The organism is Rubrivivax benzoatilyticus JA2 = ATCC BAA-35 (assembly GCF_000190375.1).
Taxonomy (GTDB): domain Bacteria; phylum Pseudomonadota; class Gammaproteobacteria; order Burkholderiales; family Burkholderiaceae_C; genus Rubrivivax; species Rubrivivax benzoatilyticus.
Genome location: NZ_AEWG01000083.1, coordinates 1 through 54,947 on the forward strand (window position 1 = coordinate 1; position 54,947 = coordinate 54,947).

Here is a 54,947-nt window from a genome sequence, read left to right on the forward strand (position 1 = left end):
GCTGGGGGCTCAGGGGCGTGTGTCGGTGCTGGCCGGGGCGCTGGAGCACGACGCCGAGCCGGCACCCGACACCGCGGCGGGGCTGGTCGTCGCGGCCGGCGGCGGCTTCGAGCTGCGGGCCGACGCCGCCGACGTGGCGCTGGAGGCGCGCGGCGCGGTGTCGCTGGGCGCCGCGGGTGATCGGGCCGACCTGCTGGCCGGCCGCCGCCTGGTGCTGGCCGTCGAGGGCGGGGCCGGCGTGGTGCTCGAGCGTGGCGGGCTGCGCGTCGAATGCCCCGGCACGATCGTCGTCGAGGCGGCCTCGCATCGTTTCATGCCCCGCGGCTGAGGGGCGTGCGCCTGCAGGTGCCGCCGCCATCGCGGCGCCTGCAGGCCCGCGATAATGCGCCGCCCATGGACCGAACGCTCGCCACTCCCGTCCTGCGCCGCCTGGCGCTGCTGCTGCTGGGCGTGCTCGCCGGCTGCGGCGGTGGCGGCGGCGGCGGTCAGACCAGCAGCACGCCGACGCTGGCCCAGCGCACCGCTGCGGCCCAGGCGGTTGCCGACGGTGCCGAAGACTGCCGCCAGATCCGCCCGTTCTACTGGGAGATCGGCGACGCCGCCGGCGCGCGGGCCTCGGGCAGCGTGTCGTCCGGCGCGCTCAGCGTGACGGCCGACACCCGGCTGGCCGTCGCCTCGGCGTCCAAGTGGCTCTACGGCGCGTACTTCGTGCAGCGCCAGCAGGGCCTGCTGAGCGCCGAGGACGTCGACTTCCTGACCTTTCGCAGCGGCTACACCAACTTCAGCTTCTGCGGGCCCGACACGACGGTCGGCAGCTGCCTGGAGCGCGGCGGCCGCCGTGGCGGCAGCAACGGCGACTATGTCGAGGAGAACGACGGCTTCTTCGTCTACAGCGGCGCCCACATGCAGGTGCATGCCGCGCGCAACGGGCTGGCCGACCTCGATGCCGATGCCCTGGCGGCCGAGGTGCGCCGGGTGCTCGGCAGCGAGATCGTGCTCGGCTACTCGGGCCCGCAGCCGGCCGGCGGTGTCGAGACCACGGCCGCCGACTACGCGCGTTTCCTGCGCCGCATCCTCGACGGCACGCTGAGCCACGGGCGCGCCGCGCTGGGCACGCACCCGGTCTGCGTCGACCCGGCGAGCTGTGCGCAGGCCAAGTTCACGCCGTCGCCCGCCGGCGAGCAGTGGCACTACTCGATCGGCCACTGGGTCGAGGACGACCCCACGGTCGGCGACGGCGCCTTCAGCAGCCCCGGCGCCTTCGGCTTCTACCCGTGGATCGACGCGTCCAGGACCTGGTACGGCGTGATCTCGCGCCTGGCGCTGCTCGACCGCGATCCCGACACCACCGTCGCCGTCGACTCGGTGCAGTGCGGCCGCCGCATCCGTGCCGCCTGGCTGAACCCCTCGACACCGTGACCGATTCCGGACTGCAGCACGAGCGTGACCTGCACGCGATGGCGATCGCGCTGGACCAGGCGCAGAACGCCTGGCTCGTCGGCGAGGTGCCGGTCGGCGCGGTCATCATGCGTCCCGGGCCCGAAGGCCCGCAGGTGCTGGCCACCGGATACAACCGGCCGATCACCACCCACGACCCGACGGCGCATGCCGAGATCGTCGCGCTGCGCCACGCCGCCACGCTGCTGGGCAACTACCGCCTGCCCGAGTGCGAGCTCTACGTGACGCTGGAGCCCTGCGCGATGTGCGCGATGGCGCTGATGCACGCGCGCTTCAAGCGCATCGTCTACGGCGCGCCGGACCCCAAGACCGGCGCCGCCGGCTCGGTCGTCGACCTCTTCGCCGACCGGCGCCTGAACCACCACACGCAGATCGTCGGCGGCGTGATGGCCGCCGAATGCGGCGACCTGCTGCGCCGCTTCTTCGCCGAACGCCGTGCCCTGGCGCGCGAGGCCCGCGCCGCACGCGCCATCCCCGCCGGCGAGACGCGCGAGCTCGACAGCTGGCCTCCGACCTCCTCATGACTTCACACCACGCTCACCCCGATCACGACGAACACGGCCCCGGCTGCGCCTGCGGGCACGAGGCGCCGGCGGCGCAGACCCTGCATCTGTTCTCTCCCGCCGGGGCGCTGCCGTCGGCTCCGGTGCTGCGCCGCGCCGCCAAGCGCCTGGCCGGGCTGGGCTTCGAGGTGTCGATCGACGAGTCGGCGCTGGCGCGGCAGCAGCGTTTCGCCGGCGACGACGACACCCGGCTGGCGGCGATCCACCGCATCGCCGAGGCCGCGCCATCGGTCGCGATGGCCGCACGCGGCGGCTACGGCACGACGCGATTGCTCGACCGGCTGGACTGGGCGCTGCTGGCGCGCAGCGTCGAGCAGGGCACACGCTGGGTCGGCCACAGCGACCTGACGGCGCTGCAGCTGGGCATGCTGGCCCACGGCGGCGCGCGCAGCTGGGCCGGCCCGCTGGCGGCCTACGACTTCGGGCGCTCCGACGCCGACGGCGGCGTCGACGAGGTCACCGAGGGCTGCTTCGTCGAGGCCATGCGCGGCGAGCTGGAGGCGGTGGGGTTCCGCACCGAGGCCGGCTTCGACGGCCTTTCGGCCAAGGGCACGCTCTGGGGCGGCAATCTCACGGTGCTGTGCTCGCTGCTGGGCACGCCGCACTGGCCGCGCATCCGTGGCGGCGTGCTGTTCCTGGAGGACGTCGCAGAACACCCGTACCGCGTCGAGCGCATGCTGCTGCAGCTGCTGCAGGCCGGCGTGCTGGGGGCGCAGAAGGCGCTGCTGCTGGGCAGCTTCACCGAGTGGAAGCCGGTCAAGTCCGACCGCGGCTACAAGCTGAAGACGGTGGTCGAGTACCTGCGTGCGCAGACCGGCGTGCCGATCCTCACCGGGCTGCCGTTCGGCCACGTGCCGACCAAGGTGACGCTGCCGGTGGGGGCCAAGGTCGAGCTGCTGGTGCAGGGCCGCGACGTGCTCGTGGGTTGGTGAGCCCGCGCGGGCCCCTAGAATCGCGGGCTTTTCCGCCGGTGCCCGTCACGAGCGAGGCCGCGTAGGCGGATCCGGTATTGATGCCGTCGGCCGCGGGGCCCATCCCCCCGAGGCCGGCGCCGCGAGGAGTGCGACCGCATGCGCGGGAATTCGATCGTCGTCCGTCTCGGGCTGGCCTTGGGCCTGGCCGCGGCCCTGCTGTCCGCAGGCTGCAACAACAGCCCGTATCCCGCCGGCGCCGAACGCGAGAACACGATGTTCTACTCGTTCGACGAGCGCTCGCCGCGCTACCTGGACCCGGTGGCCTCCTACGCCAACCCCGAGTCGGCGTACACCTACCAGATCTACGAGCCGCCCTACGGGTACCACTACCTGAAGCGGCCGTACACGCTGATCCCGAAGTCGGCGGCCGAGGTCGCCAAGCCGCGCTACCTCGACCGCGACGGCCGCGAGCTGCCCGACAACGCGCCGCCGGACCAGATCGCCGAGAGCGTCTACGACGTCAAGATCCGGCCGGGCATCATGTTCCAGCCGCACCCGGCGTTCGCGCGTGACGACCAGGGCCGGCCGCTGTACCTGAGCCTCACGCGCGAGCAGCTCGGCGCCAAGCGCTCGCCGCTGGAGTTCGAGCACCAGGGCACGCGCGAGCTCGTCGCCGACGACTTCGTCTACGCCCTCAAGCGCCACGCGACGACGCGCATCGAGGCGCCGGTCTTCGCGATCTTCTCCGAGTACGTGATCGGCCTGCGCGAGTACGCCGACATGGTCAAGCGCGAGGACGCCAAGCTGCTCGCCGGGCTGCCGCGCGACGCCCGCGACAAGCCCTTCCTCGACTTCCGCAAGTGGCCGCTGGCCGGCAGCACGGCGGTCGACAAGTACACCTGGCGCATCCGGCTCAAGGGCAAGTACCCGCAGTGGAGCTACTGGATGGCGATGCCCTTCCTGGCGCCCATCCCGTGGGAGGCCGACGCCTTCTACGCCCAGGACGGCATGAGCGAGAACGGCCTGTCGCTGAACCAGTGGCCGGTGGGCACGGGGCCGTACATGATGGTCGACTTCGTGCGCGACCGCCGCCACGTGCTGCAGCGCAACCCGAACTTCCACGGCGAGACCTATCCCTGCGAGGGCATGCCCGGCGACGCGGAGGCCGGCCTGCTGGCCGACTGCGGCAAGCCGATGCCCTTCATCGACAAGCTCTACGTGACGATCGAGAAGGAGAAGGTGCCGCGCAAGGAGAAGTTCAAGCAGGGCTACTTCGACGTGCCGGAGATCGAGCGTCCCGAGTGGGGCGTGGACTTCCGCAACGACGCCGACGACTCCGACGCGGTGCGCAAGCTCTACGAGGAGCGCGGCTTCCAGTTCCCGCTGATGACCGACATCTCGAACTGGTACCTCGGCTTCAACATGCTCGACCCGGTGGTCGGCAAGGGCGACACGCCCGAGCAGCAGGCGAAGAACCGCAAGCTGCGCCAGGCCATCGCCATCGCCATCGACTGGGAGGAGGGCTACGGCCGCATCTTCAAGTCCAAGGGCGGCGTGGCCGCGCACTCGCCGGTGCCGCCGGGGCTGTTCGGCTCGCGCGAAGGCCAGCCGGGCTTCTACAACCCGGTGACGCACACGCTGGTCGACGGCAAGGTCGTGCGCCGGCCGATCGAGGACGCGAAGAAGCTGCTCGCCGAAGCCGGCTACCCCGGTGGCCGCGACGCGACGACCGGCAAGCCGCTGGTCCTGAACTACGACTTCCAGCGTGCGCCGACGCCCGAGAGCAAGAGCGAGAACGACTGGATGATCAAGCAGTTCGCCAAGCTCGGCATCCAGCTCGAGGTGCGCGCGACCGACTTCAACCAGTACCAGGACAAGACGCTGCAGGGCCGGCACCAGATCTTCTGGGGCGGCTGGCTGGCCGACTACCCGGACGCCGAGAACTTCCTGTTCCTGCTCTACGGCCCGCTGGGCCGCTCGCAGAGCCAGGGCGACAACTACGCCAACTACAACAATCCCGAATACGACGGCTTGTACCGCAAGCTGCAGTCGCTGGACGACGGCCCGGAGAAGCAGGCAGTCATCGACCGGATGGTGTCCATCGTGCAGCAGGACTCGCCCTGGTGCTTCGGCTACTTCCCGTGGGGCGGCCTGGCGTTCCAGCAATGGGTGCACAACGGCAAGCCCTCGATCCTGATCCGCGACATGGCCAAGTACTACCGCCTCGACCCCGAACTGCGCGCCAGCAAGCAGGCCGAGTGGAACCGGCCCATCGTCTGGCCGGTGGCGCTGCTGGTGCTGGGCCTCGCGGCGCTGGTGTGGATCGGACGGCGCAGCTTCAAGGCGCGCGAGACCGCGACCGCCCGCGGCACGGCGGAGGCCAACTGACATGGGTGCCTACATCCTGCGCCGTCTCGGCTACGGCCTGCTGATCCTCATCGGCGTCAACCTGCTGACCTTCTTCCTGTTCTTCACCGTCAACACGCCCGACGACATGGCGCGGCTGAACATCGGCGGCAAGCGCGTGACGCAGGAGCAGATCGAGAAGTGGAAGTCCGAACGCGGCTACGACAAGCCGCTGTACTGGAACTCCGAAGGGCAGGGCACCGAGCAGCTGACGAAGACCGTGCTCTGGGAGCGCTCGATCTCGCTGATGAAGGGCGACTTCGGCCGCAGCGACTCGGCGCGCTCGGTGGACATCGGCCACGAGATCGCCTCGCGCATGGGCGTGAGCCTGCAGTTGGCGCTGCCGCTGTTCCTGCTGCAGCTGATCGTCAGCGTCAGCTTCTCGCTGATGCTGGTGTTCTTCAGGCACTCGAAGATCGACTTCTGGGGCGTCGTGCTCTGCGTGCTGATGCTGTCGATCTCGAGCCTGTTCTACATCATCGTCGGCCAGTTCCTGTTCTCGCGGGTGCTCAGGCTGGTGCCGATCTCGGGCTACGCGCCGGGGCTGGATGCGCTGCGCTTCCTGGCGCTGCCGATCATCCTGTCGCTGCTGGCGCGGCTGGGCGGCGAAGCGCGGCTGTACCGCGCGATGTTCCTCGAGGAGATCGGCAAGGACTACGTGCGCACCGCGCGCGCCAAGGGCCTGGCCGAGCAGGTGGTGCTGTTCCGCCACGTGCTGCGCAACGCGCTGATCCCGATCATCACCAGCGCCGCCGGCTACCTGCCCTACGTCTTCCTCGGCAGCCTGGTGTTCGAGAGCTTCTTCGGCATCCCGGGCCTGGGCGCCTTCGTCATCGACGCCATTGGCGGCCAGGACTTCGCGATCGTGCGCACGATGGTCTTCGTCGGCTCGGCGCTGTACATCGCCACCAACATCCTGCTGGACGTCGCCTACACCTGGGTCGACCCGCGGGTCCGCCTGAACTGAGCCGGGGAACGTCATGGGATTCAAGTTCGTCCTGCTCTGGACCGACCTGGCGCTGTGGGCGCTGTTCGCCGCGCTGGCCGGCTACACGATCCGCGTGCTGCGCAGCGAGCCGCTGCGCGCCACCTGGAAGAAGGTCTTCCGCGACCCGGCGGCGCTGTGCTCGGTGCTGGTGCTGCTGGTCTTCCTGTTCATCACCGCGCTGGACAGCGTGCATTTCCGCCGCCAGCTTGCCGATGCCCAGGGCCAGGCCTCGGGCCAGGTGTTCTACGAGACGCGCACCCAATCGCTGCTGGACCTGGCGCTGGCGCGCCAGATCTCGATGCGCGAGTCCAGCTACTCCGAGCCGCTGGCCTGGCGCGCGCTGAACAAGCAGAGCGTCACGCGCGACGGCGTCACGCTGCGCGAGTTCCCCCGCCTCGAACACGGCGGCGTGCACCTGACGGACCCCGAGACGCAGTGGGCCGGTGACGTGTCCTCGCGCGCGCTGGCCGGTGCCGGCGGCGGCCTCGCCGTCGCGCTGGCGGCCGTGCTGCTGCTGTCGGCGGCGCTGGCGCGCAGCCACGGCGGCTTCGGCACCGCGCTGGCCGACCTCGCGGCCGACCGCACCGAGCTGCCCTGGCGCGCCGCGGCGATCACCTTCGCCGTGATCTGCGTGCTGGCTGGCGTCATCGCCGCGCTGGCCGGCCACTACCACGTCTTCGGCACCGACCGCACCGGCAACGACGTGCTGGTTCAGACGCTGAAGAGCGTGCGCACGGCCTTCGTCATCGGCACGCTGGCGACGCTGGCGACGCTGCCGCTGGCCATCGTGCTCGGCATCCTGGCGGGCTACTTCCGCGGCTGGGTCGACGAGGTCGTGCAGTACCTCTACACGACGCTGTCCTCGGTGCCCAGCGTGCTGCTGATCGCGGCCTGCGTGCTGATGGTGCAGGTCTGGCTCGACAAGCACCCCGACTGGTTCGAGACCGGCGTCGAGCGTGGCGACCTGAAGATCTTCATGCTGTGCGTGATCCTGGGCCTCACCGGCTGGTCGACGCTGTGCCGGCTGGTGCGCGCCGAGACGCTGAAGCTGCGCGAACTCGACTTCGTGCAGGCGGCGATGGCCTTCGGCGTGAAGCCCTCGCGCATCATGGCGCGACACATCTTCCCCAACGTCGTGCACCTGGTGCTGATCACCACCGTGCTCAGCTTCAGCGACCTGATCCTCTACGAGGCCGTGCTGACCTACGTCGGCGTCGGCGTCGACCCGACGACCTCCAGCTTCGGCGGCATGATCAATCTCGCACGCAGCGAGATGAGCCGCGACCCGGTGGTCTGGTGGAGCTTCGCCGCGGCGTTCGGCTTCATGGTCGTGCTGGTGCTGGCCGCCAACCTGTTCGCCGACGGCGTGCAGCAGGCCTTCGACCCGCGCGCGCGCGCCTTCCGCCCGCGCCTGGGCTTCAAGAAGCGAGTCTCGGCATGATGAAGATCCAGGACCTCGAGGTCGTGCTCGACGCCGACGCCGGCCTCGTCAAGGCGATCGACGGGCTCAAGCTCGCGATCGAACGCGGCGAGACCTTCGCCCTCGTCGGCGAGTCCGGCTGCGGCAAGAGCATGACGGCGCTGGCGCTGATGCGCCTCTTGCCCGAGAACGGCCGCGTCACCGGCGGCCAGGTGCACATCGGCGGCGTCGACGTGCTCGACCTGCCCGAAGCCGGCATGCGTGCCGTGCGCGGCGGCCGCCTGGGCATGATCTTCCAGGAGCCGGCGACCAGCCTGAACCCGGTGATGAAGGTCGGTGACCAGATCGTCGAGGCCATCGAGACGCATACCGCGCTGCGCGGCGCGGCCGCACGCGCCAAGGCCATCGACTGGCTGCGCCGCGTCGGCATCCCGGAGCCCGAGCGCCGCATCGACGACTACCCGTTCCGCATGAGCGGCGGCCAGAAGCAGCGCGTGATGATCGCGATGGCGCTGGCCACCGAGCCCGACTTCCTGATCGCCGACGAGCCGACGACGGCGCTGGACGTGACGATCCAGGCGCAGATCCTCGACCTGCTGAAGGACCTGCAGCGCGAACAGCGCATGGGCCTGCTGCTGATCACGCACGACCTGGCGGTCGTCTCCGGCATGGCGCATCGTGTGGCGCTGATGTACGCCGGCCAGATCGTCGAGGTGGCGCCGGCGGCCGAGTTCTTCTCGCGCCCGCAGCACCCGTACGCCCAGGCCCTGCTGCGCGCGCTGCCGGCCGGCGACCGGCGTGGTGTCGCGCTCGAGGCGATCCCCGGCACCGTGCCGCCGCTGTGGCTGCAGTTCGAGGGTTGCCGCTTCGCGCCGCGTTGCGCGGCGGCGATGCCGCACTGCGCGACGACCTTGCCCGAGCTGGTGAACACCAGCGACACGCACCAGGTTCGGTGCCTGCTGCACAAGCCCGGGGTGCCGGCTGCACCGGAGCGGATCGTGCGGCCCGAGCTGCCGGTGCCGCCGCCGGTGCCGGCGCGCGAAACGGCGCCGCTGCTCGACGTGCAGGACCTGAAGGTGCGTTTCCCGATCCGCGGCGGCCTGCTGCAGCGCGTGACCGGACACTTCGACGCCGTCGCCGGCGTGTCGTTCCAGGTCGCGCGCGGCGAGACGCTGGCGCTGGTCGGCGAGTCGGGCTGCGGCAAGACGACGACCGGCAAGGCCATCGTGCAGCTGCTGCGCCGCGTCGCGGTGACCGAGGGCCGCGCGATGCTCGACGGCCAGAACCTGTTCGAGCTCGACGGGCCGGCGCTGCTGGACGCGCGCCGCAAGGTGCAGATCATCTTCCAGGACCCGTTCGCGTCGCTGAACCCGCGCATGCGCGTCGCCGACCTGCTCGAGGAAGGCCTGATGGCCTTGCATCCGGACCTGGACGCGGCCACGCGGCGCGCGCGCATCGAGCGCCTGACCGACCAGGTCGGCCTGCGCCGCGACGCGCTCGAGCGCTACCCGCACGAGTTCTCCGGCGGCCAGCGCCAGCGCATCGCGATCGCGCGTGCGCTGGCGGTGCAGCCGCGGCTGATCGTCTGCGACGAACCCACGTCGGCGCTGGACGTGTCGGTGCAGGCGCAGATCCTCAACCTGCTGCGCGAACTCCAGCGCGAGCTCGGCGTCTCGTACCTGTTCATCACGCACAACATCGGCGTCGTCGAGTACATCGCCGACCGCATCGCGGTGATGCAGGCCGGGCGCATCGAGGAACAGGGAGATTGCGCCGACGTCCTGGCGCGGCCACAGCGCGACTACACGAAGACGCTGCTGGCGGCGGTGCCGCGACTCGTCACGGCCTGAAGACGCGCTGAACGGGGCCCCGACCGGCCTGCGCCATGGCGCAGGCCGGCCGCTCGCGTCCATCTTTTTGCCGCCGATTGCGGGCGGCCTCCCATGGTCGTGCGTACAAGCTGTCGCAAAGTGTTGCAGCGGCCCAACGTCGGCGCCAGATTGCGGGGGTGTGACAACCGGGTTGCCGGTATGTAACCGCTATCGTCGCCCGATGGCTACGAGGGGCTGGCGCCGCGCGCTGCCTGGGCAATCCGGGTGGTGTCGAGCGGCAGCCTCGGCCAAGTGAACTGACCGGTTCGAGTTGCGTCATGACTTTCCCGTGCTGACCGGGCACATGACGCAGCTTGACAATCGGTTCACGGTTCTCCGGCGATGCCCGCAAGGCGGTTACACGGCACAGGGCTTGCTCGGGGACGAGAGTCTTTGGATCAACACACCACAGGAGTGAACTTAATGTTCAAGCGAACGAAGCTTGCAACCTGCCTGCTGGTCGCCTTTGGCGGCGGCATCGGCTTTTCGGCCTCCCCGGTTCTCGCCCAGTCGGCCACGTCGGCCGGCACCGAGCGCATTGAAGTCACGGGCTCTCGCCTCCGTTCGCTGGAAGGCGAATCGTCTTCCCCCGTCCAGGTCGTGACCGGTGAAGAGATCGCCAAGGCCGGCATCGTCAACGTCCAGGAACTGCTGACCAAGAATCCGACGGTCGGTGTCCCGGGCATCAGCCGCACCAACTCCAACTTCGCGACCTCCAGCGCCGGTGTCGCCACGGTCGACCTGCGCAACCTCGGCTCCGACCGCACCCTGGTGCTGGTGAACGGCCGTCGCTTCGTCGCCGGCGTCCCGGGCAGCGCGTCGGTCGACCTGAACACGATCCCGACCGAGTTCATCGAGCGTGTCGAGATCCTGACCGGCGGCGCTTCCGCGACCTACGGCTCCGATGCCGTCGCGGGTGTCGTCAACATCATCCTGAAGAAGAACTTCCAAGGCCTGAGCGTCAATGCTCAGCACGGCGTGTCCGAAAAGGGCGACGACCGCAAGGACGTCTTCAGCATGACCATGGGCGCCAACAGCGAGAACGGGCGCGGCAACATCATGGCCCACATCGGGTTCTCCGATCAGGGCGCGGTGATGGCGCGCGACCATGGCGTGCCGTTCGACAACATCTCCCTGGCCTACACGACCCGTAAGCCGGAAGATGTCTTCAAGTTCGTCGGGCCTTTCTACTCCAGCTACGGCTCCAGCGGCCGTTTCTTCGGCGACAACGGCACCTACACCGTCGACGCCAACGGCAACGTCGTTCCGTGGTCCACCAACGGCCCGGCCGGCGACGGTGTCGGCGCCTACGGCTACAACCGCCAGAACGATCGTTATCTCGCGATTCCGACCAAGCGTTTCGTCTTTGCCACCCAAGGCGAGTACGCGATCGACGACAACCACAGCGCCTGGCTCGAAGCGAACTACGCTCAGACGCAGACCAAGTCGCGTCTCGAGCCCTTCCCGCTGGACTCCGAAGCCCTCTTCCCCTCGTCGGGCGGGCAGGTTCCGGCCGAGTTCCTGGTCAACGGCTCGGTGGTGGTCAACCCGCTGATCCCGGCGGGCATCCTCGCCGACCTCGTCGACAACGACGGCGACGGCCTGCGTGACTACTTCTTCTCTCGCCGTCTGTCGGAGGTTGGCACGCGCGGCAACAAGGCCGACCGCGACACCTTCCGCATCGCGACCGGTCTGCGTGGCTCGATCTTCGACGGCTGGGACTACGACACCTACGTGTCCTACGGCGCCACCAAGGAGTCGCAGGTCTCCAGCGGCCAGGTCAACGTCCTGAACTTCGCGCAAGCGCTGCAGGCCATGACCGACGTCGACGACGTCGACGGCGACGGCAACACCACCGAAGCGGTCTGCATCAGCGCCGACGCCCGTGCCCAGGGCTGCGTGCCGGCCAACATCTTCGGTGCCGGCAACATCTCCGCCGACGCGCTGAAGTACATCCTCGCCCCGGGCATGCTGTCGACCTTCACGTCGCAGAAGCTGGCCGGTGGTGTCATCCGCGGCGAGCCGTTCGCGCTGCCGGCCGGCAAGGTCGGCGTCGCGGCGGGCTTCGAATGGCGCGAGGAATATGCGCGCACCGAGTTCGACGCGCTGCAGCAAGCGGGCCTGAACGCCGGCAACGCCATCCCCCGCACCGAAGGCTCGTTCTCGGTGCGCGAACTGTTCGCCGAGACGCGCATCCCGCTGGTCAAGGACCAGATCCTGGCCAAGTCGCTGTCGCTGAACGCCGCGATCCGTTCGTCGGACTACAGCACCGTCGGCCGCACCTTCAGCTGGACCACCGGCCTGGAGTGGGCGCCGACGCGTGACCTGCGTGTCCGCGCGACGAAGGCCCTGGCGGTTCGTGCCCCGAACATCAACGAGCTGTACTCGCCCGCGAGCCAGACCTTCCCGCAGGTCCAGGATCCCTGCGTCGGCGTGACGGCCACCTCGACCGGCGCGCGTGACGATGCCTGCCGTGCCGACCCTGGCGTGGCCGCGAACATCGCCGCGAACGGCTCGTTCACGCTGAACCAGTCGGACGCGCAAGGCGTCAGCGGTTACGACTCCGGCAACCCGAACCTGAAGGAAGAAACGGGCAAGACCTGGACCCTGGGCCTGGTCTACGCTCCCAGCGCGCTGAAAAACGTCGTGTTCACCGCGGATTACTTCCGGGTGAAGATCGAAGACGCGATCACGAACGTGGGTCGTCAGACTTCGCTCAACCAGTGCTACGGCGGGGACACGTACTTCTGCCAGTTCATCATTCGTCGCCCGGCCAACATCGGCGCGAACAGCGCTGGTTCTCTTGAGTACGTCAACTCTCCGGCGACGAACAGCGGTGGTCTCTTCACCTCGGGTGTTGACCTGACGGCTTCGTACAGTGACCGTGTCGGTCCGGGGCGCCTGAGCGGCCGTATCGCTTACACGTATCTGGATGACGGCTACGAACTGCCGGTCGCTCGCCTGGGCACGAAGGACCCGTTCGTCGGCGAGATCGGAGCGGCTCGTGATCGTGCGGCGCTGTCCGTGGGTTACACCTACAAGGACTTCGCGATCAACACGACGACGACGTACATCGGCAAGTCCTACCTCGACGACCAGCTGTTCGGTCGCGGTGTGGTCAGCGTGCCGTCGTACACGCAGTTCGACTTCCAGGCCTCCTACACCTACGGCAAGGCGACCTGGTACTTCGGCATGGACAACGCGTTCAATGCCAAGGGCCCGAAGACGGACAGCAACGCGCTCCTGTGGGGCACGACCGGTGCCGGCACGGCTGCCGACGTTTATGATGCGATCGGCCGCCGCTATTACGCTGGCGTCCGCTTCGACTTGTAATCCGTCGTACTGTCGATTGGTAGTTTGCGCGTTCTCTCGTGGAACGCGCACTACCGGCGAAAGGGGTCGACCATGGGTCGACCCTTTTTTTCTTTCAAGGGTGATTCGTGATGAAGTTTGCTTATTCCGGGCTGTTTGCGGTGCTGCTCTCCGTGGGGCTCGTGCCTGCGCACGCGGCGGCTTCCGGAGGCATCGCCTCGTGCCTCGAATTGGCCGACCGTGACGCGCGTCTGGCCTGTTTCGAGGCCGGTGCTCGCGAACTGAAGGGCGAGGAGGAGCGCAAGCGAACCGCCGAAGCCGAGCGCAAGACGAAGGAGTTCGGTTTGCCGAGCCCGGTCGTGCGTGAAACGCTTTCCAGCGTCAAGGTCCGGATCGTCAGCGAATTCGACGGCTGGCGACCGGGTGCGACGTTCAAGCTCGACAACGGTCAGGTCTGGGAGTTCATCGGCAACGACTCCGGCACCGTCACGCTGACCAACAACGAAGCAGTCATCGAGCGCGGCATGCTCGGCAGCTTCTTCCTGCGGATGGAAGGCGTTCGTTCAACGCCGAAGGTGCGTCGAATCCGCTGACATTGCACCGACCCGGCGGGGCCGTGCCATGCGGCACGCCGTGGTGCCGCCCGCCTGCTCTTACTTCGGCGCCAGCCGGATCGCCCCGTCCAGCCGGATCACCTCGCCGTTGAGCATGTCGTTCTCGACGATGTGCTGCACCAGTTTGGCGTAGTCCTCGGGCGTGCCGAGGCGGCTGGGGAAGGGCACGCCGGCGGCCAGTGCCTGCTGCACTTCGGCCGGCATGCCGAACAGCATCGGCGTGCCGAAGATGCCCGGCGCGATCGTCATGTTGCGGATGCCGTTGCGCGCCAGGTCGCGGGCGATCGGCAGCGTCATGCCGACGATGCCACCCTTGCTCGCGGCATAGGCCGCCTGGCCGATCTGGCCGTCGTAGGCGGCGACGCTGGCGGTGCTGATCAGCACGCCGCGCTCGCCGGTGGGTTCGGGCTCGTTCTTCGCCATCGCCGCGGCGGCCAGGCGGATCATGTTGAACGAGCCGACCAGGTTCACCTGGATCGTCTTCGTGAACGTCGCCAGCGGGTGCGCGCCGTCCTTGCCGACGGTCTTCACCGCCGGCGCGATGCCGGCGCAGTTGACCAGGCCGGCCAGCTTGCCGGCCGCGACTGCGGCATCGACCACCGCCTGCGCATCGGCCTCCTGGCTGACGTCGCAGCGCACGAAGACGCCGCCGATCTCGCGGGCGACCGCTTCGCCGCGTTCGACCTGCAGGTCGGCGACGACGACCTTGGCGCCGTGTGCCGCCAGCCGGCGTGCCGTGCCTTCGCCGAGGCCCGACGCGCCGCCGGTGACGATGAACACCTTGCCCTGGATTTCCATCCGTTGTCTCCTTCGCCTCTGACGGGCGTGCGGGGGAAAGAAAGGGCCGGGAGGATCAGCTCTCGAGCGCCGCGAACGCGCGCCCGGTGATCTCCTCGACCGTGCCGGTGCCGCTGATGCGGCGGTAGCGGGGGGCCTGCGCGTCGCCGGTGGCGGCCCAGGCGGAGTAGTAGTCGACGAGCGGGCGCGTCTGGCTCTGGTAGACGTCCAGGCGCTTGCGCACCGTCTCTTCCTTGTCGTCCTCGCGCTGGATCAGCGGCTCGCCGGTCTCGTCGTCGACGCCTTCGGTCTTCGGCGGGTTGAACTTGACGTGGTAGGTGCGGCCCGAGCCGACGTGCACGCGGCGGCCGCTCATGCGCTCGATGATCGCCTCGTCGGGCACGTCGATCTCGAGCACGACGTCGAGCTTGACGCCCGCGGCCTTCATCGCGTCGGCCTGCGGGATCGTGCGCGGGAAGCCGTCGAACAGGAAGCCGCCGGCGCAGTCGGGCTGCGCGATGCGTTCCTTGACCAGGCCGATGATGATGTCGTCGCTGACCAGGCCGCCGGCGTCCATCACCTTCTTGGCCGCCAGGCCGAGTTCGGTGCCGGCCTTGACCGCCGCACGCAGCATGTCGCCGGTGGAAATCTGCGGGATGCCGTACTTGCGGCAGATCTGGGCCGCCTGCGTGCCTTTGCCGGCGCCGGGCGCCCCCAACAGGATCAGTCTCATCGCTTCCTCGAGCTTTGTGGTGATGCTTGCTGCGGCCGGCGCTGCCGGGCGCGATTCAAAGGAGCGTAACACGCGCACTCCCGCGCCAGCCTGACGCCCGGGCGACCGGGCCGGGGCCGCCCGGCGTTCAGGCGAAGAGCGCGCGCACGCGCTCCAGGTCTTCCGGCGTGTCGACGCCGGCGCCCGGCGCGTGGGCGGCGACGTGCACCGCGATGCGTTCGCCGTGCCACAGCACGCGCAGCTGCTCCAGCGACTCCAGCCGTTCCAGCGGCGCGGGCTCCAGCGCCGGGAAGCGGCGCAGGAAGCCGGCGCGGTAGCCGTAGATGCCGACGTGGCGCAGCGGCGCGGGCTCGGCCAGCGCGCCCGGCGCGCCGTCGCGCCAGCACGGGATCGGCGCGCGGCTGAAGTACAGCGCACGTCCGGCGGCGTCGAGCACGACCTTCACGACGTTGCGGTTGGCGAAGTCCTCGGCCGAATCGATGGCGTGCGCGGCCGTGCTCATCACGCAGTCCGGGCGCTCGTCGAGCAGATCGGCGCAGCGGCGCACCAGCGCCGGGTCGATCAGCGGCTCGTCGCCCTGCACGTTGACGATGCGCGCCGTGCCGTCCAGGCCCAGCAGCGTGCAGGCCTCGGCCAGGCGGTCGCTGCCGCTGGGGTGGTCGGCGCGTGTCAGCACGGCTTCGACGCCGTGCGCGGCGCAGGCTGCGGCGATGTCGGCGTCGTCGCAGGCGACGACGATCCGCTCGGCACCGGCATCGGCGACGCGGCGCGCGACACGCACGATCATCGGCAGCCCGCCGATGTCGGCCAGCGGCTTGCGCGGCAGGCGCGTCGACGCGAGGCGCGCCGGGATCAGGACCGTGAAGCTCACGGCGCGGGTGGCAGGTCCAGGCTGCGGGCCTCGGTCTCGAGCATCACCGGGATGCCGTCGCGGATCGGGAAGGCGAGGCGGTCGGCGTTGCAGACGAGGTCGGTGGGGCGCTGCAGCTCGTCGCGGGAGACTTCCAGCGGGCCTTTGCAGACGGGGCAGACGAGCAGGTCGATCAGACGGTGGTCGAGCGTCATCGGGTTCGCGGCGGCGCGATGAGGCGCAGCACGTCCTGAACGAGTGAATCGGGAAGCGCGAAGTCTAGCCCGACGACCCACACGCGCGTCCCGCCCGCGTTACGGCCGGCGAGCTTGACGGCGTCCTTCTCGGTGACCAGCACCTCCGGCGTGCCGGCCGGCCAGGGCAGGGCGGCGAAGTCGTGGTGGTCGGGCAGCGGCAGGCGTTCGATCTCCAGCCCGGCGGCCTCGAGCATCGAGAAGAAACGCTCGGGCGAGGCGATGCCGGCCAGCGCCAGCAGGCGGCGGCCGCGCAGCGTGGCCAGCGCGACGCCTTCGCCGCGACGGCCGGCCGCCCAGTCTTCCAGCGCCAGCGCGTCGCCCAGCGTGCGCGTCGCGCAGACGCCCGGCAGCGGCGTCGTCGGGGCCGGCGCGTTGTAGAGCACGAAGCGCCCGCGCGACAGTGTCGCCGGCATCGGCTCGCGCAGCGGGCCGGCGGGCAGCAGCCGGCCGTTGCCGATGCCGCGCTCGTCGAAGACGACGATCTCGGCGTCGCGTGCCAGGCGTCGGTGCTGCAGGCCGTCGTCGGAGACGAGCACGTCGACCTCCGGGTGGGTGGCGCAGAGCGCACGCGCGGCGGCGACACGATCCCGGCCGACCCAGACCGGCACGCCGGCGCGGCGGCGGATCAGCAGCGGTTCGTCGCCGGCGTCGGCAGGCGAGGCGTCGGGCCGGACGTCGTGCACGCCGTCGCCGTCGCGGCCGAAGCCGCGCGAGATCACGCCCGGCGTGTATCCGGCGGCCTGCAGCGCGCGCACCAGCGCGATGACGGTCGGCGTCTTGCCGGCCCCGCCGACGATCAGGTTGCCGACGACGACCACCGGCACCGGGGCGCGTTGCGGCTGGACCTCGGCGGCGCGGCGCGACACGCCGGCATAGAGCGACTCGAGCGGCGCCAGCGTCGCCGCCAGCGCCGTGCGCCGCGGCCGCCACCAGTGGCGCAGCAGCAGCGCCTCGAGCCGCGCGGCCAGCGACATCAGCGGGCGCCGTTCGGCGTCTGCGAGGCGAAGGTCAGGCGCGAGAGCCCGGCGCGGCGCGCCGCGTCGAGCACGTTGATCACCGACTGGTGCGCGGCCATCGCGTCGGCCGAGATGATGACGACGACGTCCTGGCGGCCCTTGGCGGCGGCGCCGAGCGCGGCGGCCAGCTGCGCGACGTCGCGGCCGTCCACCGCCTGGCGGTCGATCGCGTAGCGGCCGTCGGCGGCCACGGCGACGATGATCTCGGCCGGCCGTTCGCGCAGCTTCTCGGCGTCGGCCGCCGGCAGCGTGATCTGCAGCTCGGTGAAACGCGAATAGGTCGTCGACAGCATCAGGAAGATGAGCACGACGAGCAGCACGTCGATGAACGGGATCAGGTTGATCTCCGGTTCCTCGGGGCGGCGGCGGCTGAAGCGCATCGCGGGCTCAGGCGGCCGGGTTGCCGCGCACGGCGAAGCGCATCAGGTGCGGCACCAGGCGCTCGGCGGCCAGTTCCATCGTCAGCTGGAAGGCGTCGACCCGGCCACGGAAGTAACGGTAGAACATCAGCGACGGGATCGCGATGATCAGGCCGAAGGCGGTGTTGTAGAGCGCCACCGAGATGCCGTGGGCCAGCATCTGCGGGTTCGTCGCGCCGGTGGGCGCCTGCGAGCCGAAGATCTCGATCATGCCGATGACGGTGCCGAACAGCCCCAGCAGCGGCGCTGCCGCGGCGATCGTGCCGAGCGTGTTCAGGTAGCGCTCGGTCGTGTGCACCGCGGTGCGCCCGGCGTTCTCCATCGCCTGGCGCAGGGCCTGCTCCTGGATGCGCGGGTCGGCGATCACGGCCTGCAGGCCGGCGGCCAGCACGCCGCCCAGCAGCGAGTTGTCGGCCAGCTTGGCGACGACGTCCTGCGCCGGCAGGCTGTTGCGCGAAACGCCGATGACCTCGTCGAGCAGCGTCGGGGGGGCGATCAGCGGCGTGCGCAGGTGATACAGCCGCTCCATGATGAGCGCCAGGGCCACGATCGAGCAGAGGATCAGGAGCCAGATCGGCCAGCCGGCCGCTTGTATGATCGTCAGCAAGGGGTTCTTCGAGGTGAGCGGCAGGGCTCGCCGCAGCCGGCGGATTATGAGGCAAGCCCTGTCCGCCACAGCCGCTGCGGCGCAATCTGCGAAGCCCCCGGCGCGTATCCACGCCATTTGTGGATAACTTTGTGGAGAAGCCGTCGGCAGCCGCTCCAAACCCGCGCCAGGATTGGGCCGCGCTTGGTTTGCCCCATTTTTCAGCATTTTTTTCTTCAGTGAAATCAATCACTTGCGAGATCTTCGTGGGCTCCTGGCGTGGTATACGCGCCCGCCTGACCTGATGTTCCGGCCTGTGGAGTTCCGCCGTGACGGGGGGTGCAATGAGCGCGCTTGACCCGGCTGCGGGTGTGGCGTCGCCGCGCCAGGTGTGGAGCGTCGCGGGGCTGTTGCTGGCCACCGCCGATGCCTTGTCGGCGCGTTTCGGCGCGGTCGCCGTGCGCGGCGAAATCTCGGGTTTCACGCGCGCCGCCAGCGGCCACTGTTATTTCTCGCTGAAGGACCACGACGGCCAGCCGGCGCTGCTGCGCTGCGCGATGTTCCGCCGCGCCGCGGCGCTGCTCGACTTCCAGCCTCGCGACGGCCTGCAGGTCGAGTTGCGCGGGCGGCTGGGTGTCTACGACGCGCGCGGCGAACTGCAGATCGTCGTCGAGTCGCTGCAGCGCCTGGGGGCGGGCACGCTGTACGAGGAGTTTCTGCGCCTGAGGGCCCGGCTGGAGGCGGCCGGACTCTTCGACGCGGCGCGCAAGCGGCCGATCCCGCCGCATCCGCGTGTTCTGGGCGTCGTCACCTCGCCCGGTGCCGCGGCGCTGCGCGACGTGCTCACCGCGCTGGCGCGGCGGGCGCCGCAGGTGGCGGTCGTCGTCTACCCGACGCCGGTCCAGGGCGGCGAGGCGCCGGCGGCGATCGTGGCCGCGCTGCGCACGGCGGCCGATCGCCGCGAGGTCCAGGTGCTGCTGCTGGTGCGCGGCGGCGGCTCGCTCGAGGACCTGTGGGCCTTCAACGACGAACGCGTGGTGCGCGCGGTGGCGGCGTCGCCGATCCCGGTGGTCTGCGGCGTGGGTCACGAGACCGACGTCACGCTGGCCGACCTTGCCGCCGACCTGCGCGCGCCGACGCCGACGGCGGCGGCGGAGCTGGCGGCGCCGGCCCGCGTCGACCTGCTGGTGGCGCTGGCGTCCCGGTCCGAGGCGCTGCAGCGTGCGCTGCGGCGCCAGCTCGATCGCCAGGCCCAGCGCCTGGACACCGCCGCGCTGCGCCTGGGGCGGCCGGCCGCCGGGGTGGCGCAGCAGCGTCAGCGGCTGGCGGCGCTGGAGCTGCGCTTGCAGCAGGCGCTGGCACCTCAGCTGTCGCAGCGAACGCAACGTGCGATGGCGCTGGGGCTGCGTCTGCGCGCGGCGACGGTGTCGCGCCTGGATCGCCTGCGCTCGAACCTCGAGCTCGGCCGCCAGCGTCTGGCGGCGCTCGACCCGGCGCGGGTGCTGCAGCGCGGCTACGCCTGGGTCGAGACACCTTCCGGGCGGCCGGTGCTGCGGGCGGACGGGCTGCGGCCGGGCGACGAGCTGCGGGCCGTCTGGGCGGACGGGGCGGCGGCCATACGCGTCTTCGGGGTCGAACGGAAGGGGTCTGCATCAAATGAATGCGGTGCCTACAATCCCCGACAGCTTTCATCCACCCACAGGAACGACTCCATGGAACGCACGCTGCCTCCCCTGCCGTATGCCCTCGACGCCCTGGCGCCGCACTACAGCCGCGAGACGCTGGAGTACCACCACGGCAAGCACCACAACGCGTACGTCGTGAATCTGAACAACCTGCAGAAGGGCACCGAGTTCGAGGGTCTCGAGCTCGAGGAGGTCGTGCGCAAGTCTTCCGGCGGCATCTACAACAACGCCGCGCAGATCTGGAACCACACCTTCTTCTGGAACTGCATGAAGCCCGAAGGCGGCGGCGAGCCGGCCGGGGCGCTGGCCGCGGCGATCGTCGCGAAGTGGGGCTCCTACGCGGCCTTCAAGGAGGCCTTCGTGAAGTCGGCGGTCGGCAACTTCGGCTCCGGCTGGACCTGGCTGGTCAAGAAGGCCGACGGCTCGGTCGACATCGTCAACATGGGTGCCGCGGGCACGCCGCTGACCACCGGCGACACGCCGCTGCTGACGGTCGACGTCTGGGAGCACGCTTACTACATCGACTACCGCAACCTGCGCCCGAAGTTCGTCGAGACCTTCCTCGACAAGCTCGTGAACTGGTCGTTCGCCGAGGCGAACTACGCGGCCTGATCGCGTCTGATCCCCGGTCGATCACGCCCTGACGGGCTGATCGCGCTAACCGACCGCAAGCCCAACCGGCGCGGTCGGTTTTTTGTTTGAGTAAATCAGTGCGGCTCAGTTGCCAAACGGTGCGCCGCGGAGCTTGAAGCCGGCGCCAATGCCACGTTTGGCGAACCAGCCCTGACGCATCTCAAGGGCGAAGCGGACCGGCTTCGCCGAGCAGTGGGATTCGTCGCTTTGAGGCTGCATCTCGGCCGTGTTGACGACGGTGCCGTCGTCGGCGATGAACGCGATCGACAGCGGCAGCAAGGTGTTGCGCATCCAGAAGCAGCGCACCCCCGCCTCGCGGTTGAAGAACAGCATCCCTTCGTTCGGGCCCATCTCGCGCCTGAACATCATCCCGGTGGCTTGTTGCTCGGGGGTCTGCGCCACCTCGGCGTGGATCACGTGCATGCCCGCCGTCAATGGCACGGTGGGCAGCTTCGGCTGCGGCCCCCCCTGAGCGTGTGCTGCACGTAGCGCAAAAAAGACAAGAAGTGCAAGTACTCCGGTCAAACGCGGATAGCTATAAACTTTGATATAGGTCGTCATGTTCGAGGCAGGAAGCGAAACTACATATTCCGGCGACGGTGACCGCCGCCCCCGATCTCCAGCTTCCATGAGTCTCACCGGCATCGCCCCCGTCCAGCAAGCGGCCCCCTCCCTGGCCGCCGTCGACGATCCTTTGGAGCAGGCGCGTTTCACGCGCTGGGTCCAGGAGAGCGACGGGGTGCGGCTGGGCGAATCGGCGCTGCAGGTCTCCGGCATGTACTGCGCCGCCTGCACCGGCATCATCGAGAACGCGCTGCGGGCGGTCGACGGCGTGCGCGAGGCGCGTGTCAGCGCCGCGGCACAGCGTGCCACCGTGCGCTGGGATCCGGCCCGCACGCAGCCTTCCGCGTTGATCGCCGCGATCCGCGCCGCCGGCTACGACGCGGTTCCCGACGCCGCGGCGCCGGCGCGCGAGATGCGTCGCGCCGAGCACCGTGCCGCGCTGTGGCGCCTGTTCGTGGCGAGCTTCTGCGCCATGCAGGTCATGATGTTCGCGACCCCCAGCTACGTCGCGGGCCCGGCGGACTTCTCGATGGAGATGCGGCAGCTGCTCAACTGGGGCAGCTGGGTGCTGTCGATCCCGGTGGTGCTGTTCTCGGCCGGGCCGTTCTTCCGCGGCGCCTGGCGCGGGCTGCGCAGCGGCCGCATCGGCATGGACGTGCCGGTCGCGATCGGCGTGGCCGTGACCTTCGTCGCCAGCACCGGGGCGACCTTCGACCCGGCAGGCGTCTTCGGTCATGAGGTGTACTTCGACTCGCTGACGATGTTCGTCAGCTTCCTGCTCGGTGGGCGCTACCTGGAGTTGCGTGCCCGCCATCGTGCGGCGGCGGCGCTGGAAGGGGCCCTGGCCCGTCTGCCCGAGACCGCGCAGCGGCTCGAGGCCGACGGCAGCACCACCGAAGTGAGTGTTCAGCGGCTCGTCGCCGGCGACCGGGTGCGCGTCGCGCTCGGGCAGGCCTTCCCGGCGGACGGCGCGCTCGTCGACGGGGCGACCCAGGCCGACGAGTCGCTGCTGACCGGCGAGTCGGTCGCGGTCGACAAGCCCCTCGGCGCGGCGGTCGTCGCCGGCAGCCTGAACCTCGGTGCGCCGGTCACGATGCTCGTCGAGCGGGCCGGCGCCGACACACGCTACGAGGCCATCGTCTCGATGATGCGCGAGGCGATGTCGCAGCGCCCGGCGCTGGCGCGCGTCGCCGACCGCTGGGCGGTGCCCTTCCTGTGGACGGTGCTGCTGCTGGCCGCCGGCGGTGCGGCCGTCTGGAGCGTCATCGATCCTTCGCGTGCGATCTGGGTCGCGGTCTCGGTCCTGATCGTCACCTGCCCCTGCGCGCTGTCGCTGGCGGCGCCGGCGACGATGGTCGCCGCCGCCGGCGGCCTGGCGCGCCGTGGCGTGCTGCTGCAGCGCCTGGACGCTCTCGAGGATCTCGCCCGTGCCGAGCGGGTGTTCATCGACAAGACCGGCACCCTGACCGAAGACCGTCCGGCGCTCGCCGTGACCCGGGTCTTCGACGAGTCGGTGGACGCGCTGGGCCATGCCGCTTCGCTGGCCGCCTGGTCGCGTCACCCCTTGTCGCAGACGCTGGCGGCGGCGCTGCCGGCCAGCGGGCGGATCTGGCAGTCGGTCGAGGAAGTGGCCGGCGAGGGCCTGCGCGGAGTCGACGGCGATGGCGTGCCGTGGTGTCTCGGCCGAGCCGCGTTTGCTGGGGCGGCCGAGCGCGACGAGGTGCAGGTCTGGCTGTCGCGTGACGGCAAGCCCGTGGCGGCCTTCGGGTTCGACGAACTGCTGCGCCCCGGTGCCGATGACGCGGTGCGTGCGCTGCAGGCTGCCGGCGTGCGTGTCACGCTGCTGTCCGGCGATGCGCCGGCCCGTGCGGCCCGCCTGGCGGCTCGCCTCGGCCTCGACTCCTTCGTCGGCGGCGCCCGTCCCGAGGACAAGCTGGCGGCGGTGGCCGCGGCTCAGCGCGCCGGTGACCGCGTCGTCATGGTCGGCGACGGCGTCAACGACGCGCCGGTCCTGGCGCGCGCCGACGTGTCGCTGGCGATGGGGCAGGGTGCGCTGGTCGCCCGCGCCCAGGCCGATGCCGTGCTGGCGTCGAACCGGCCGCTGGACCTCGTCACGGCGCGTTGCGTCGCCGCCCGCGCGATGCGCATCGTGCGGCAGAACATGATCTGGGCCGCGGCGTACAACGCCGCGTGCATTCCGCTGGCCCTGGTGGGCTGGCTACCGCCGTGGGCCGCTGGCCTGGGCATGGCGGGTAGTTCGCTCTTCGTGGTGCTGAACGCGCTGCGGGCGGGGCGCTGAGGTCGTCGCATGGACATCCTGTACCTGCTCATCCCGCTGTCGGCGGTGCTGGTGCTGATCATCCTCGGCGTCTTCGGCTGGGCGCTGCATCGCGGTCAGTTCGAGGACCTCGAGCACGAAGGCGAGCGCATCTTGCGGGACGACGATGGTCCGGTTGATGACCGTCAAGTCTTAACCCAGATCAAGCCAGAAAAATCGTCAAATTTGCTTCCTGAACGACGCGAGGAGAAGCCGTATGGCTCATGAATCGTCACCGGCGACCCCGGTGTACTACGACACCCCGGTGAGGTATTTCTCCGTGGTGGCCGTGCTGTGGGGGATCGTCGGCATGCTGGTGGGGGTGATCATCGCCGCCCAGCTGGCATGGCCGGACCTGAACTTCGGCATCCCCTACATCACTTACGGGCGTCTGCGGCCGCTGCACACCAACGCGGTCATCTTCGCGTTTGGTGGCTCGGCGCTGTTCGCGACCTCCTACCACGTCGTCCAGCGCACCTGTCAGGCCTCGCTGTTCCTGCCCAAGCTGGCGATGTTCACGTTCTGGGGCTGGCAGGTGGTGATCCTGCTCGCGGCGATCTCGCTGCCGCTGGGCTTCACGACCGGCAAGGAGTACGCCGAGCTCGAGTGGCCGATCGACATCCTGATCGCCGTCGTGTGGGTGTCCTACGCCATCGTGTTCTTCGGCACGATCGGCAAGCGCACCGTGCGTCACATCTACGTGGCGAACTGGTTCTTCGGCGCCTTCATCATCGCCGTGGCGCTGCTGCACATCGTCAACAGCGCCGAAGTGCCGGTGTCGCTGACCAAGAGCTACTCGGTCTACGCGGGCGTTCAGGACGCGATGGTCCAGTGGTGGTACGGCCATAACGCCGTCGGCTTCTTCCTCACCGCCGGCTTCCTGGGGATGATGTATTACTACATCCCGAAGCAGGCCGGCCGCCCGGTCTACAGCTACCGCCTGTCGATCGTGCACTTCTGGGCGCTGATCTTCACGTACATGTGGGCGGGCCCGCACCACCTGCACTACACCGCGCTGCCCGACTGGACGCAGTCGATCGGCATGATCTTCTCGCTGGTCCTGCTGGCCCCGAGCTGGGGCGGCATGATCAACGGCATCATGACGCTGTCGGGCGCCTGGCATAAGCTGCGCGACGACCCGATCCTGAAGTTCCTGATCGTCTCGCTGTCGTTCTACGGCATGTCGACCTTCGAAGGGCCGATGATGTCGATCAAGACGGTCAACGCGCTGTCCCACTACACGGACTGGACCGTCGGCCACGTGCACAGTGGTGCGCTCGGCTGGGTGGGCCTGATCTCGATGGGCTCGCTGTACCACCTGATCCCGCGCATGTTCGGCCGCCAGACGATGTACAGCACGCGCGCCATCGAGCTGCACTTCTGGATCGCCACGATCGGCATCGTGCTCTACATCGCCGCGATGTGGATCGCCGGTGTCATGCAGGGTCTGATGTGGCGTGCGGTCAACCCCGACGGCACGCTGGTCTACAGCTTCGTCGAAGGCGTCAAGGCCACGTACCCGTTCTACGTGATCCGCCTCGGCGGCGGCCTGCTGTACCTGACCGGCATGGTCATCATGGCCTGGAACACGGTCATGACCATCAAGAGCGGCAAGGTCGTCCCGGCCCCGATCCCGATGGTCGCCGCCCACGCCTGACCGCCAGAACCCTAGGAGATACATGACCATGGCAAAAAACCATGCCGTCGGCGGTCACGAGAAGATCGAGACCAGCAACTTCCTGATGATCGTGCTGATCCTGCTGACGGTTGCCGTCGGCGGGCTCGTCGAGATCGTGCCGCTGTTCTTCCAGCGCTCGACGACCCAGCCGGTCGAAGGCCTGAAGCCCTACACGCCGCTGCAGCTGGCCGGCCGTGACATCTACATCCGCGAGGGCTGCTACGGCTGCCACTCGCAGATGGTGCGTCCGTTCCGTTCCGAGACGCTGCGCTACGGCCACTACTCGATGGCCGGCGAGTTCGTCTACGACCATCCGTTCCAGTGGGGCAGCAAGCGCACGGGCCCCGACCTGCAGCGCGTGGGTGGCCGCTACAGCGACGAGTGGCACCGCATTCACCTGAACAACCCGCGTGATCTGGTGCCCGAGTCCAACATGCCGGCCTACCCCTGGCTGTCGCGCAACGAGGTCGACGCCGACGGTCTGGCGCCGCGCATGAAGGCGCTGCGCTCGGTCGGCGTGCCCTACAGCGACGACGAGATCGCGCAGGCGGCCGGCGAGGTCAAGGGCAAGACCGAGATGGACGCGGTCATCGCCTACCTGCAGGTGCTGGGAACGGCCGTCAAGTGACGCCGTCCACGACCATGGACATCAACACCCTCCGCACCATCGTCACCGTCGCGAGCTTCGCGCTCTTCATCGGGATCGTGGTCTGGGCCTGGTCTCGGCGGCGCCGTGGCCAATTCGATGAGGCCGCGATGCTTCCCTTCGCCGAGAAGGAAGGCGTCGAGGCCTCAGGAGAACGGAAATGAGCGATTTCTTCAACTCAGGCTGGTCGCTTTATGTGGCCGGCATCACCATCGTCAGCCTGGTCTTCTGCCTGGTGCTGCTGATCATCGCCAGCCGCCGCAAGGTGATGGCCGACGACAACACGACCGGCCACGTCTGGGACGAGGACCTGCGCGAACTGAACAACCCCCTGCCGCGCTGGTGGGCCGGGCTGTTCCTCGTGACGGTCGCGTTCGCGGTCATCTATCTGGTTCTGTATCCGGGTCTCGGCAGCCACAAGGGTTCGCTGCAGTGGACCAGCACCGGCCAGCACTCGACCGAGATGGAAAAGGCGCGTGAACAGATGGCGCCGCTGTACGCGAAGTTCGTCGACCAGCCCGCCGAGGTGCTGGCCAAGGACCCGCAGGCGATGGCCATCGGCGAGCGCCTGTTCGCCAACAACTGCGCCCAGTGCCATGGCTCGGATGCTCGCGGCAGCAAGGGTTTCCCCAACCTGACCGACAACGACTGGCTGCATGGCGGCACGCTCGACAAGATCAAGGAAACGATCACCCTCGGCCGCGTCGGCAACATGCCGCCGATGGCTGCAGCCGTCGGCACGCCCGAAGACGTGAAGAACGTCGCCCAGTACGTGCTGAGCCTGTCGGGCAGCCCGCACAACGAGGTGGCGGCGCAGCAGGGCAAGGCGAAGTTCGCGGTCTGCGCGGCCTGCCACGGCCCCGACGGCAAGGGCATGCAGGCGGTGGGTTCGGCCAACCTGACCGACAAGATCTGGCTGCACGGTTATGGCGAGCAGGCGATCGTCGACATGGTCGTCAACGGCAAGGTCAACATCATGCCGGCGCAGGCCTCGCGGCTGAGCCCGGAGCAGATCCACGTGCTGGGTGCCTACGTCTGGAGCCTGTCGCAGACGAGCACCGTCGCGACGCGCTGAACGGGAGCATGAGATGAGCCAGGCCCGGGCCGACCTCGACAACCGGCCCGTCCCGGCATCGGCCGCCTCGGACGAGGCGCCGGCGACAGCCGGTGCCGCGACCGAGGCGGTCGTTTCTCTTTACGTCAAGAGCAAGCGCATCTACGCACGCTCGGTCTCGGGCTGGTTCAACGGCTGGCGCTGGGCGCTGGTGTGGATCACGCAGCTCGTGTTCTACGGCCTGCCCTGGCTCGACTGGAACGCGCGCCAGGCGGTGCTCTTCGATCTCGGGGCGCGGCGCTTCTACATCTTCGGGCTGGTCCTGTATCCGCAGGACCTGATCTACCTGTCGGCGCTGCTGATGATCTCGGCGTATGCGCTGTTCCTGTTCACCGCGGTGGCCGGGCGGCTGTGGTGCGGCTACGCCTGCCCGCAGACGGTCTACACCGAGATCTTCATGTGGGTCGAGCGGCGCTTCGAAGGTGACCGCAACGCCCGCATGCGGCTCGATGCCGGCCCCTGGAACTTCCAGCGGCTGTGGCGCAAGAGCGCAACGCAGACCGTCTGGATCCTGATCGCGCTGTGGACCGGCCTGACCTTCGTCGGCTACTTCACCCCGATCCGCGAACTTCTGCCATCCGCGTTCGCCTTCTCGCTCGGGCCCTGGGAGACCTTCTGGACCCTGTTCTACGGCTTCGCCACCTGGGGCAACGCCGGCTACATGCGCGAGCAGGTCTGCAAGTACATGTGCCCGTACGCGCGTTTCCAGAGCGCGATGTTCGACAAGGACACGCTGATCGTCAGCTACGACGCCGAGCGGGGAGACCCGCGCGGCACGCGTTCGCGCAAGGTCGACGCGCGCAGCCAGGGGCTGGGCGACTGCATCGACTGCGGGCTGTGCGTCCAGGTCTGTCCCACGGGCATCGACATTCGCGATGGCCTGCAGTACGAGTGCATCGGCTGTACCGCCTGCATCGACGTCTGCAATGGCGTGATGGACAAGATGAAGTACCCGCGCGGGCTGATCCGCTATGCCACGCAGAACGGCATGGCGCAGCATCAGACGCGCGGGCAGATGCTGCAGCGGGTGTTCCGGCCGCGGGTGCTGGTGTACACCGCGATCCTGTTCGTCATCGTCGGCGCCTTCGCTGCCAGCCTCGCGCTGCGACACCCGTTCCGCGTCGACGTGGTGCGTGACCGGGCGTCGCTCGCCCGCATCGTCGACGACGGCTACATCGAGAACCTGTACCGGCTGCAGGTCATGAACGCCACCGAGTCGCCGCAGCGCTACCGCGTGCGTGCCGAAGGCCTGGCGGGCATGGTGATCGACGGGCAGCCGGAGTTCGACGTCGACTCCGCCGGCGCCCGCTGGGTGACGATCGCGCTGCGCGTGCCGCCGCAAACCGCCACGCAGGCAGGGCCCGGTGCCCACACGATACAGTTCCACGTCGACCGGCTGCCCGACGCCCGGGATCCGTCTTCCGTGGTCGCTTCCGAGAATTCCACCTTCGTCGTCCCCCGCTGAAGCGGCCACGACAGGAGTCCCTGATGAATCCGAATCAAGTTTCCCGCGACACGACGCCCTGGTGGCGCATCGGCATGGTCTGGCTGGTCCTTGGCGGTCCGCTGGTGGTCGTCGTCGCGTCGCTGTCGACGGCCGTGATCGCGATCCGCGGCGCCGAGGCGGTGATCACCGAGGTGCCGTCTTCGGTTCCTCAATCCGGCCAGGTGCAGGCGGACACGCCGGCCGTCGCGGCCCGCAACCACGCCGCCACGGCGGCGCCCTGACGCGCTTTTCGCGGGCACGGTCATGAAGCGGCGGGCAAGAGACTGGAGCGCCGTGCTCTGGCCGGCCTTCATGGCGGCTGTGGTGCTCGAGCTGGCGCTGTTCGCCTTCGTCGACCCGGCCTCGCTGCGCTGGCTCGGCGGTGCGGTGGTCGAACTGCAGCCGGTGGCGGTCTACACCGTGGCCTTCTTCGCGCTGTGGGTGGTCGTGGCCGCGGCGGCGGGCCTGACGCTGCTGCTGTCGCGCAGCGAAGCCGAGATCAACAGCCGCAGCTTTCGCGGCCGCTGAAAGCAAGACGCCGCGCGGTGCGCGGCGTCTGGCGTAAGGGCAGCCGTCTCAGCAGGCGGCCGAGGAGCCGTTGACGAGCTTCTGCAGGGCTTGCGGGTCGAGCACGCGGATCTGGCGTTGCTTGACTTCCAGGATGCCGTCATCCTGGAACTTCGAGAAGGTGCGGCTGACCGTCTCGAGCTTCAGGCCCAGGTAGCTGCCGATCTCTTCGCGCGTCATGCGCAGGATCAGCGAATGCGGCGAGAAGCCGCGCGTCTGCAGCCGTTGGGTCAGGTTCAGGAGGAAGGCGGCGAGGCGTTCCTCGGCCCGCATGCTGCCCAGCAGCAGCATCACGCCGTGATCGCGAACGATCTCGCGGCTCATGATCTTGTGCAGCTGGCGCTGCAGGTCGCTGAACTCGCGCGACAGGTCTTCCAGCTGCTGGAACGGGATCACGCAGACCTGGGAGTCTTCGAGCGCGACCGAGTCGCAGGTGTGGCGGTCGGTGCCGATGCCGTCGAGGCCGAGCAGTTCGCCGGCCATCTGGAAACCCGTCACCTGGTCTCGCCCGTCTTCAGACGAGACACAGGTCTTGAAGAAGCCGGTGCGCACCGCGTACAGCGACAGGAACGGATCGCCGGCGCGGAACAGCGTCTCGCCGCGCGGCACTGCACGGCGCGTTGCCACCATCGTGTCCAGGCGCTCGAGCTGATCGTTGGACATGCCGACCGGCAGACACAGTTCTCGCAGATTGCAGCTCGAGCACGCGACCTTGAACGGTTCGAGCCGGATGCCGGAAGACGTGTTGTTCATAGGGGTTCGACGATTGGAAGCAGTTCGGTCCGGCGTGGCGGTGTTCACCCGAGTATCGCTCATGACGTCGCTCAAGGGCAGGGGCGATTCTTCGCTCGCGTCCCGGGGTGTCGCTTGAGGCAGATCAAGCCCGTCGGGTGGGGGTTTGGCACAGTCCAGCCCGTACCGCATGACGGCCGGATGAATTATGGACACGATTGTTCCTGAAGCACTGCTGAGGCGCCTCGACGTGCCCGGCCCCCGCTATACCTCTTACCCCACCGCGGATCGCTTCGGCGAGGCCTTCGGCCCAGCAGAGTACCGGCAGGCGCTGCGCCAACGAGCCGAAGGCAGCACCGTCGGCGGCACGCCGCCGCTGTCGCTTTATATCCACATCCCGTTCTGCGAATCGGTCTGCTACTACTGCGCCTGCAACAAGATCATCACGAAGCACCACGAGCGCAGCACCGAGTACCTCGATGCGCTCGAGGCCGAGATCGCGATGCATGTCGCCGAGCTGGGCAAGGGGCAGACGGTTTCGCAACTGCACTTCGGCGGCGGCTCGCCGACCTTCCTCACCGACGAGGAGATCGCCCGGCTGATGAACACGCTGCGCGACGCGTTCAAGGTCGTCGCCGGCGCCGAGATCTCCATTGAGGTCGATCCGCGCACTGCGACGCCGGAGCGGCTGCGCAGCCTGGCGGCCGTCGGCTTCAACCGCATCAGCTTCGGCATCCAGGACTTCGATCCCGAGGTGCAGGAGGCCGTGCACCGCGTCCAGTCCTATGACAGCGTGCGCGATCTCGTGATCGCCGCCCGTGCCAACGGCTTCGAGTCGATCAACGCCGACCTGATCTACGGCCTGCCCAAGCAGACGCCGGAGTCGTTCGCGCGCACCATCCAGCAGATCGCCGAGCTGCGCCCGGACCGCATCGCGCTGTACGCCTATGCGCACCTGCCGACCCGCTTCAAGCCGCAGCGCCGCATCCTCGCCGAGGATCTGCCCAAGGGCGAAGAGCGCATCAAGATGCTCGGTGGCGCGATCGCCGGCTTCATCGCCGCGGGCTACACCTACATCGGCATGGATCACTTCGCGCTGCCCGGTGACGCCTTGTCGGCGGCGCGCCGCCAGGGGCGCCTGCACCGCAACTTCCAGGGCTACAGCACGCAACCCGACTGCGACCTGATCGCGCTGGGCGTGTCGTCTATCGGCCGCATGGGTGCGACCTACAGCCAGAACGCCAAGACCCTGCCCGAGTACTACGAGTCGATCGCCAAGGGTGAATTCCCGATCGTGCGCGGCCTCGCGCTGACGCGCGACGACCTGCTGCGCCAGGCGGTGATCATGGCCATCATGTGCCAGGGGCGCGTCGAGTACGAGTCGATCGAACTCTCCCACATGATCAAGTTCCGCGACTACTTCGCGGCCGAGATCGAGGACCTCAAGCCCTTCGCCGAAGGCGGTCTCGTCGAGGTGAACGACGACTCGATCCAGATCACCGCGCTGGGCTGGTACTACGTGCGCGGCGTGGCCGCCGTCTTCGACAAGCACCTGCGCGCCAGCGGCAACCGCGAGCGCTTCTCGCGCATCATCTGAGCCGGCACGGGTTATCCCGCAACGGGATAATCCGCGCATGACTCAGCAAGGCCCCGCGTGGACTTCGCGCTCGTCGTCAGCGCGCTGATGCTCGGGCTGGCCGGGGCGCCGCACTGCATCGCGATGTGCGGCGCGGCGTGCACCGCGGTGCTGCCGCGCGGCCAGCCGGCTGCCCTCTGGAGCTTCCATCTCGCGCGTGTTCTGGGTTACGCGATGGCCGGTGCGCTGGTCGCGTCCGGCGTCAACCTCCTGTCAGCGGTCGGGGAGCTGAGCCCCGCATTGCGGCCGCTGTGGACCCTGGCCCACGCCGCGGCGCTGGCCCTCGGGGTCTGGCTGGTGTGGAAGGGGCGCCAGCCGCAATGGCTGGAGAACATCGGCCGCAGTGCCCAGCGCCGTGCGCCGCAGGCCGACGCCGGCGGCTGGCAGCGCATCAAGGGGCCGGCGCGCGCGGCAACGGCCGGGTCGCTCTGGGTGGCCTGGCCCTGCGGGCTGCTGCAGTCGGCCCTGGTCGTCGCCGCGCTGGCGAACACCGCCGTCGCCGGCGCTGCCGCGATGGGGGCCTTCGCCGTCGCCAGCGGTGCCGGGCTGGTGCTCGGGCCGATGCTCTGGTTGCGCCTCGGCGTGTCGGCCTCGGCGGCTGCGACGACCTGGGCCACGCGCGCCGCCGGCGCGCTGCTCGCGCTCGCGTCCGGCTGGGCGCTCGGCCACGGCCTGTGGATGCAGTGGCAGGCCTACTGCGCCACCTGAGGCCGTGCCCGGCACGGCGTGTCCAGCCGATGTCCGGAGATCTCCCTGGCACGTCAGTCGCCAGACAGTCGTTGACCTAGAATCAATTCCCGCGAATTCATTCCCCGACGACCCACCGCACGCGCGGTTTGTGGAGACCTCTTTCATGTACCAGCACATCAAGGTGCCCGAGGGCGGGCAGAAGATCACGGTCAACGCCGACTTCTCGCTGAACGTCCCTGATCAGCCCATCATTCCGTACATCGAGGGCGACGGCACCGGCTTCGACATCACGCCGGTGATGCTGAAGGTGGTCGATGCGGCAGTCGCCAAGAGCTACGGCGGCAAGCGCAAGATCCACTGGATGGAGGTCTACGCCGGCGAGAAGTCGACCAAGGTCTACGGCCCCGACGTCTGGCTGCCCGAGGAGACGCTGCACGCAGTGCGCGACTACGTCGTGTCGATCAAGGGCCCGCTGACGACGCCGGTCGGTGGCGGCATCCGCAGCCTGAACGTCGCGCTGCGCCAGGAACTCGATCTCTACGTCTGTCTGCGCCCGATCCAGTACTTCAAGGGCGTGCCGACGCCGCTGAAGGAGCCGGAGAAGACCAACATGGTCATCTTCCGCGAGAACTCCGAGGACATCTACGCCGGCATCGAGTGGGAAGCCCAGAGCGACAAGGCGAAGAAGGTCATCAAGTTCCTCATCGAGGAAATGGGCGTCAAGAAGATCCGTTTCCCCGAGACCTCGGGCATCGGCATCAAGCCCGTCTCGAAGGAAGGGACCGAGCGCCTGGTGCGCAAGGCGATCCAGTACGCCGTCGACAACGACAAGCCCAGCGTGACCATCGTGCACAAGGGCAACATCATGAAGTTCACCGAAGGTGGCTTCCGCGACTGGGCCTACGCGCTGGCGCAGCGCGAGTTCGGCGCCCAGCCGATCGACGGCGGCCCGTGGTGCTCGTTCAAGAACCCGAGGACCGGCAAGGACATCGTCATCAAGGACTCGATCGCCGACGCCTTCCTGCAGCAGATCCTGCTGCGCCCGGCCGAGTACTCGGTGATCGCGACGCTCAACCTGAACGGCGACTACGTCTCCGACGCGCTGGCGGCGCAGGTCGGCGGCATCGGCATCGCTCCGGGCGCCAACCTGTCGGACTCGGTGGCGATGTTCGAGGCGACGCACGGCACTGCGCCCAAGTACGCCGGCAAGGACTACGTCAACCCGGGCTCCGAGATCCTCTCGGCCGAGATGATGCTGCGCCACATGGGCTGGACCGAGGCTGCCGACCTGATCATCAGCGCGATGGAGAAGTCCATCCTGAGCAAGCAGGTGACCTACGACTTCGCGCGCCTGATGGACGGCGCGACGCAGGTCTCGTGCTCCGGCTTCGGCAAGGTGATGATCGAGCAGATGGGCTGAGGCGCGGGTTCAAGCCCGTCGTCCACTGATTGCGGCGCCTGCGGGCGCCGTTTTCATGTGTCGGCCCTGCGCGGGATGAAGCGCTATGGATAGTGCCTTTCTATCGACGCGCTGAAGCCCATGAATCGAAACTTGTTTCATCATCCTGCTGCGATGGCGCCGGCGAACCGGGCGCGTGGGCGAGCGAGGAGACCGGGCGGGTGATGAAGAACGTGGAGACGAACGCGGGCGTCGGGATCGCCGGAGCGCGGCCGGTGTTCGTGATCCGGCCGAGTCAGCTGGGTCCAAGGGATGCCGCTGCGGCGCTGAACTGCCGGGGTGGCAAGTGCTGCCGCAGCAAACCCCGCTGCAAAAACTGCCCGGCGCGCAAGAAAAAGCGGGACTCGAAGTCCTGCTCGTGATCCTGGGTCGGCGCGCCGGCCCCGGCTGTGGCCGATATTCGTTTCGGCGTGAACACCTTGCCGGGCGTTGCCTCAGATATTGATGGAAATCAATATGTGCGGCAACCGTCCGGGGCGGGACTTCCCGAAATCAGATCGGGGTGCCCGCGGCGGCGAGCCCCGTCAGGCGACGGTCTGCGGAGCCGCCGGCGTCGCAGTGGCGACGGGCCGGATGTTCTGCGCCAGATTGCCTTTGGGGCCCTGGACGAGTTCGAACTCCACTCGACTGCCTTGCTTCAGGGTCCGGAAACCGTCCATCTGCACCGCCGAGAAGTGAGCGAAGACGTCCGCACCACCACCCTCGGGTTCGATGAAACCGAAGCCCTTGGCATCGTTGAACCACTTCACCGTACCGACCGCCATTGTTTCCACCTCGCTTAACTGCGCGCGAATATCGAAAATGATTCTCGCGATGCCGTCGGAAGAGTGTCAAGGCGAAGTGACGCTCTGCTGTGTCGTGGATTCGACAAACATTGGTCAAATTGGTGCGCGGCCGCGGCTGAGCGCCCGAGTCCGTTGGGGGCTTGAACTTGCGCTTGCGGCATCAACATGTCCAGGGCGCGGGTCATGCAAAGTTGCCGTGAGCAGGCCCGGACAAGGTCGATAGAATGATTTCATGCCCGACGATCCGTCCGTCCCTCCGGTGAAGCCGCCGCCCCTGCCTGGCCAGGATGGTGGCGCGGGCGGCGCCGTCGTCGCCGAGCGCAAGGCGCAACGCGTCAAGCCGCCGAGCCTGTACCAGGTGGTGCTGCTCAACGACGACTACACGCCGATGGAGTTCGTCGTGATGGTGCTGCAGCACTACTTCCAGCGTGATCTGGACACGGCCACGCACATCATGCTGAAGATCCACCACGAGGGTCGTGGTGTGTGCGGGGTTTACCCGAAGGACGTTGCCGCGACGAAGGTCGAACTGGTGCTCGCCGCGGCCCGCCGCGACGGTCACCCGCTTCAGTGCATTATGGAGGCCGCATGATTGCGCAAGAACTGGAAGTCAGCCTGCACATGGCGTTCGTCGAAGCGCGCCAGCAGCGGCATGAATTCATCACCGTCGAGCACCTGCTGATGGCGCTGCTCGACAACCCGTCGGCCGCCGAGGTGCTGCGTGCCTGCGCAGCCAACATCGAGGACCTGCGCAAGAGCCTGGCGACGTTCATCAAGGAGAACACGCCGACGGTCTCGGGCAGCGAGGAAGTCGACACCCAGCCGACGCTCGGTTTTCAGCGCGTGATCCAGCGCGCGATCATGCACGTGCAGAGCACGGGCAGCGGCAAGAAGGAAGTCACCGGTGCCAACGTGCTGGTGGCGATCTTCGGCGAGAAGGACTCGCACGCCGTCTACTACCTGCACCAGCAGGGCGTGACGCGCCTGGACGTCGTCAATTTCATCGCCCACGGCATCAAGAAGAGCGACCCGCCGGAGCCGGCCAAGTCCAGCGACAACACCCCGGGCGGCGGCGAGGGCGAGCGTGACGAGGCCGGAGGCGAAGGCAAGGGCTCGCCGCTCGAGCAGTTCACGCAGAACCTCAACGCGCTGGCGCTGGCCGGCAAGATCGACCCGCTGATTGGCCGCGAGCAGGAGGTCGAGCGTGTCATCCAGGTCCTCTGTCGTCGGCGCAAGAACAACCCGCTGCTGGTCGGCGAGGCCGGCGTCGGCAAGACGGCGATCGCCGAAGGCCTGGCCTGGCGCATCACCGAGAAGGACGTGCCCGAGGTGCTGGCGGACTCCACCGTCTACGCGCTCGACATGGGCGCGTTGCTGGCCGGCACCAAGTACCGCGGCGATTTCGAGCAGCGCCTGAAGGGCGTGCTCAAGCAACTGAAGGACCAGCCGAGCGCGATCCTCTTCATCGACGAGATCCACACGCTGATCGGTGCCGGTGCGGCGTCGGGTGGCACGCTGGACGCCAGCAACCTGCTCAAGCCCGCGCTGTCCAGCGGCTCGATGAAGTGCATCGGCGCCACCACCTTCACCGAGTACCGCGGCATCTTCGAGAAGGACGCGGCGCTGTCGCGGCGCTTCCAGAAGGTCGACGTCGTCGAGCCGTCGGTCGAGCAGACGATCGAGATCCTGAAGGGCTTGAAGTCGCGCTTCGAGGATCACCACAACGTCAAGTACGCGCTCGGCGCGCTGCAGGCCGCGGCCGAACTGTCGGCCAAGTACATCAACGACCGCCACCTGCCCGACAAGGCGATCGACGTCATCGACGAGGCCGGTGCCGCGCAGCGCATCCTGCCCAAGAGCAAGCAGAAGAAGACCATCACGCGGGCCGAGGTCGAGGACATCGTCGCCAAGATCGCGCGCATTCCGCCGGCCTCGGTGTCCAGCGACGACCGCGACAAGCTGAAGACGCTGGAACGCGATCTGAAGAGTGTGGTCTTCGGCCAGGATCCGTCGATCGAGGCGCTGGCCTCGGCGATCAAGATGGCGCGTTCCGGCCTGGGCAAGCCCGACAAGCCGATCGGCTCGTTCCTGTTCAGCGGCCCCACCGGCGTCGGCAAGACCGAGGTCGCCAAGCAGCTGGCCTACATCCTGGGCATCGAGCTGATCCGTTTCGACATGTCGGAGTACATGGAGCGCCACGCGGTCAGCCGGCTGATCGGCGCGCCTCCGGGCTACGTCGGCTTCGATCAAGGCGGCCTGCTGACCGAGGCGGTGACGAAGAAGCCGCACGCGGTGCTGCTGCTCGACGAGATCGAGAAGGCGCACCCGGATGTCTTCAACGTGCTGCTGCAGGTCATGGACCACGGCACGCTGACCGACAACAACGGGCGCAAGGCCGACTTCCGCAACGTGATCATCATCATGACCACGAACGCGGGTGCCGAGACGATGAACAAGTCGACGATCGGCTTCACGACCCGGCGCGAGCAGGGCGACGAGATGGCCGACATCAAGCGGTTGTTCACGCCCGAGTTCCGCAACCGCCTCGACGCGATCGTGTCCTTCCGCGCGCTGGACGAGGAGATCATCCTGCGCGTCGTCGACAAGTTCCTGCTGCAGCTGGAGAGCCAACTCGCCGAGAAGAAGGTCGAGGTCACCTTCACCGACAAGCTGCGCCGGCACCTGTCGAAGAAGGGCTTCGACCCGCTGATGGGCGCGCGGCCGATGCAGCGCCTGATCCAGGACATGATCCGCCGCGCGCTGGCCGACGAACTGCTGTTCGGCCGCCTGGTCGACGGCGGCCGCCTGACCGTCGACCTCGACGACAAGGACGAGGTGCTGCTGGACATCCAGCCGCCCAAGCGCAGCGACAAGCCGCGCACCGAAGCGACGCCGGCCTGAGGCCGCGCTCGTGTCCGATCAGGCGGCCTCGGCCGCCGGGTCCTGCCGGTAGTAGCGAACGAACACCCCGTACAACACGGGGTGTTCTTTTTTCATCGCCTCGGGGGCGACGAAGAAGGCTTCGCTGGCGACGGCGAAGAATTCGTCGGGCGATTGCGCGCCGTACGGGTCCAGCGCGGTGTCCTCCTCGGCGTCCACGCGGCGGCAGAAGGCCTCGTAGTCGGCGTCCAGCACGGCGACCCACTCGCTGCGCGGCAGATCGTGCGGCAGCAGCGGCACGCCGTCGGCGACCCCGTCGGCCATGTCGAGCACGTGGGCGAACTCGTGGATGACGACGTTGTAGGCGTCGGCGGCGCTGCGGCCGGCGGCACGCACGTCCTGCCAGGACAGCATCACCGGGCCGCCTTCCATCGCCTCGCCGGACAGCAGTTCGTCGTACTCGTGCACGACCCCGTCCTCGTCGACGGTGGAGCGGCGCGCGACGACCTGGTCCGGGTGCAGCACGATGCCGACGAAGCCGTCGTAGGCCTCGAGCCCCAGGCGCAGGACCGGCAGGCAGGCCTGCGCTGCGACCGCGACCGCGACGTGGTCGGTCAGGCGCACGCCGGGCTGGGCGCTGAACTCCTTGCGGTCCAGGAAAAGGCTGGTCAGGCGGCGCAGTGCGGCCGCGGTCTCGGGATCACGGCGCTTCAGGAACGGGTAGCGCCCCAGCGTGCGTTTCCACAGATCGTCGGGGATCGGCCGGCGCGCGACTGCGGCGTCGTCGCGGCGTTCGCGCAGCCGCCCCAGCAGGCGCTGCCACATCAGGCGCCGGCCGCCGTGGCCGGCGGAACACGTTGGAAGCCGTCGCGCGTCAGGCGCAGCACCTCGGCACGCGGGGCGCGAGCATCGTCCAGATCCCAGTCGGTGAGCACGTGGCGGCGGTAGCCCGGGGCCAGCGTTTCGCTGCCCGGGCGATGGGTGTGGCCGTGCACCAGTTCGGCGGCGCCGACGGCATGCATCCAGGCCACCGCCGTGGCGGCGTCGACGTCGGCATGACGCGAGGCGTCGTCCTGGCGTGCCTCGCTGCGGCGGCGGATGTCGGCGGCGATCGCCAGCCGTTCGTCCAGCGGCCGCGAGAGGAAGTCACGCTGCCAGCGCTCGTCGCGCACCAGGGCGCGGAAGGCGAGGTAGTCGCGGTCTTGCAGGCACAGCGCGTCGCCGTGCATCAGCAGCACACGCCGTCCCCAGGCGTCGAGCAGTGTTGGGTCGGCCAGGCCCATGACGCCGGTTTCGCGCAGCAGGCGCGCGCCGACCAGGAAGTCGCGGTTGCCGGCCATGAACGCGATGCCTCGGCGGCTGGCCGCCTCGGCAAGAACGTCGGCGCAGCCGGCCTCGAACGGCCGCTGCCGCACGTCGTCCCCGACCCAGGTCTCGAACAGGTCGCCGAGGATGAACACCGCGTCGGCGGGGGTGTGCAGCAGGTGAGCGCGCCAGGCTTCGACGGTGCGCGGCAGCGACGGCGCGAGGTGGATGTCGGAGATGAGGTCGATCGTGCGCCACTCGCGCGGCGCCTCGAACTCGAAGAACGCGGGCAGCGCCGCCACGCCTTCGGCGCTGCCGTCGGACATCAGGCGACCTCGGTGGCGCGGTCGATGCGCACGTCTTCCAGCGGCACGTCGTCGTGGTAGCCCTTGCGGCCGGTGCGAACACGCTCGATCAGGTCGACGACCTCGGTGCCCGACACGACCTTGCCGAACACGGCATAGCCCCAGCCGTCCTGGGCGCGGTCGTTGTCGAGGAAGCCGTTGTCGTTGGTGTTGATGAAGAACTGGGCGCTCGCCGAGTGCGGGTCGGAGGTGCGCGCCATCGCCAGCGTGTAGCGCAGGTTGCGCAGGCCGTTCTTGGCTTCGTTCTCGATGCCGGCGCCGGTGGGCTTCTGCTTCATGCCCGGCTCGAAACCGCCGCCCTGGATCATGAAGCCCTTGATGACGCGGTGGAAGATCGTGCCGTCGTAGTGGCCCTTCTTCACGTAGTCGAGGAAGTTGGCCACCGTCACCGGGGCGCGTTCGTCGTCGAGCTCGATGACGATCGTGCCGGCGGTGGTCTCGAACTGCACTTGTTTGCTCATGTCATTTCTCCAGGGTGGCCTTGCGGATGATCACCGGCGTGACCGGCACGTTCTGGTGCGGGCCCGACGATGTGGTGGGCGTCGCGACGATCTTGTCGACGACGTCCATGCCCGCGGTCACGCGGCCGAAGACGGCGTAGCCGTTGCCGTCGCGTGCGTTGGGCTGGTCGAGGAAGCTGTTGTCCGCGACGTTGATGAAGAACTGCGCGGTCGCCGAGTCGGGCACCATCGTGCGCGCCATCGCCAGCGTGCCGCGGGCGTTGGACAGGCCGTTGCGGCTTTCCAGCGCGATCGGCTTGCGCGTCGGCTTCTCCTTCAGGTCGGGCTTCATGCCGCCGCCCTGGACCATGAAGCCCGGGATCACGCGGTGGAAGATGGTGCCGTCGTAGTGGCCGGCCTTGACGTACTGGACGAAGTTGTCGACGGTCTTCGGCGCCTTGGCGGCGTCGAGTTCGACGACGATGTCACCGGCGCTGGTGGCCAGGCGCACGGTCTGCGCGAAGGCGGGCACGGAGGCCAGCGCCGCGGCGGCGGCGAAGGCGAACAGCTTGGCGTGGCGGAGCATGGAAGGCCTCGATTTCGGGGTGCGCGGAGTCTAGCGGCGCCGGCCGGAGCCGGTGGCGGGGCCCGGGATCAGCGGGGGGTCGCCGCCAGTTCGCGGGCGATGCGGATGCGCTGCGCGAGCCCCGGGTCGCCCGGCGACGCGGCGTCGGCCGCCTCCCAGGACTGCAGGGCCAGACGCAGCAGCACGTCGCCGAGGTTGCGGCGCGCGAGGCGGTGCGACGGGTCGTTGCGCAGCGCGGTCTCGAGCGCGACGCGTGCCTCGTCCAGCCGCCCGGCGCGGGCATGCAGCAGGCCCAGGTTGTTGTAGGGCTCGGGCAGTTCCGGGTAGTCCTGGGTCATGCGCTCGAAGGCCTCGAGCGCCTGGGCGTCGCGCCCCAGGTCCATCAGCGCGACGGCGCGCGTGAAGCGCAGCGCCGCGTCGTTCGGGCGCTGGGCCAGCGCCGTCTCGGCGCGCGCCAGCGCCGCCTCGGGCTGGCCGCCTTGAAGCAGCCGCTGGGCCTCGCTCGACTCGTCGGCGTGCGCGAGGGCGGCGGCGCTCAGCGCGAGCGCGGCGATCAGGACACGAAGCATCGGCGGCAGGGGGGTCTGGAGGGCAGGCCGCGAAGGTCGGCCCGCTATACTGAAAGATTGTATCGGCGCGCCCCACCGAAGAATTCCGACTGCATGACGCTCCGCCTCCACAACACCCTGACGCGCCGCCTCGAGACCTTCGTTCCCCTCGAGCCCGGCCGTGTGCGCATGTACGTGTGCGGCATCACGGTGTACGACCTGTGCCACATGGGGCACGCGCGGATGAACCTGGCGTTCGACGTCGTCTACCGCTGGCTGAAGGCCAGCGGCTACGAGGTCACCTACGTCCGCAACATCACCGACATCGACGACAAGATCATCCGCCGCGCGCTCGAGCGCGGCGTCGGCATCCGCGCGCTGACCGACGAGATGGTCGCGGCGATGCATCGCGACTTTGCCGCGCTCGGCCTGGAGCCGCCGACGCACGAGCCGCGCGCCACCGAGTTCGTGCCGCAGATGCTCGACATCATCGGCCGGCTCGAGCGCAACGGCCTGGCCTACCGCGCTGAAGACGGCGACGTGAACTTCGCCGTGCGGCGTTTCCCCGGCTACGGCAAGCTCTCGGGCAAGTCGCTCGACGAGCTGCGGGCCGGCGAGCGTGTTGCGGTGGCCGGTGGCAAGGAAGACCCGCTGGACTTCGTGCTCTGGAAGTCGGCCAAGCCCGAGGAGCCGGCCGAAGCGAAGTGGGACAGCCCCTTCGGCGCCGGGCGCCCGGGCTGGCACATCGAGTGCTCGGCGATGAGCTGCGCGCTGCTGGGCGAGCGTTTCGACCTGCACGGCGGCGGCATGGACCTGCAGTTCCCGCACCACGAGAACGAGATCGCGCAGAGCGAGGGCGCCTTCGGTCATCCGTTCGTCAACTACTGGCTGCACAACGGCTTCCTCAACGTCGACAACGAGAAGATGTCCAAGAGCCTGGGCAACTTCTTCACCATCGCCGACGTGCTGAAGAAGTTCGACGGCGAGACGGTGCGTTTCTTCATGCTGCGCACGCACTACCGCAGCCCGTTCAACTTCGCCGACTCGCTGCTCGACGAGGCGCGCGCCGCGCTGCGCCGTCTCTACACCGCGCTGGACGGTGCCGACGCCGTGGCCTGCGAGGTCGACTGGAGCGACCCGCGCGCCGCTGCCTTCAAGGCGGCGATGGACGACGACTTCAACACGCCGGGGGCGCTGGCCGTGCTGTTCGAGCTGGCCAACGAGTTCAACCGCAGCCGCGACGCGGCGATGGCCCGGCTGCTCGTGTCGCTGGGCGCCGTGCTCGGCATCCTGCAGCAGGCGCCGCGCGCCTTCCTGCAGGCCGGTACCGGTGTCGACGATGCCGAGATCGCGCGCCAGATCGAGGCGCGTGCCACGGCCAAGCGCGAGCGCCGCTTCGCCGATGCCGACCGCATCCGTGCCGAACTCGCTGCGCAGGGCGTCGAGCTGAAGGACACGCCTCAGGGCACGACCTGGGTGAGGGCCTGATCCGGATGTCGCCTCGCGATCAGATCCTTGCCGTCACGCCGGCTTATTGGGACGACGCCTGCCGCCACCTGTCGCGCCGCGACCGGGTGATGAAGAAGCTGATCCCGCGTTTCGGCGAGGCCCGGCTGGAAAGCCGCGGCGACGCCTTCACGACGCTGGCGCGTTCGATCGTTGGCCAGCAGATCTCGGTGAAGGCCGCGCAGTCGGTGTGGAACAAGTTCTCCGCGCTCGTGGACGGCCCGGCGACGCACCTCGCGCCGCAGGCCGTCAACACGCTGGACCCGCTGACGATGCGTGCCGCCGGGCTGTCGGCGCGCAAGACCGAGTACCTGCTCGACCTGGCGCGCCACTTCGTCGACGGCACGGTGCACGTCGCCGACTGGCAGCAGATGGACGACGAGGCGATCATCGCCGAGCTCGTCGCGATCCGCGGCATCGGCCGCTGGACGGCCGAGATGTTCCTGATCTTCCACCTGATGCGTCCGAACGTCCTGCCGCTGGACGACCTCGGCCTGCTGAAGGGCATCAGCCTCAACTACTTCAGCGGCGAGCCGGTGTCGCGTGCCGAGGCGCGCGAGGTCGGCGAGGCGTGGGCGCCGTACCGCTCGGTGGCCACTTGGTATATTTGGCGGAGCCTGGATCCGCTCCCAGTAAGTTACTAGGTCCCCCCCGTAGCGCCTTCGGCGCTGCCTTGCAGTCCGCGCCGGGCCGGTGGCCCGGCTCCTCGCCAGGCACAATTCGTCCGCCGGACGAGTCGTGTCCGGGCTCGGCCCCCAGGGGGCTGCGCAAGCGGCAGCTTGATGGGATCGTCAGACCGCGAGATCAACGCATGAGCAAACGCCATTTCCTCGAGTTCGAGCAGCCGATCGCCGAGCTGGAATCCAAGATCGACGAGCTGCGCTTCGTGCAGAACGAGTCCGCGGTCGACATCTCGGAGGAGATCGACCGTCTGGCCGACAAGAGCGTGCAGCTCACGAAGGAGATCTACTCCAGCCTGACGCCGTGGCAGGTCACGCAGATCGCGCGCCATCCGCAGCGGCCGTACACGCTGGACTACGTCGCCGAGATCTTCACCGACTTCCAGGAACTGCACGGCGACCGCCACTACGCCGACGACCAGTCGATCGTCGGCGGCATGGCGCGCTTCAACGGCAACGCCTGCATGGTCATCGGCCACCAGAAGGGCCGCGACACCAAGGAGCGCACCGCGCGCAACTTCGGCATGTCGCGCCCCGAGGGCTACCGCAAGGCGCTGCGCCTGATGCAGCTGGCCGAGAAGTTCGGCCTGCCGGTCTTCACCTTCGTCGACACGCCGGGCGCCTACCCGGGCATCGGTGCCGAGGAGCGCAACCAGTCCGAGGCCATCGGCCGCAACATCTTCGAGATGGCGCGCCTGGAGGTGCCGATCATCACGACGATCATCGGCGAAGGCGGCTCCGGCGGCGCGCTGGCGATCAGCGTCGCCGACCAGGTGCTGATGCTGCAGTACTCGGTGTACTCGGTGATCTCGCCCGAAGGCTGCGCCTCCATCCTCTGGAAGACCGCCGAACGCGCCTCCGACGCCGCCGAGGCGCTGGGCATCACCGCCCACCGCCTGAAGGCGCTGGGCCTGGTCGACAAGATCGTCAACGAGCCGGTCGGTGGCGCGCACCGCGATCCGAAGTGGATGGCGGCGCAGCTCAAGCGCGGCCTCAACGACGCGCTGCGCCAGGTCGTCGACCTGAAGCCGAAGGAGCTGCTGGACCGCCGCTACGAGCGCCTGCAGTCCTACGGCCGCTTCAGCGACACCAAGGAGCGCTGACCTTGCCCGCCGCGGTGGCGGTGGCCGCCAGCGGCGGCCGCGACTCCACCGCGCTGCTGCACGCCACGGCCCGCGCCGCGCGTGAACTCGGCCTCGAGGTGCATGCACTGCACGTGCACCACGGCCTCGTCGCTTCTGCCGACATCTGGCTCGCCCAGTTGCGTGCGCAGTGCGCGCGCTGGGCACGTTCCGGTCTGCCGCTGCACTTCCATGCGACGCGCCTGGCCGGTGCCCCGGCGCGCGGCGAAAGCGTCGAGGCCTGGGCACGGCGCGAGCGTTACGCCGCGCTGGCGGCGATGGCCCAGGCCGCCGGCTGCGATCTGGTGCTGCTGGCCCAGCACCGCCGCGACCAGGCCGAGACGCTGCTGCTGCAGGCGCTGCGCGGCGGCGGTGCCGAGGCGCTGGCGGCGATGCCGCGCCGCGCCGAGCGCGACGGTCTCGTCTGGGCGCGTCCCTGGCTGGACCGTCCGCGCGAGGAGATCGAGGCCTATCTGCGCCGCCACCGGCTGCGCTGGCTCGACGACGAAAGCAATGACGACGAGGCCTTCGCGCGCAACCGTCTGCGCCGCCAGGTCTGGCCGGCGCTGCTGGCGGCTTTCCCCGAGGCCGAGCAGCAGCTCGCCGCGTCGGCCCGCCGCGCCGCAGAAGCGGCCGCGGCGCTGAAGGTGCTGGCCGACATCGAGCTCTCCGCGCTGGCTGAAGACGACGGCCCGCTGGACGTCGCTGGCTGGCGCGGGCTGCCCGAGACGCACCGCGCGCCGGTGCTGCGCCGCTGGCTGCAGTCGGTGCTCGCCCGGCCGGTGCCCGAGTCGCTGGTGCGGCGCCTGGCCGACGAACTGCCGGCCGCGGCCAGCGCGCGCTGGCCGGCGCCCGGCGGCGAGCTGCGGCTGCACGACGCGCGGCTGGTGTATGTGCCACCGCAGGCGGCCGAGGCCGTGGCGCCCGAGTCCGTGGCGCTGGACCTGTCGTCGCCGCGTTTCGTCGAGCTGCCGTCCTGGGGCGGCGTGCTCGAGGTGAAGGCCGTCGCCGAGGGCGGCGTCTCGCCGTCGTGGCTGCGCGCCGCCGAGTTGCGAGCACGCCAGGGCGGCGAGTCCTTCCAGGCCGCGCCGCGTGCGACGCCACGCGCGCTGAAGAAGCAGTTCCAGGCCCGGCGCGTCGCCGCCTGGGACCGCGCCGGGCCGCTGGTCTTCAGCGGCGAGCAACTCGTCTTCGTGCCCGGCCTGGGCATCGACGCACGTTGCCGCGCCGCGGCCGGCGAGGCGCAGCTGGCGCTGTTCTGGCGGCCGGCCTGAATCCGGCGTCATCTTCCCGCAAGGGAAGGACCGCGCGGCCCGCTAAAATCACGGGTTTTCGCTCGTTACCGATCCATGGGACTGATCGTTCACAAATACGGCGGCACGTCGATGGGCTCGACCGAGCGCATCCGCAACGTCGCCAAGCGCGTGGCCAAGTGGGCCCGCGCCGGCCACCAGATGATCGTCGTGCCGTCCGCGATGAGCGGCGAGACGAACCGCCTGCTGGGCCTGGCCAGGGAACTGCAACCGGCCACGATGACGCCCGAGGCGCTGCGTGAGCTCGACGCCATCGCCGCCACCGGCGAACAGGTCTCGGTCGGCCTGCTGGCGCTGGCGCTGCAGGCCGAGGGCCTGCCGGCGGTCAGCTACTCGGGCTGGCAGGTGCCGGTGCACACCGACACCGCCTACACCAAGGCGCGCATCAGCAGCATCGAGGACGAGCGCGTGCGCGCCGATCTCGCCGCCGGCAAGGTGGTCATCATCACCGGCTTCCAGGGCATCGACGACCTGGGCAACGTGACGACGCTGGGCCGCGGCGGCAGCGACACCTCGGCGGTGGCCGTGGCCGCGGCGCTGAAGGCCGACGAGTGCCTGATCTACACCGACGTCGACGGCGTCTACACCACCGACCCGCGCATCGTGCCCGAGGCGCGCCGCCTGGCGACCATCAGCTTCGAGGAAATGCTCGAGATGGCCAGCCTCGGCTCCAAGGTGCTGCAGATCCGCTCGGTCGAGTTCGCCGGCAAGTACCGCGTGCCGCTGCGCGTGCTGTCCAGCTTCACGCCCTGGGACATCGACATCGCCGAAGAAGCCCGCTCGGGAACGCTGATCACTTTCGAGGAAGACGAGAAGATGGAACAAGCCGTCGTGTCCGGCATCGCGTTCACGCGCGACGAGGCCAAGATCACCGTGATGGGCGTGCCCGACAAGCCCGGCATCGCCTACCAGATCCTCGGCCCGGTGGCCGACGCCAACATCGACATCGACGTCATCATCCAGAACGTCTCGCACGACGGGAAGACCGACTTCTCGTTCACCGTCAACCGCGGCGACTACCCGCGCGCGATGGACCTGCTGAAGAACCAGGTCGCCCCGGCCACCGGCGCGGCCGAGGTCATCGGCGACCCGAAGATCTGCAAGGTGTCGATCGTCGGCATCGGCATGCGCAGCCATGTCGGCGTCGCCAGCTCGATGTTCCGTGCCCTGTCCGAAGAGGGCATCAACATCATGATGATCAGCACCAGCGAGATCAAGACGAGCGTCGTGATCGCCGAGAAGTACATGGAACTGGCGGTGCGCGCGCTGCACAAGGCCTTCGATCTCGACCAGCCTGCAGAGGGTGCTTAAAAAATCTTGAAAAGTGCGGCTAGAATGCCGCCTCTTCGCCGGAGTCGTGACCGAGTGGCCGAAGGTGCTCCCCTGCTAAGGGAGTATGTGGGCAAAACCTGCATCGAGGGTTCGAATCCCTCCGACTCCGCCAAGCGAACAAACGCAGCCTGAACAAGGCTGCAACGAGAAAGCCGCCAAGTCGCAAGACCTGGCGGCTTTTTTCTTTCCCGCGAGCTTGTTGCGGATGCCGTGGCGCCCCTCGCATCAGGCGCAAGGTCACCGTGTTGACAACTATTGATAGTGCGCCGACGATGCGTCCATGAGCAGCAACACCATGAGCTTCGCTCTGCCGGAAGCGATGCGGCAGTACGTGGATCAGCGCGTGCGCTCGGGGCAGTTCGGCAACACGAGCGAGTACCTGCGGGAGCTGATCCGCCGCGACCAGGAGGAGCAGGCCAAGAAGCGGCTGCGTGAACTGATCGAGGAAGGTCTGAGCTCCGGGCGCGGCGAGGTGTTGACCGCAGAGCGGGCGCTCGAGTTGCGGCGTCGAGCGCTGGGTGACTCGCGTTGAAGCCCGCGAGGCTTCGTCCGCGCGCGGAGCTTGATCTTGTCGAGGTGGCCGGGCACTACGCTCGGGAAGGCGGCCGCGCTCGCGGCGAGCGCGTCTTCGACGCGGCACTGGAGGCACTCGTTCCGATCCAGCGGATGCCGGGGCTGGGGTCGCCGCGCCTGGGCCTGCTGTGCGAGATCCCGGAGCTCCGTTCGTGGCGGGCGGCCGGATTTCCGCTGCAGTGGCTCTACCTCGAGGCCGAGGACCACGTCGACGTCGTTCGCCTGCTCGGCGACCGGCAAGACATCATCGCGATACTGGGCGGCGACGGCTGAACGCCTGGACAGGGACGGTCGGGCCGTGCGTGTGGGGACGCCCGGCGGGAGCGGCCAAGAACCTCGAAAAGTCACTTGCCGGCATCGTCATTCGGCTCTCTCCGACTCCGCCAAACGACCGAGCGTCGCCTGATCAAGGCCGCAAAGAGAAAGCCGCCAAGTCGCGAGACCTGGCGGCCTTTTTCCTGGCGGCGCGCCGCCGGCCGGATTGCTAACGGCTGATCTGCGCGTCTTCCGTCAGCGGCGAGCCGACCGGCACGACGAGCACGTCGTGCGGCGAGGCGCGCAGCACGCTGCGCGTGACGCTGCCCAGCAGCGCGTCCAGCCACGGCGCCTCGGTCGAGCGGCCCACCACCACCAGCATGCCGCCCTCGGCCGGGCGGCGCACGAGGATCTCGGCGGCGACGTCGTCGCCCAGCGCCAGCATCACGCGCAGGCGATCGGTCTGCGGCTGCAGCGTGTCGGCGACACGCTGCAGCTGCGCGGCGCGGCGCCGCAGGTCCAGCTCCAGCCAGCGCAGCCCGTCCTCGCCGTGGCGCAGCTTGCCCGGCCGCCACTGGCGCAGCACGTGCAGCAGCGCCAGCTCGCCGTCGCCGGCCAGCGCGGCGGCCCAGCGCGCCACGCGCTCGGGCTCGGCCTGCAGGTCGACGGCGGCCAGCGCCTGCCGGTACGGCAGCCCGCAGGGCTCGTTGACGACCAGCAGCGGCACCGGCAGCACGCCGGCCAGCCGCACGGCCGGGTTGGGCCGCCAGAACGACGCCAGGCCGTCGGAGCGCCGGTTGGCCGTCACGACGAGGTCGGTACCGTCCAGCTGGCCCAGCACCTCTCGCAGCCCGTGCATCGGCGTGTCGCCGAGTTCGACCGGGACCTGGCTGCGCCGTGCCGCGCGGCGGGCCATGCGGCTCAGGCGGGCCCGCAGCAGGCCGTCGGAGATGTCGCCGCGGGCGGCCCAGCCCAGCAGCCGCAGCCTCGCGCCGTGCGCCGCGGCGAGGCCGGCGGCACGCTGCAGCGCGGTCTCGGATGCCTCGGACAGCTCGCCGAGCACGGTGATCGAGCGCAGCGCGACCGGCCAGCGTGCGCCGGCGGCGGCAGTAACGGGTTCCGGGCCCGGGGACGGGGCACGGGCGAAGTCGAGCGCGCTGGCGCGGCGCTCGGCGATATCGGCGGATGGCATCGGCGACTCCCTCGACGGCGCGGCCGGCGGACCGCGGGACGCACGGTCCGGCCCGGCGATAGAGGTGTGCTGAAGCTGAGGTGGAGGGCTATCGCCGGGCCCGGGGAAGTGCTGCCGGGGTCCAGGGCTCCCGGACGCGGCACCTGCGCGCCGTCGGGGCGCCACGCTCCGCGGAACCGCGCGCAGTGGCGGCGGCGAAGGCGGGGCGGGCAGGCGAGACCATGGCGCCAGTATCGGCCGAGGGGGCGCGCGCGGGCAACGCATGCCCGCGCGCCGCGTGCCGGATTGGCGCCGCCACCGGCTTCATTCCGGCGGGTGCAGCAGGCCGGCCTCGGCGGCCAGCCGGGCCTCGTCCCAGCCGCGGCCCAGCAGCAGCATGCGGGTGTGCAGCTCGTCGTGCAGCGCCGGGTCGACACGCTCGCCCAGCGCACGCAGCTCGCGGTCGCGCAGCTGCACGTAGCGCAACGGGTAGTGCCGCGCCAGATGCCGCCACAGCGCGTGCGCACCGGCCGACTGGCGGGCGCCGGTGATCAGGCAGCAGCCCGCGTCCAGGCTGCGGCGATAGACCGCGGTCGCCAGACCGCGGCGGCGGTAGCCGGCGCGGTACTTGGAGTGCGGCGCACGCAGATGGCGGTCGGCGCGTGTGTCCAGCTCGATCAGGCGGTTGAACACCGTGTAGCCGGCCAGCCGCTGGCGCACGACGTCCTCGACGTAGACGTAGAGCTCGCCGTCGGCCTCGCGCCAGTGCAGGCGGAAGCCCGGCTGTGCCGCCGGCTCGCTGGCGATGCCGTTCAGCGTGTCGCCGGGCCGGCGCAGGCGGCGCTGCAGCGTGTCGAGCTCCTGCTCCAGCCGGGCCTCGTCGGGGTCGACGTCGATGCGCAGCTCCAGCCGCGGCCAAGGCGGCCAGACGGCCAAGGCGGCGCTCATGCGCCCTCCGCCGCCGGCAACCAGGCACCGCTGCGCAGCTCGCCGGGCCGGGTGCGCGAGACCACGCGCCCGCAGGACGACCACGCTTCGCGGCGCACGCTGGAGCCGGCGTGCACGCCGTAGCCGTCGCCGCTGCGCACCTCGCCGCCGGCGACCAGGCTCTCGCCGGCGCGGATCGCGCCCTCGGCGACGATGTCGCCGCCGGCCACCACGCCCCAGCCGGCGTCCAGGTGCACGCCGCTGCGCACGTCGCCCGCGGCCTGCACGCCGTGGCCGACCTTCAGCCCTTCGCCGCAGACGACGTGGCCGCCGGCGCGCAGGCTCTTGCCGCAGTCGGCGTGGCCGCCGACCTCCAGGTCGCCGGCGACGACCAGCGTGCCGCCGACCGTCAGCGCGCCGACGCAGCCCAGGTCGCCCTGCACACGCAGGTCGCCGCGGCAGACCAGGCTGCCGTGGGCCTCGACGCTCCAGCCGGCGACGACGTCGCCGCCGCAGCGCAGCCGCTCGGCCTGCAGGCCGCCGCCGCAGCGCAGGTCGGCGTCGACGACGAGCAGCGTGCCGGCGCGCACGCCGCCGCCGGCGCTCAGCGAGCCGCCGACACGCAGCACGGTGTCGACGTCGACGCCGTGGCGCACCTGCAGCGAGCCGGGGAAGGCGAAGGCCGGGGCCGACAGCTCGTCGAGCACGCGCACCGTGTCGACCGGGCCGAAGCGGTCGATCAGCCAGCAGGCGTCGTCGACGCGGCCGTCGTCGACCAGCGCGTCGATGACCTTCAGGTATTCGGCGGCGCTGGTGAAGCGCCGGGCGAACCAGCGGTAGCCGCTGGCGCAGGAACGTTTGGCCCGCAGGGCCGTCGTGGAGATCTCCATCTGCACAACCTCGTGTCGAGGCACGCGGCGGCGCCGCGTGCGAACGGGGGGAGGTCGGGAGGCGGCCCCGGCGCACGCGGGCGTGCGGAGGCTGTTGGCGGGCGCCATGCGCCCCTCGACCTGCGGTCTCGATGCAGGGCAGGGCCCTGCCGGCCCGCCGTGCGTGGACTTCAGGCCTGGACGGTGGGCCGAAGTCCGCGCACGGCCGCGGAGGGCACGGCCGGAGATCCGTAGGAGCGCAGCGCCGCCAGCGCGCGGCCGACGCGCATCGCGCCCGGCGCCAGGCCCACGAGCGCACCGGCCGGGAGGCAGGCACGGCACGGGCGGCGGTTGGGGGTGGCGGAAGGCATCGGAGGGGCGCGGGCGCTGTTGGCCCCGCCATTATCGGCCCTGCGCGCCGCCGGCGCCCCGCGTCAGCCGGTCGACCCCAGCCCGCCGGCGATCGCGTTGACCGTCAGCAGCAGCTGCGGCGCCAGCGTCGCGGCCTCGGCCGGGTCGCGCTCGCGCGCGGCGCGCCAGCGGCGCAGCAGCGCGAGCTGCTGGCGGTGCAGCACACGCAGCCCTTCGGCGCGCACCTGCACCATGGCGTGGATGTTGGGCCGCCGCTCGGCCAGCGGCGCGCCGTACAGGCGCTCGAGCAGGCGGCCGGTGCGCTCGTGCTCGCCGACGATGGTCCTCATCATCGTCTCGCGCAGCGCCGCGTCGTCGACCAGCGCCGCGTACCAGCCCATCACCTCGCGGTCGGTGGTCGCCAGGCTGGTGGCGGCGTTGCTCAGCACGTAGTGCAGCGGCGCCCAGGCGACGAGCTCACGCTCCAGCGCCGCGAAGGCCGCCGGGTCCTCGGCGAGCAGCCGCTCCAGCGCGCTGCCCACGCCGTACCAGCCCGGCAGCAGGAAACGCGACTGGTTCCAGCTGAACACCCAGGGGATGGCGCGCAGGTCGGCCAGCGTCGCCTGGCCGCTGCGCCGCGACGGCCGCGAGCCGATGCGGCTCTCCTCCAGCGCGTCCACCGGCGTGGCCTGGCGGAAGAAGGCGAGGAAGCCCTCGGCGCCGACGAGCGCCCGGTAGCTGTCGCGGCTCCAGGCGGCCAGCCGGTCCATCGTCGCCTCCAGCGGGTGCGCACCTGGCGGCGCGTGGCGGTCCAGCAGCAGGCTGCGCGCCGTGCCGGCCAGCAGCAGCTCATGGTGGTAGGCCGCGGTCACGCCGTCGGCATACTTCTGGGCGATGACCTCGCCCTGTTCGGTCAGGCGCAGGTCACCGCCCAGCGCGCCGGCGGGCATGGCCTTCAGGAAGCGGTGCGTCGGGCCGGCGCCGCGGCTGATCGTGCCGCCGCGGCCGTGGAAGAAGCGGATGCGCACGCCGCGCTGCCGTCCGACCTCGCTCATCGCCGCCTGCGCGCGGTACAGCGCCCAGAAGCTGGCCAGCAGGCCGCCGTCCTTGTTGCTGTCGCTGTAGCCGACCATCACCTGCTGCACCGGCTGCGGCTCGCCGGCCTGGCGCTGCTGCAGCGCCAGGCTGCGCCGCGTGACCGGGTGGTCCAGCAGCTCGCCGAGGATCGCCGGGCTGCGCTGCAGGTCCTCGATGGTCTCGAACAGCGGCACCACCGGGATCGGGCAGGCCGGGCCCTCGGGCGTGTCGACGAGCAGGCCGACCTCGCGCGCGAACAGGTGCAGCACCAGCAGGTCGGCGGTGCTGCGCGTCATGCTGACGATCAGCGCGCCGATGCCGGCCGGGCCGTGGGCCCGGAACTCCTCGTCCAGCACGCGGTAGCAGTCGAGCACGGCGTCGGCCTCGGCGCCGAGGCCGGCACCGCTGCGCGCCCGCGTGAACGGCCGCGGCGACGCCAGCTCCGCGTCCAGCAGCGCGCGCCGCCGCGTCTCGTCCCAGTCGACCACCCGGTGCTCGGCGAACCCGGCGGCGGCCAGCAGCTGGCCCAGCGCCAGGTCGTGGAAGCGGCTGTTCTGGCGCACGTCCAGCGTCGCGAGGTGAAAGCCGAAGGTCGCCAGCACGCGCCGCAGCGGCGCCACCGCCTGCTCGGCGATGCGCCGCGCGCCGAGCGCGTGCAGCGAGTCCTCGAGCAGCGCCAGGTCGGCGTCGAGTTCGGCCGGGCCGGCGTAACCGGCGCCGCCGGCCGGCAGCCGCGCCAGCATCAGGTTCACCCACTGGCGCCAGGGTTCGTTGGGGTTGCGCTTCAGCGCCGCGGCGCCCGCCTCGCCGAGCGCTGCGGCGGTGGCCTCGACGCGGGCCAGCAGCGCGGCCGGCGGCGCCTGCAGGCGGTCGGACAGGCTCAGCCGGCGCACCAGCGCCTGCAACTGCTCGCGCAGCAGGTCCAGCGCCTGGGCGCGCAGCTCGGCGAAGCTCGTGCGCGTGACCTCGGCCGTGACCAGCGGATGGCCGTCGCGGTCGCCGCCCACCCAGGTGCCGTAGACGAAACGCGGCAGCGCGCCGACGTCGCCCAGCAGCGCCGGGGCCAGCCCGGCGTCATGCCAGGCCTGGCGCAGGCGCAGGTCGGTCTGCGGCTGCACCGCCGGGAACACCGAGCGCAGGTAGTGCAGGACGTTGCGGCGCTCGGAGGCCAGGTCGGGCTTCTCCAGGAAGATCTCGCCGGTGCGCCACAAGGTCATCAGCAGCGCCAGGATCTGCTCGCGGATCGCGGCCTGCTCCGGCGGCGTCCAGCCCGGCCGGGCGCGCTGCTCCAGCAGCCTGTCCAGCGTGCGGTGGTGTTCCAGCACGGTGGCGCGCTTGGCCTCGGTCGGGTGGGCGGTCAGCACGATCTCCACACGCAGCTCGCGCAGCGCCGCGGCGATCGCCGGTGCCGGCACGCCGCGGTCGCGCAGCTGCGCCAGCGTGTCGCCCCACAGTGCCGGCAGCGCGGCCAGCCCGCGTTCGCATTCGACGCCGCGCCGGAAACGTGCCGCCGCACGCTGCTCCACCATGCCCAGCAGCTGGAAGGCGATCGACAGCGCCTGCACCAGGCGTTCGGCGGGCAGGTCCTCGGGCACCGCCGCCGCGGCCTCGTCCGCCCAGGGCAGCGCCTGCGCCAGCGCCGGTTCGCCGGCCTCGTGCAGCACCTCGCGCAGCCCGGCCATCACGTAGCGAAGCTCTTCGGCGAAGGCCGCGGGATCGATCGTCAGCTGGCTGTTCAGGCTCATCGGGCGTCCTTGTCCGCAACTCGGTGCCGCCGAGTATGCGGGCCGCCCGTCGAGGGGATTTGCCGTGTGCCCGGTCAGGCCACCGCGATCAGCGACGAGGTGGCGGTGCTGCTGCCGGGCCGTGCCGCCGCGGCGGCGTCTTCGGTGCCCGGGACGCGGGCCTGCCCGTCGCCGCGGCCCTGCGCCTGGCGTCGTTGCGCCTGCTCGGCCTGCTGGCGGTACAGCTCGGCGAGCTGCGCCTGCACGGCCTCGATGCGCGCCTGCAGCAGCTCGCTCTGCTTCTGCTTGTCCTTGGCCGGCAGCTCCGAGTGCACGACCTCCTGCTGCTGCTTGGACAGCGTCGTGATCTGCTTGAGCAGCGCCTGGATGCGCGACTTCAGCGAGGCATCGGAACTGCCGCTGCCGGCGCTGGCGGTCACCGTGGACATCTGGACGTTCATCATGTCCTCCCTGGGGCCTGGCTCTCGCTGCCATTCGTCATGCCCGGTGATCGGCCTTCAGGCGCCGGAACTGAAATCGCGCCACAGGCTGCCGCTGTCACGATTTGACACGAATCGCCGGGAATACTCGCGCCACGGGCTGCTCTCCGCCGGTCCGCCTGCCCCACGCCATGGAACGCAAAGGCCGCCGCTGGCGCAAGACCGATTTGTCGCGCCGTTTGTTGAACGACCGCGCCGCCATGCCGCCGGCCTGGCGCATGTGGCTGATCACCGTCGACGGCCGGCGCAGCGAAACCGAGCTGCTGACCCTGGCCGCCGGCCTGGGCCTGGACGGCTGCGCGTTGATCGAACGCCTGGCCGCCGACGGCTGGATCGCCGACGCCGCGCCTGCCGCGCCGCCGCCGGCCGACACCACGCCCGCGCGCCGGCGCCTGGCCGCGGCGCGCATGTTCGCCATCGACCTGGCGGCGCGCATGCTGGCCGGGCGCGACGCCGAGCTGCGTGAATCCTGGCGCGAGGTGCAGGACGAAGCCTCGTTCGAGCGCTGGCTGGGCGACTGCGCCGGGCGCATCGCCGAAGCCGCCGGGCAGGACCGTGCGGCGCTTTTCGTGCAGCGCGTCGAAGGCGTGCTGGCCGAACCCGAGGTCGTTGCCTGAATCTCCTCGCAGATTTTCATGGCAATTTCATGACGATATCTTGAAGGTTTCTTTTGGTGCCCTTCATGTCGCCTGAACATGACTCTTTGATGACCTCCGGGGCGATATTTCAGCTGTTTTCTTGAGTTTCGCTGATTAACTTCCTAGGGGTTTTCGCCGATATTCCTGGCGTTTTCCCGACGACCGGCCGCGCGGCCGGCTGCCATGACCTCGTTTCCTGATTCCGTCGTCCCGTCCACGCGCGGCCCGCGAGCCCCGACATCGTCGACCGGTGGCCTCTGGTCTCCCGGCATGCGGCTGTTCGGCCCGCTGCGCCTGCGTGCCAAGGCCGCCGTCATCTGCGCCGTGCTGCTGGCGCCGGCATTCGTCACCGGCGCTGCGCTGGTGCGCGCCGGGCTCGAACAGGCGCAGGCCGCCCAGGCCGAACGCGATGCGCTGGCTGTCGCCACGCAGTTGCTGCCGCTGGCCGAGGCGGTGCAGACGCTGCAAGGCGCCGCGCGTGCCGTGGCGGCCGGCCACGAGGCCGCGGCGGCCGACTATCGCCAGGCGCTGGCGCAGGCGCGCGGCGCGGCTGCGGCGCTCGGCGACACGCCCGCGGCGCCGTCGCTGGGCAAGCTGCGTGGCCGGCTCG

Annotated in this window: 54 protein-coding genes, 1 tRNA gene and 2 pseudogenes; 37 read left to right on the forward strand and 20 right to left on the reverse strand. The window is 69.9% G+C overall.

The genetic code is table 11. The features are described from left to right. The 10 genes from RBXJA2T_RS10125 to RBXJA2T_RS10170 form a co-directional block, all read left to right on the forward strand. On the forward strand, positions 1-328 hold a 328-nt coding region (locus RBXJA2T_RS10125; RefSeq protein ID WP_157998577.1), incomplete at its 5' end, for a DUF2345 domain-containing protein. Positions 329-393: 65 nt separating this feature from the next. Further along, positions 394-1,419 carry a serine hydrolase domain-containing protein gene (locus RBXJA2T_RS10130; protein ID WP_009857267.1) on the forward strand — a complete coding sequence of 342 codons (1,026 nt, stop codon included), beginning with the start codon at positions 394-396 and terminating at the stop codon, positions 1,417-1,419. Continuing rightward, positions 1,416-1,982, forward strand: a complete 567-nt coding sequence (tadA, locus tag RBXJA2T_RS10135) for a tRNA adenosine(34) deaminase TadA (RefSeq protein WP_009857268.1) — start codon at positions 1,416-1,418, stop codon at positions 1,980-1,982. The genes RBXJA2T_RS10130 and tadA overlap by 4 nt, the downstream gene beginning before the upstream one ends. Next, on the forward strand, positions 1,979-2,953 hold the full coding sequence (locus tag RBXJA2T_RS10140) for an LD-carboxypeptidase (RefSeq protein WP_009857269.1): 975 nt from the start codon (positions 1,979-1,981) through the stop codon (positions 2,951-2,953). The genes tadA and RBXJA2T_RS10140 overlap by 4 nt, the downstream gene beginning before the upstream one ends. A 138-nt stretch (positions 2,954-3,091) precedes the next feature. Beyond that, the gene (locus tag RBXJA2T_RS10145; RefSeq protein ID WP_009857270.1) at positions 3,092-5,323 is read left to right on the forward strand and encodes an ABC transporter substrate-binding protein; all 2,232 of its coding nucleotides are present in this window, start codon (positions 3,092-3,094) and stop codon (positions 5,321-5,323) included. Between the two features lies 1 nt (position 5,324). Then, positions 5,325-6,308: an ABC transporter permease gene (locus RBXJA2T_RS10150; protein WP_009857271.1), complete on the forward strand. Its 984-nt coding sequence runs from the start codon at positions 5,325-5,327 to the stop codon at positions 6,306-6,308. 13 nt (positions 6,309-6,321) lie between these two features. After that, positions 6,322-7,770, forward strand: a complete 1,449-nt coding sequence (locus RBXJA2T_RS10155) for an ABC transporter permease (protein ID WP_009857272.1) — start codon at positions 6,322-6,324, stop codon at positions 7,768-7,770. Then, positions 7,767-9,599 carry an ABC transporter ATP-binding protein gene (locus RBXJA2T_RS10160; RefSeq protein ID WP_029718455.1) on the forward strand — a complete coding sequence of 611 codons (1,833 nt, stop codon included), beginning with the start codon at positions 7,767-7,769 and terminating at the stop codon, positions 9,597-9,599. The genes RBXJA2T_RS10155 and RBXJA2T_RS10160 overlap by 4 nt, the downstream gene beginning before the upstream one ends. Before the next feature lie 444 nt (positions 9,600-10,043). After that, entirely contained in the window at positions 10,044-12,953 is a 2,910-nt protein-coding gene (locus tag RBXJA2T_RS10165; protein WP_009857274.1) for a TonB-dependent receptor domain-containing protein, read from the forward strand. A gap of 110 nt (positions 12,954-13,063) precedes the next feature. Then, on the forward strand, positions 13,064-13,525 hold the full coding sequence (locus RBXJA2T_RS10170; protein WP_138938842.1) for a hypothetical protein: 462 nt from the start codon (positions 13,064-13,066) through the stop codon (positions 13,523-13,525). Positions 13,526-13,585: 60 nt separating this feature from the next. Here the strand turns inward: RBXJA2T_RS10170 and RBXJA2T_RS10175 are convergent, their stop codons facing one another. The 7 genes from RBXJA2T_RS10175 to RBXJA2T_RS10205 form a co-directional block, all read right to left on the reverse strand. Continuing rightward, complete coding sequence (locus RBXJA2T_RS10175; protein WP_009857276.1) at positions 13,586-14,344, reverse strand: 3-hydroxyacyl-CoA dehydrogenase; 759 nt, start codon at positions 14,342-14,344, stop codon at positions 13,586-13,588. Between the two features lie 55 nt (positions 14,345-14,399). Beyond that, positions 14,400-15,056, reverse strand: coding sequence for an adenylate kinase (gene adk / locus RBXJA2T_RS10180; protein ID WP_009857277.1), 657 nt, complete (start codon positions 15,054-15,056; stop codon positions 14,400-14,402). Between the two features lie 127 nt (positions 15,057-15,183). Beyond that, positions 15,184-15,927: a 3-deoxy-manno-octulosonate cytidylyltransferase gene (gene kdsB, locus RBXJA2T_RS10185; protein ID WP_009857278.1), complete on the reverse strand. Its 744-nt coding sequence runs from the start codon at positions 15,925-15,927 to the stop codon at positions 15,184-15,186. Next, positions 15,924-16,121, reverse strand: coding sequence for a Trm112 family protein (locus tag RBXJA2T_RS10190; RefSeq protein WP_009857279.1), 198 nt, complete (start codon positions 16,119-16,121; stop codon positions 15,924-15,926). The genes kdsB and RBXJA2T_RS10190 overlap by 4 nt, the downstream gene beginning before the upstream one ends. Further along, the gene (gene lpxK / locus RBXJA2T_RS10195) at positions 16,118-17,137 is read right to left on the reverse strand and encodes a tetraacyldisaccharide 4'-kinase (RefSeq protein WP_009857280.1); all 1,020 of its coding nucleotides are present in this window, start codon (positions 17,135-17,137) and stop codon (positions 16,118-16,120) included. Before lpxK ends, RBXJA2T_RS10190 begins: the two co-directional genes overlap by 4 nt. After that, a complete protein-coding gene (locus tag RBXJA2T_RS10200; RefSeq protein WP_009857281.1) occupies positions 17,137-17,559 on the reverse strand; it encodes an ExbD/TolR family protein in 423 nt (140 codons plus the stop codon). The genes lpxK and RBXJA2T_RS10200 overlap by 1 nt, the downstream gene beginning before the upstream one ends. 7 nt (positions 17,560-17,566) lie before the next feature. Continuing rightward, on the reverse strand, positions 17,567-18,205 hold the full coding sequence (locus RBXJA2T_RS10205; protein ID WP_009857282.1) for a MotA/TolQ/ExbB proton channel family protein: 639 nt from the start codon (positions 18,203-18,205) through the stop codon (positions 17,567-17,569). Positions 18,206-18,528: 323 nt separating this feature from the next. Here RBXJA2T_RS10205 and xseA point away from each other — a divergent pair. Beyond that, positions 18,529-19,809: pseudogene (gene xseA, locus RBXJA2T_RS20720) on the forward strand (exodeoxyribonuclease VII large subunit); the annotation flags it as partial. 87 nt (positions 19,810-19,896) lie between these two features. After that, positions 19,897-20,481, forward strand: coding sequence for a Fe-Mn family superoxide dismutase (locus tag RBXJA2T_RS20725; RefSeq protein WP_237704880.1), 585 nt, complete (start codon positions 19,897-19,899; stop codon positions 20,479-20,481). Between the two features lie 105 nt (positions 20,482-20,586). On the opposite strand, the gene RBXJA2T_RS10215 is transcribed toward RBXJA2T_RS20725, so the two are convergent. Beyond that, positions 20,587-21,063, reverse strand: a complete 477-nt coding sequence (locus RBXJA2T_RS10215; protein WP_029718456.1) for a DUF192 domain-containing protein — start codon at positions 21,061-21,063, stop codon at positions 20,587-20,589. 67 nt (positions 21,064-21,130) lie between these two features. Between RBXJA2T_RS10215 and RBXJA2T_RS10220 the strand changes: the two genes are divergently transcribed. Genes RBXJA2T_RS10220 through RBXJA2T_RS10260 form a run of 9 tightly spaced genes read left to right on the forward strand, consistent with a single transcriptional unit; the run spans position 21,131 to position 28,835 of the window. After that, positions 21,131-23,365, forward strand: a complete 2,235-nt coding sequence (locus tag RBXJA2T_RS10220) for a heavy metal translocating P-type ATPase (protein ID WP_230760289.1) — start codon at positions 21,131-21,133, stop codon at positions 23,363-23,365. Between the two features lie 9 nt (positions 23,366-23,374). Beyond that, complete coding sequence (ccoS, locus tag RBXJA2T_RS10225; RefSeq protein WP_009857286.1) at positions 23,375-23,611, forward strand: cbb3-type cytochrome oxidase assembly protein CcoS; 237 nt, start codon at positions 23,375-23,377, stop codon at positions 23,609-23,611. Then, positions 23,601-25,040 (forward strand): cytochrome-c oxidase, cbb3-type subunit I, encoded by a 1,440-nt coding sequence (ccoN, locus tag RBXJA2T_RS10230; protein ID WP_029718458.1) that lies wholly within the window; start codon positions 23,601-23,603, stop codon positions 25,038-25,040. The genes ccoS and ccoN overlap by 11 nt, the downstream gene beginning before the upstream one ends. Before the next feature lie 22 nt (positions 25,041-25,062). Beyond that, complete coding sequence (gene ccoO, locus RBXJA2T_RS10235) at positions 25,063-25,689, forward strand: cytochrome-c oxidase, cbb3-type subunit II (RefSeq protein ID WP_009857288.1); 627 nt, start codon at positions 25,063-25,065, stop codon at positions 25,687-25,689. A gap of 14 nt (positions 25,690-25,703) precedes the next feature. Then, positions 25,704-25,871, forward strand: coding sequence for a cbb3-type cytochrome oxidase subunit 3 (locus tag RBXJA2T_RS10240; protein ID WP_029718459.1), 168 nt, complete (start codon positions 25,704-25,706; stop codon positions 25,869-25,871). Continuing rightward, positions 25,868-26,782, forward strand: coding sequence for a cytochrome-c oxidase, cbb3-type subunit III (gene ccoP, locus RBXJA2T_RS10245; RefSeq protein WP_009857290.1), 915 nt, complete (start codon positions 25,868-25,870; stop codon positions 26,780-26,782). Before RBXJA2T_RS10240 ends, ccoP begins: the two co-directional genes overlap by 4 nt. A 13-nt stretch (positions 26,783-26,795) precedes the next feature. Then, complete coding sequence (gene ccoG / locus RBXJA2T_RS10250; protein WP_009857291.1) at positions 26,796-28,286, forward strand: cytochrome c oxidase accessory protein CcoG; 1,491 nt, start codon at positions 26,796-26,798, stop codon at positions 28,284-28,286. Positions 28,287-28,309: 23 nt separating this feature from the next. Next, positions 28,310-28,549: a hypothetical protein gene (locus RBXJA2T_RS10255; protein WP_230247922.1), complete on the forward strand. Its 240-nt coding sequence runs from the start codon at positions 28,310-28,312 to the stop codon at positions 28,547-28,549. A gap of 52 nt (positions 28,550-28,601) precedes the next feature. Continuing rightward, a complete protein-coding gene (locus RBXJA2T_RS10260) occupies positions 28,602-28,835 on the forward strand; it encodes a hypothetical protein (protein WP_009857293.1) in 234 nt (77 codons plus the stop codon). A 48-nt stretch (positions 28,836-28,883) separates the two neighbouring features. Here the strand turns inward: RBXJA2T_RS10260 and fnr are convergent, their stop codons facing one another. Then, positions 28,884-29,627, reverse strand: a complete 744-nt coding sequence (gene fnr, locus RBXJA2T_RS10265; RefSeq protein ID WP_009857294.1) for a fumarate/nitrate reduction transcriptional regulator Fnr — start codon at positions 29,625-29,627, stop codon at positions 28,884-28,886. Positions 29,628-29,814: 187 nt separating this feature from the next. Here fnr and hemN point away from each other — a divergent pair, with 187 nt between their 5' ends. The 4 genes from hemN to RBXJA2T_RS20150 all read left to right on the forward strand — a co-directional run bounded on the left by hemN (position 29,815) and on the right by RBXJA2T_RS20150 (position 33,753). After that, the gene (gene hemN / locus RBXJA2T_RS10270) at positions 29,815-31,203 is read left to right on the forward strand and encodes an oxygen-independent coproporphyrinogen III oxidase (RefSeq protein ID WP_029718461.1); all 1,389 of its coding nucleotides are present in this window, start codon (positions 29,815-29,817) and stop codon (positions 31,201-31,203) included. A 57-nt stretch (positions 31,204-31,260) separates the two neighbouring features. Next, on the forward strand, positions 31,261-31,950 hold the full coding sequence (locus RBXJA2T_RS10275; RefSeq protein ID WP_009857296.1) for a sulfite exporter TauE/SafE family protein: 690 nt from the start codon (positions 31,261-31,263) through the stop codon (positions 31,948-31,950). A 145-nt stretch (positions 31,951-32,095) separates the two neighbouring features. Beyond that, positions 32,096-33,352 carry an NADP-dependent isocitrate dehydrogenase gene (gene icd, locus RBXJA2T_RS10280; protein ID WP_009857297.1) on the forward strand — a complete coding sequence of 419 codons (1,257 nt, stop codon included), beginning with the start codon at positions 32,096-32,098 and terminating at the stop codon, positions 33,350-33,352. A gap of 203 nt (positions 33,353-33,555) precedes the next feature. Continuing rightward, positions 33,556-33,753 carry a hypothetical protein gene (locus tag RBXJA2T_RS20150; protein WP_138938843.1) on the forward strand — a complete coding sequence of 66 codons (198 nt, stop codon included), beginning with the start codon at positions 33,556-33,558 and terminating at the stop codon, positions 33,751-33,753. 162 nt (positions 33,754-33,915) lie between these two features. Here the strand turns inward: RBXJA2T_RS20150 and RBXJA2T_RS10285 are convergent, their stop codons facing one another. After that, positions 33,916-34,155 (reverse strand): cold shock domain-containing protein, encoded by a 240-nt coding sequence (locus RBXJA2T_RS10285; protein WP_009857298.1) that lies wholly within the window; start codon positions 34,153-34,155, stop codon positions 33,916-33,918. A 253-nt stretch (positions 34,156-34,408) separates the two neighbouring features. Here RBXJA2T_RS10285 and clpS point away from each other — a divergent pair, with 253 nt between their 5' ends. Next, on the forward strand, positions 34,409-34,768 hold the full coding sequence (gene clpS / locus RBXJA2T_RS10290) for an ATP-dependent Clp protease adapter ClpS (protein ID WP_029718462.1): 360 nt from the start codon (positions 34,409-34,411) through the stop codon (positions 34,766-34,768). After that, positions 34,765-37,077 (forward strand): ATP-dependent Clp protease ATP-binding subunit ClpA, encoded by a 2,313-nt coding sequence (gene clpA / locus RBXJA2T_RS10295; RefSeq protein ID WP_009857300.1) that lies wholly within the window; start codon positions 34,765-34,767, stop codon positions 37,075-37,077. The genes clpS and clpA overlap by 4 nt, the downstream gene beginning before the upstream one ends. Positions 37,078-37,095: 18 nt before the next feature. On the opposite strand, the gene RBXJA2T_RS10300 is transcribed toward clpA, so the two are convergent. The 5 genes from RBXJA2T_RS10300 to RBXJA2T_RS10320 form a co-directional block, all read right to left on the reverse strand. Next, entirely contained in the window at positions 37,096-37,881 is a 786-nt protein-coding gene (locus RBXJA2T_RS10300) for a M90 family metallopeptidase (RefSeq protein ID WP_009857301.1), read from the reverse strand. Further along, positions 37,881-38,687: a UDP-2,3-diacylglucosamine diphosphatase gene (locus RBXJA2T_RS10305; RefSeq protein ID WP_009857302.1), complete on the reverse strand. Its 807-nt coding sequence runs from the start codon at positions 38,685-38,687 to the stop codon at positions 37,881-37,883. The genes RBXJA2T_RS10300 and RBXJA2T_RS10305 overlap by 1 nt, the downstream gene beginning before the upstream one ends. Then, on the reverse strand, positions 38,687-39,187 hold the full coding sequence (locus tag RBXJA2T_RS10310) for a peptidylprolyl isomerase (protein WP_009857303.1): 501 nt from the start codon (positions 39,185-39,187) through the stop codon (positions 38,687-38,689). Before RBXJA2T_RS10310 ends, RBXJA2T_RS10305 begins: the two co-directional genes overlap by 1 nt. Position 39,188: 1 nt before the next feature. Further along, positions 39,189-39,752 (reverse strand): peptidylprolyl isomerase, encoded by a 564-nt coding sequence (locus tag RBXJA2T_RS10315; protein WP_009857304.1) that lies wholly within the window; start codon positions 39,750-39,752, stop codon positions 39,189-39,191. Between the two features lie 68 nt (positions 39,753-39,820). Next, positions 39,821-40,321 carry a tetratricopeptide repeat protein gene (locus RBXJA2T_RS10320; protein WP_009857305.1) on the reverse strand — a complete coding sequence of 167 codons (501 nt, stop codon included), beginning with the start codon at positions 40,319-40,321 and terminating at the stop codon, positions 39,821-39,823. Between the two features lie 93 nt (positions 40,322-40,414). Between RBXJA2T_RS10320 and cysS the strand changes: the two are divergent. The 8 genes and pseudogenes from cysS to RBXJA2T_RS10360 form a co-directional block, all read left to right on the forward strand. Further along, positions 40,415-41,536: pseudogene (cysS, locus tag RBXJA2T_RS10325) on the forward strand (cysteine--tRNA ligase); the annotation flags it as partial. Further along, positions 41,428-42,450: a DNA-3-methyladenine glycosylase family protein gene (locus RBXJA2T_RS21070; RefSeq protein WP_510648206.1), complete on the forward strand. Its 1,023-nt coding sequence runs from the start codon at positions 41,428-41,430 to the stop codon at positions 42,448-42,450. The pseudogene cysS and the gene RBXJA2T_RS21070, both read left to right, overlap by 109 nt. Before the next feature lie 167 nt (positions 42,451-42,617). Then, positions 42,618-43,589, forward strand: a complete 972-nt coding sequence (locus RBXJA2T_RS10335; RefSeq protein ID WP_009857308.1) for an acetyl-CoA carboxylase carboxyltransferase subunit alpha — start codon at positions 42,618-42,620, stop codon at positions 43,587-43,589. Positions 43,590-43,591: 2 nt separating this feature from the next. Further along, entirely contained in the window at positions 43,592-44,881 is a 1,290-nt protein-coding gene (gene tilS, locus RBXJA2T_RS10340; RefSeq protein WP_009857309.1) for a tRNA lysidine(34) synthetase TilS, read from the forward strand. 75 nt (positions 44,882-44,956) lie between these two features. Further along, on the forward strand, positions 44,957-46,231 hold the full coding sequence (locus RBXJA2T_RS10345) for an aspartate kinase (protein ID WP_009857310.1): 1,275 nt from the start codon (positions 44,957-44,959) through the stop codon (positions 46,229-46,231). A gap of 40 nt (positions 46,232-46,271) precedes the next feature. Further along, positions 46,272-46,364: transfer RNA gene (locus tag RBXJA2T_RS10350), tRNA-Ser, on the forward strand. Between the two features lie 168 nt (positions 46,365-46,532). Then, positions 46,533-46,784 carry a type II toxin-antitoxin system ParD family antitoxin gene (locus RBXJA2T_RS10355; protein WP_009857311.1) on the forward strand — a complete coding sequence of 84 codons (252 nt, stop codon included), beginning with the start codon at positions 46,533-46,535 and terminating at the stop codon, positions 46,782-46,784. Further along, the gene (locus RBXJA2T_RS10360) at positions 46,781-47,098 is read left to right on the forward strand and encodes a type II toxin-antitoxin system RelE/ParE family toxin (RefSeq protein ID WP_029718464.1); all 318 of its coding nucleotides are present in this window, start codon (positions 46,781-46,783) and stop codon (positions 47,096-47,098) included. Before RBXJA2T_RS10355 ends, RBXJA2T_RS10360 begins: the two co-directional genes overlap by 4 nt. Before the next feature lie 211 nt (positions 47,099-47,309). On the opposite strand, the gene RBXJA2T_RS10365 is transcribed toward RBXJA2T_RS10360, so the two are convergent. From RBXJA2T_RS10365 to RBXJA2T_RS10385, 5 genes are all read right to left on the reverse strand, one after another. Then, complete coding sequence (locus RBXJA2T_RS10365; protein ID WP_009857313.1) at positions 47,310-48,272, reverse strand: universal stress protein; 963 nt, start codon at positions 48,270-48,272, stop codon at positions 47,310-47,312. Between the two features lie 303 nt (positions 48,273-48,575). After that, positions 48,576-49,199, reverse strand: a complete 624-nt coding sequence (locus RBXJA2T_RS10370) for a hypothetical protein (RefSeq protein WP_009857314.1) — start codon at positions 49,197-49,199, stop codon at positions 48,576-48,578. Continuing rightward, positions 49,196-50,068: a hypothetical protein gene (locus RBXJA2T_RS10375; RefSeq protein ID WP_009857315.1), complete on the reverse strand. Its 873-nt coding sequence runs from the start codon at positions 50,066-50,068 to the stop codon at positions 49,196-49,198. The genes RBXJA2T_RS10370 and RBXJA2T_RS10375 overlap by 4 nt, the downstream gene beginning before the upstream one ends. A gap of 413 nt (positions 50,069-50,481) precedes the next feature. Continuing rightward, complete coding sequence (locus RBXJA2T_RS10380; protein WP_009857316.1) at positions 50,482-53,220, reverse strand: phosphoenolpyruvate carboxylase; 2,739 nt, start codon at positions 53,218-53,220, stop codon at positions 50,482-50,484. A gap of 74 nt (positions 53,221-53,294) precedes the next feature. Next, positions 53,295-53,648, reverse strand: coding sequence for a FlxA-like family protein (locus tag RBXJA2T_RS10385; protein ID WP_138938844.1), 354 nt, complete (start codon positions 53,646-53,648; stop codon positions 53,295-53,297). A gap of 182 nt (positions 53,649-53,830) precedes the next feature. On the opposite strand from RBXJA2T_RS10385, the gene RBXJA2T_RS10390 reads away from it, so the two are divergent. Together RBXJA2T_RS10390 and RBXJA2T_RS10395 are read left to right on the forward strand one after the other, a co-directional pair. Further along, the gene (locus RBXJA2T_RS10390; RefSeq protein WP_009857318.1) at positions 53,831-54,316 is read left to right on the forward strand and encodes a hypothetical protein; all 486 of its coding nucleotides are present in this window, start codon (positions 53,831-53,833) and stop codon (positions 54,314-54,316) included. A gap of 291 nt (positions 54,317-54,607) precedes the next feature. After that, positions 54,608-54,947: hypothetical protein (locus RBXJA2T_RS10395; protein WP_009857319.1), on the forward strand; the 340-nt coding region annotated here is incomplete at its 3' end.

Bases quoted from the DNA above. Each gene is read 5' to 3' on its own strand.
- ccoG (WP_009857291.1), top strand. From the start codon at position 26,796: ATGAGCCAGGCCCGGGCCGACCTCGACAACCGGCCCGTCCCGGCATCG.
- ccoO (WP_009857288.1), top strand. From the start codon at position 25,063: ATGACCATGGCAAAAAACCATGCCGTCGGCGGTCACGAGAAGATCGAG.
- RBXJA2T_RS10370 (WP_009857314.1), bottom strand. From the start codon at position 49,199: ATGAGCGCCGCCTTGGCCGTCTGGCCGCCTTGGCCGCGGCTGGAGCTG.
- RBXJA2T_RS10320 (WP_009857305.1), bottom strand. From the start codon at position 40,321: ATGCTTCGTGTCCTGATCGCCGCGCTCGCGCTGAGCGCCGCCGCCCTC.
- RBXJA2T_RS10305 (WP_009857302.1), bottom strand. From the start codon at position 38,687: ATGTCCGACGGCAGCGCCGAAGGCGTGGCGGCGCTGCCCGCGTTCTTC.
- RBXJA2T_RS10190 (WP_009857279.1), bottom strand. From the start codon at position 16,121: ATGACGCTCGACCACCGTCTGATCGACCTGCTCGTCTGCCCCGTCTGC.
- RBXJA2T_RS10175 (WP_009857276.1), bottom strand. From the start codon at position 14,344: ATGGAAATCCAGGGCAAGGTGTTCATCGTCACCGGCGGCGCGTCGGGC.
- adk (WP_009857277.1), bottom strand. From the start codon at position 15,056: ATGAGACTGATCCTGTTGGGGGCGCCCGGCGCCGGCAAAGGCACGCAG.
- RBXJA2T_RS10375 (WP_009857315.1), bottom strand. From the start codon at position 50,068: ATGGAGATCTCCACGACGGCCCTGCGGGCCAAACGTTCCTGCGCCAGC.
- RBXJA2T_RS10285 (WP_009857298.1), bottom strand. From the start codon at position 34,155: ATGGCGGTCGGTACGGTGAAGTGGTTCAACGATGCCAAGGGCTTCGGT.
- ccoN (WP_029718458.1), top strand. From the start codon at position 23,601: ATGGCTCATGAATCGTCACCGGCGACCCCGGTGTACTACGACACCCCG.
- RBXJA2T_RS10155 (WP_009857272.1), top strand. From the start codon at position 6,322: ATGGGATTCAAGTTCGTCCTGCTCTGGACCGACCTGGCGCTGTGGGCG.
- RBXJA2T_RS10165 (WP_009857274.1), top strand. From the start codon at position 10,044: ATGTTCAAGCGAACGAAGCTTGCAACCTGCCTGCTGGTCGCCTTTGGC.
- RBXJA2T_RS10130 (WP_009857267.1), top strand. From the start codon at position 394: ATGGACCGAACGCTCGCCACTCCCGTCCTGCGCCGCCTGGCGCTGCTG.
- RBXJA2T_RS10335 (WP_009857308.1), top strand. From the start codon at position 42,618: ATGAGCAAACGCCATTTCCTCGAGTTCGAGCAGCCGATCGCCGAGCTG.
- RBXJA2T_RS10315 (WP_009857304.1), bottom strand. From the start codon at position 39,752: ATGCTCCGCCACGCCAAGCTGTTCGCCTTCGCCGCCGCCGCGGCGCTG.
- RBXJA2T_RS10145 (WP_009857270.1), top strand. From the start codon at position 3,092: ATGCGCGGGAATTCGATCGTCGTCCGTCTCGGGCTGGCCTTGGGCCTG.
- RBXJA2T_RS10255 (WP_230247922.1), top strand. From the start codon at position 28,310: ATGAATCCGAATCAAGTTTCCCGCGACACGACGCCCTGGTGGCGCATC.
- RBXJA2T_RS10385 (WP_138938844.1), bottom strand. From the start codon at position 53,648: ATGTCCACGGTGACCGCCAGCGCCGGCAGCGGCAGTTCCGATGCCTCG.
- clpS (WP_029718462.1), top strand. From the start codon at position 34,409: ATGCCCGACGATCCGTCCGTCCCTCCGGTGAAGCCGCCGCCCCTGCCT.
- RBXJA2T_RS20150 (WP_138938843.1), top strand. From the start codon at position 33,556: ATGAAGAACGTGGAGACGAACGCGGGCGTCGGGATCGCCGGAGCGCGG.
- RBXJA2T_RS10355 (WP_009857311.1), top strand. From the start codon at position 46,533: ATGAGCAGCAACACCATGAGCTTCGCTCTGCCGGAAGCGATGCGGCAG.
- RBXJA2T_RS10310 (WP_009857303.1), bottom strand. From the start codon at position 39,187: ATGAGCAAACAAGTGCAGTTCGAGACCACCGCCGGCACGATCGTCATC.
- RBXJA2T_RS10160 (WP_029718455.1), top strand. From the start codon at position 7,767: ATGATGAAGATCCAGGACCTCGAGGTCGTGCTCGACGCCGACGCCGGC.
- RBXJA2T_RS10150 (WP_009857271.1), top strand. From the start codon at position 5,325: ATGGGTGCCTACATCCTGCGCCGTCTCGGCTACGGCCTGCTGATCCTC.
- hemN (WP_029718461.1), top strand. From the start codon at position 29,815: ATGGACACGATTGTTCCTGAAGCACTGCTGAGGCGCCTCGACGTGCCC.
- RBXJA2T_RS10300 (WP_009857301.1), bottom strand. From the start codon at position 37,881: ATGTGGCAGCGCCTGCTGGGGCGGCTGCGCGAACGCCGCGACGACGCC.
- fnr (WP_009857294.1), bottom strand. From the start codon at position 29,627: ATGAACAACACGTCTTCCGGCATCCGGCTCGAACCGTTCAAGGTCGCG.
- RBXJA2T_RS10140 (WP_009857269.1), top strand. From the start codon at position 1,979: ATGACTTCACACCACGCTCACCCCGATCACGACGAACACGGCCCCGGC.
- lpxK (WP_009857280.1), bottom strand. From the start codon at position 17,137: ATGTCGCTGGCCGCGCGGCTCGAGGCGCTGCTGCTGCGCCACTGGTGG.
- RBXJA2T_RS20725 (WP_237704880.1), top strand. From the start codon at position 19,897: ATGGAACGCACGCTGCCTCCCCTGCCGTATGCCCTCGACGCCCTGGCG.
- ccoP (WP_009857290.1), top strand. From the start codon at position 25,868: ATGAGCGATTTCTTCAACTCAGGCTGGTCGCTTTATGTGGCCGGCATC.
- RBXJA2T_RS10345 (WP_009857310.1), top strand. From the start codon at position 44,957: ATGGGACTGATCGTTCACAAATACGGCGGCACGTCGATGGGCTCGACC.
- RBXJA2T_RS10380 (WP_009857316.1), bottom strand. From the start codon at position 53,220: ATGAGCCTGAACAGCCAGCTGACGATCGATCCCGCGGCCTTCGCCGAA.
- RBXJA2T_RS10365 (WP_009857313.1), bottom strand. From the start codon at position 48,272: ATGCCATCCGCCGATATCGCCGAGCGCCGCGCCAGCGCGCTCGACTTC.
- clpA (WP_009857300.1), top strand. From the start codon at position 34,765: ATGATTGCGCAAGAACTGGAAGTCAGCCTGCACATGGCGTTCGTCGAA.
- ccoS (WP_009857286.1), top strand. From the start codon at position 23,375: ATGGACATCCTGTACCTGCTCATCCCGCTGTCGGCGGTGCTGGTGCTG.
- RBXJA2T_RS10170 (WP_138938842.1), top strand. From the start codon at position 13,064: ATGAAGTTTGCTTATTCCGGGCTGTTTGCGGTGCTGCTCTCCGTGGGG.
- RBXJA2T_RS10215 (WP_029718456.1), bottom strand. From the start codon at position 21,063: ATGACGACCTATATCAAAGTTTATAGCTATCCGCGTTTGACCGGAGTA.
- RBXJA2T_RS10220 (WP_230760289.1), top strand. From the start codon at position 21,131: ATGAGTCTCACCGGCATCGCCCCCGTCCAGCAAGCGGCCCCCTCCCTG.
- RBXJA2T_RS10200 (WP_009857281.1), bottom strand. From the start codon at position 17,559: ATGCGCTTCAGCCGCCGCCGCCCCGAGGAACCGGAGATCAACCTGATC.
- RBXJA2T_RS10390 (WP_009857318.1), top strand. From the start codon at position 53,831: ATGGAACGCAAAGGCCGCCGCTGGCGCAAGACCGATTTGTCGCGCCGT.
- icd (WP_009857297.1), top strand. From the start codon at position 32,096: ATGTACCAGCACATCAAGGTGCCCGAGGGCGGGCAGAAGATCACGGTC.
- RBXJA2T_RS10240 (WP_029718459.1), top strand. From the start codon at position 25,704: ATGGACATCAACACCCTCCGCACCATCGTCACCGTCGCGAGCTTCGCG.